General features: G+C 73.3%; 43 protein-coding genes and 1 riboswitch (1 of these 44 running past the window's edge). Of the genes, 33 read left to right on the top strand and 10 right to left on the bottom strand.

Annotated features, from left to right (window positions below; all coding sequences use genetic code 11):
* The 14 genes from ABZX67_RS13605 to ABZX67_RS13540 form a co-directional block, all read left to right on the top strand.
* Positions 1-848, top strand: partial view of a 4-hydroxyphenylacetate 3-hydroxylase N-terminal domain-containing protein gene (locus ABZX67_RS13605; RefSeq protein WP_355358650.1) — the 3' portion only. 604 nt of this gene lie to the left of the window's left edge; only the last 848 of its 1452 coding nucleotides appear in the window; its start codon lies off the left edge, out of view; it ends in the stop codon at positions 846-848.
* A gap of 415 nt (positions 849-1263) precedes the next feature.
* On the top strand, positions 1264-2676 hold the full coding sequence (locus ABZX67_RS13600) for an MFS transporter (protein ID WP_355358647.1): 1413 nt from the start codon (positions 1264-1266) through the stop codon (positions 2674-2676).
* A gap of 69 nt (positions 2677-2745) precedes the next feature.
* Positions 2746-3936 carry a monodechloroaminopyrrolnitrin synthase PrnB family protein gene (locus ABZX67_RS13595; RefSeq protein ID WP_355358644.1) on the top strand — a complete coding sequence of 397 codons (1191 nt, stop codon included), beginning with the start codon at positions 2746-2748 and terminating at the stop codon, positions 3934-3936.
* A gap of 13 nt (positions 3937-3949) precedes the next feature.
* Positions 3950-5254 carry a flavin-dependent oxidoreductase gene (locus tag ABZX67_RS13590; RefSeq protein ID WP_355358641.1) on the top strand — a complete coding sequence of 435 codons (1305 nt, stop codon included), beginning with the start codon at positions 3950-3952 and terminating at the stop codon, positions 5252-5254.
* Positions 5255-5364: 110 nt separating this feature from the next.
* Entirely contained in the window at positions 5365-7995 is a 2631-nt protein-coding gene (glgP, locus tag ABZX67_RS13585) for an alpha-glucan family phosphorylase (RefSeq protein WP_355358637.1), read from the top strand.
* A gap of 142 nt (positions 7996-8137) precedes the next feature.
* Positions 8138-9748: an MFS transporter gene (locus tag ABZX67_RS13580; protein ID WP_355358634.1), complete on the top strand. Its 1611-nt coding sequence runs from the start codon at positions 8138-8140 to the stop codon at positions 9746-9748.
* Between the two features lie 245 nt (positions 9749-9993).
* On the top strand, positions 9994-10545 hold the full coding sequence (locus ABZX67_RS13575) for a hypothetical protein (RefSeq protein WP_355358631.1): 552 nt from the start codon (positions 9994-9996) through the stop codon (positions 10543-10545).
* 63 nt (positions 10546-10608) lie between these two features.
* Positions 10609-11934: an AarF/UbiB family protein gene (locus ABZX67_RS13570; RefSeq protein WP_355358628.1), complete on the top strand. Its 1326-nt coding sequence runs from the start codon at positions 10609-10611 to the stop codon at positions 11932-11934.
* A gap of 1 nt (position 11935) precedes the next feature.
* Positions 11936-13000, top strand: coding sequence for a DUF1702 family protein (locus tag ABZX67_RS13565; protein WP_355358625.1), 1065 nt, complete (start codon positions 11936-11938; stop codon positions 12998-13000).
* A gap of 2 nt (positions 13001-13002) precedes the next feature.
* A complete protein-coding gene (locus tag ABZX67_RS13560) occupies positions 13003-14946 on the top strand; it encodes a VCBS repeat-containing protein (protein ID WP_355358622.1) in 1944 nt (647 codons plus the stop codon).
* Positions 14943-15980, top strand: coding sequence for an enediyne biosynthesis protein UnbU (locus ABZX67_RS13555; RefSeq protein WP_355358619.1), 1038 nt, complete (start codon positions 14943-14945; stop codon positions 15978-15980). Before ABZX67_RS13560 ends, ABZX67_RS13555 begins: the two co-directional genes overlap by 4 nt.
* Positions 15977-21667 (top strand): SDR family NAD(P)-dependent oxidoreductase, encoded by a 5691-nt coding sequence (locus ABZX67_RS13550; RefSeq protein ID WP_355358616.1) that lies wholly within the window; start codon positions 15977-15979, stop codon positions 21665-21667. Before ABZX67_RS13555 ends, ABZX67_RS13550 begins: the two co-directional genes overlap by 4 nt.
* Positions 21664-22122, top strand: coding sequence for an acyl-CoA thioesterase (locus ABZX67_RS13545; protein WP_355358613.1), 459 nt, complete (start codon positions 21664-21666; stop codon positions 22120-22122). Before ABZX67_RS13550 ends, ABZX67_RS13545 begins: the two co-directional genes overlap by 4 nt.
* Positions 22119-22640 (top strand): flavin reductase family protein, encoded by a 522-nt coding sequence (locus ABZX67_RS13540; RefSeq protein ID WP_355358609.1) that lies wholly within the window; start codon positions 22119-22121, stop codon positions 22638-22640. Before ABZX67_RS13545 ends, ABZX67_RS13540 begins: the two co-directional genes overlap by 4 nt.
* Before the next feature lie 12 nt (positions 22641-22652).
* On the opposite strand, the gene ABZX67_RS13535 is transcribed toward ABZX67_RS13540, so the two are convergent.
* The gene (locus tag ABZX67_RS13535; protein WP_355358606.1) at positions 22653-24686 is read right to left on the bottom strand and encodes a M4 family metallopeptidase; all 2034 of its coding nucleotides are present in this window, start codon (positions 24684-24686) and stop codon (positions 22653-22655) included.
* A 531-nt stretch (positions 24687-25217) separates the two neighbouring features.
* Here ABZX67_RS13535 and ABZX67_RS13530 point away from each other — a divergent pair.
* The gene (locus ABZX67_RS13530; RefSeq protein ID WP_355358603.1) at positions 25218-26546 is read left to right on the top strand and encodes a hypothetical protein; all 1329 of its coding nucleotides are present in this window, start codon (positions 25218-25220) and stop codon (positions 26544-26546) included.
* Between the two features lie 7 nt (positions 26547-26553).
* Here ABZX67_RS13530 and ABZX67_RS13525 read toward each other — a convergent pair whose 3' ends face one another.
* From ABZX67_RS13525 to glgX, 3 genes are all read right to left on the bottom strand, one after another.
* Positions 26554-28383 carry an ABC transporter ATP-binding protein gene (locus ABZX67_RS13525; RefSeq protein ID WP_355358600.1) on the bottom strand — a complete coding sequence of 610 codons (1830 nt, stop codon included), beginning with the start codon at positions 28381-28383 and terminating at the stop codon, positions 26554-26556.
* Positions 28380-30155 carry an ABC transporter ATP-binding protein gene (locus ABZX67_RS13520; RefSeq protein WP_355358597.1) on the bottom strand — a complete coding sequence of 592 codons (1776 nt, stop codon included), beginning with the start codon at positions 30153-30155 and terminating at the stop codon, positions 28380-28382. Before ABZX67_RS13520 ends, ABZX67_RS13525 begins: the two co-directional genes overlap by 4 nt.
* Before the next feature lie 80 nt (positions 30156-30235).
* On the bottom strand, positions 30236-32422 hold the full coding sequence (glgX, locus tag ABZX67_RS13515) for a glycogen debranching protein GlgX (protein ID WP_355358856.1): 2187 nt from the start codon (positions 32420-32422) through the stop codon (positions 30236-30238).
* 229 nt (positions 32423-32651) lie between these two features.
* On the opposite strand from glgX, the gene ABZX67_RS13510 reads away from it, so the two are divergent.
* The 5 genes from ABZX67_RS13510 (at position 32652) to ABZX67_RS13490 (ending at position 38546) form a co-directional block, all read left to right on the top strand.
* Complete coding sequence (locus ABZX67_RS13510) at positions 32652-33902, top strand: Ig-like domain-containing protein (RefSeq protein WP_355358594.1); 1251 nt, start codon at positions 32652-32654, stop codon at positions 33900-33902.
* A gap of 198 nt (positions 33903-34100) precedes the next feature.
* Complete coding sequence (locus ABZX67_RS13505; protein WP_355358591.1) at positions 34101-35363, top strand: Ig-like domain-containing protein; 1263 nt, start codon at positions 34101-34103, stop codon at positions 35361-35363.
* 85 nt (positions 35364-35448) lie between these two features.
* The gene (locus ABZX67_RS13500; protein WP_355358588.1) at positions 35449-36216 is read left to right on the top strand and encodes an enoyl-CoA hydratase-related protein; all 768 of its coding nucleotides are present in this window, start codon (positions 35449-35451) and stop codon (positions 36214-36216) included.
* Between the two features lie 247 nt (positions 36217-36463).
* Positions 36464-36979, top strand: coding sequence for an ATP-binding protein (locus ABZX67_RS13495; protein ID WP_355358853.1), 516 nt, complete (start codon positions 36464-36466; stop codon positions 36977-36979).
* Positions 36980-37349: 370 nt separating this feature from the next.
* The gene (locus ABZX67_RS13490) at positions 37350-38546 is read left to right on the top strand and encodes a YncE family protein (RefSeq protein ID WP_355358585.1); all 1197 of its coding nucleotides are present in this window, start codon (positions 37350-37352) and stop codon (positions 38544-38546) included.
* Between the two features lie 16 nt (positions 38547-38562).
* On the opposite strand, the gene ABZX67_RS13485 is transcribed toward ABZX67_RS13490, so the two are convergent.
* Complete coding sequence (locus ABZX67_RS13485) at positions 38563-39201, bottom strand: GNAT family N-acetyltransferase (RefSeq protein WP_355358582.1); 639 nt, start codon at positions 39199-39201, stop codon at positions 38563-38565.
* Between the two features lie 94 nt (positions 39202-39295).
* Here ABZX67_RS13485 and ABZX67_RS13480 point away from each other — a divergent pair, with 94 nt between their 5' ends.
* Together ABZX67_RS13480 and ABZX67_RS13475 are read left to right on the top strand one after the other, a co-directional pair.
* Entirely contained in the window at positions 39296-39511 is a 216-nt protein-coding gene (locus ABZX67_RS13480) for an EF-hand domain-containing protein (protein ID WP_355358579.1), read from the top strand.
* Positions 39508-40482: a CopD family protein gene (locus tag ABZX67_RS13475; RefSeq protein WP_355358576.1), complete on the top strand. Its 975-nt coding sequence runs from the start codon at positions 39508-39510 to the stop codon at positions 40480-40482. The genes ABZX67_RS13480 and ABZX67_RS13475 overlap by 4 nt, the downstream gene beginning before the upstream one ends.
* A 21-nt stretch (positions 40483-40503) precedes the next feature.
* Here ABZX67_RS13475 and ABZX67_RS13470 read toward each other — a convergent pair whose 3' ends face one another.
* The 4 genes from ABZX67_RS13470 to gcvT all read right to left on the bottom strand — a co-directional run bounded on the left by ABZX67_RS13470 (position 40504) and on the right by gcvT (position 44894).
* Positions 40504-41874, bottom strand: a complete 1371-nt coding sequence (locus tag ABZX67_RS13470) for an L-serine ammonia-lyase (RefSeq protein ID WP_355358573.1) — start codon at positions 41872-41874, stop codon at positions 40504-40506.
* A 168-nt stretch (positions 41875-42042) separates the two neighbouring features.
* Entirely contained in the window at positions 42043-43302 is a 1260-nt protein-coding gene (gene glyA / locus ABZX67_RS13465; protein WP_355358570.1) for a serine hydroxymethyltransferase, read from the bottom strand.
* A gap of 13 nt (positions 43303-43315) precedes the next feature.
* The gene (gcvH, locus tag ABZX67_RS13460; RefSeq protein WP_355358567.1) at positions 43316-43693 is read right to left on the bottom strand and encodes a glycine cleavage system protein GcvH; all 378 of its coding nucleotides are present in this window, start codon (positions 43691-43693) and stop codon (positions 43316-43318) included.
* An 85-nt stretch (positions 43694-43778) separates the two neighbouring features.
* On the bottom strand, positions 43779-44894 hold the full coding sequence (gene gcvT / locus ABZX67_RS13455; protein ID WP_355358564.1) for a glycine cleavage system aminomethyltransferase GcvT: 1116 nt from the start codon (positions 44892-44894) through the stop codon (positions 43779-43781).
* Between the two features lie 143 nt (positions 44895-45037).
* Positions 45038-45130: riboswitch (glycine riboswitch) on the bottom strand.
* Positions 45131-45340: 210 nt separating this feature from the next.
* On the opposite strand from gcvT, the gene ABZX67_RS13450 reads away from it, so the two are divergent.
* From ABZX67_RS13450 to ABZX67_RS13400, 11 genes are all read left to right on the top strand, one after another.
* On the top strand, positions 45341-45955 hold the full coding sequence (locus ABZX67_RS13450) for an AAA family ATPase (protein ID WP_355358850.1): 615 nt from the start codon (positions 45341-45343) through the stop codon (positions 45953-45955).
* 62 nt (positions 45956-46017) lie between these two features.
* Positions 46018-46752 carry an enhanced serine sensitivity protein SseB gene (locus ABZX67_RS13445; RefSeq protein WP_355358561.1) on the top strand — a complete coding sequence of 245 codons (735 nt, stop codon included), beginning with the start codon at positions 46018-46020 and terminating at the stop codon, positions 46750-46752.
* Positions 46753-46785: 33 nt separating this feature from the next.
* Positions 46786-47568, top strand: coding sequence for an enhanced serine sensitivity protein SseB C-terminal domain-containing protein (locus tag ABZX67_RS13440; RefSeq protein ID WP_355358558.1), 783 nt, complete (start codon positions 46786-46788; stop codon positions 47566-47568).
* A 601-nt stretch (positions 47569-48169) separates the two neighbouring features.
* Positions 48170-49840, top strand: a complete 1671-nt coding sequence (locus ABZX67_RS13435; RefSeq protein WP_355358555.1) for an ABC transporter substrate-binding protein — start codon at positions 48170-48172, stop codon at positions 49838-49840.
* 88 nt (positions 49841-49928) lie between these two features.
* A complete protein-coding gene (locus ABZX67_RS13430) occupies positions 49929-50933 on the top strand; it encodes an ABC transporter permease (RefSeq protein ID WP_355358552.1) in 1005 nt (334 codons plus the stop codon).
* 1 nt (position 50934) lies between these two features.
* Entirely contained in the window at positions 50935-51888 is a 954-nt protein-coding gene (locus tag ABZX67_RS13425; RefSeq protein ID WP_355358549.1) for an ABC transporter permease, read from the top strand.
* 6 nt (positions 51889-51894) lie between these two features.
* Entirely contained in the window at positions 51895-52899 is a 1005-nt protein-coding gene (locus ABZX67_RS13420) for an ABC transporter ATP-binding protein (protein ID WP_355358546.1), read from the top strand.
* Positions 52896-53996: an oligopeptide/dipeptide ABC transporter ATP-binding protein gene (locus ABZX67_RS13415; protein WP_355358543.1), complete on the top strand. Its 1101-nt coding sequence runs from the start codon at positions 52896-52898 to the stop codon at positions 53994-53996. Before ABZX67_RS13420 ends, ABZX67_RS13415 begins: the two co-directional genes overlap by 4 nt.
* Before the next feature lie 34 nt (positions 53997-54030).
* The gene (locus tag ABZX67_RS13410; protein WP_355358540.1) at positions 54031-54711 is read left to right on the top strand and encodes a trimeric intracellular cation channel family protein; all 681 of its coding nucleotides are present in this window, start codon (positions 54031-54033) and stop codon (positions 54709-54711) included.
* Between the two features lie 27 nt (positions 54712-54738).
* Entirely contained in the window at positions 54739-55572 is an 834-nt protein-coding gene (locus ABZX67_RS13405) for a thioesterase family protein (protein WP_355358537.1), read from the top strand.
* Positions 55573-55640: 68 nt separating this feature from the next.
* Positions 55641-56810, top strand: a complete 1170-nt coding sequence (locus tag ABZX67_RS13400; protein WP_355358534.1) for a cysteine desulfurase family protein — start codon at positions 55641-55643, stop codon at positions 56808-56810.
* On the opposite strand, the gene ABZX67_RS13395 is transcribed toward ABZX67_RS13400, so the two are convergent.
* Entirely contained in the window at positions 56803-57483 is a 681-nt protein-coding gene (locus ABZX67_RS13395; RefSeq protein WP_355358531.1) for an N-acetylmuramoyl-L-alanine amidase, read from the bottom strand. The genes ABZX67_RS13400 and ABZX67_RS13395 overlap by 8 nt on opposite strands.
* Positions 57484-57671 lie beyond the last annotated feature (188 nt).

Here is a 57671-nt window from a genome sequence, read left to right as displayed (position 1 = left end):
CGCAGGACGTCGAGCACGCGGTCTGCTTCTCGATCCCCATCGACACCCCCGGGCTGAAGTTCCTCTCCCGCACGTCGTACGAGGCGCAGGCGCGCAGCGTCTTCGACAACCCGCTCTCCTCGCGCTTCGACGAGAACGACGCGCTGCTGGTGTGCGACGACGTCTTCGTGCCCTGGGAGCGGGTGCTCGCCTACCGGAACGTCGACGTGTCGTTCCGGATGTGGTGGCAGACGCCCGCGTACCTGAACTTCGTGCACCAGGCGGCCACCCGCTTCTGGACCAAGCTCGAGTTCCTGACGGGCGTCGCCATCCTGCTGACCAAGGCCAACAACACGTACCAGCTGCCGCCCGTCACCCAGGCGATCGGCCGGCTGATGGGGCGGGTCGCGCAGGCGAAGGCGTTCGTGCTGGCCGCCGAGGCGTCGTACGAACAGGTCGACGGCGGGCGCGGCGGGGTGATGCCCGGCAAGGACATCTCCTTCGCGCAGCGCATCATGGCCGGCGAGCTCTACCCGCAGACCGTCCAGGAGATCAAGCTCCTCGCGGGCGGCGGCCTCATCCAGCTCCCCGCCTCCGGCGAGGACCTGCTCCACCCGGAGCTCGGCCCGCTGGTCCGCAAGTACATCCGCTCGCCCGGCACCCCGGCCGAGGAGCGGATCAAGCTGCTGAAGCTGGCGTGGGACGCGCTCGGCTCGGAGTTCGCCGGCCGCCACGAGCAGTACGAGCGCTTCTACCACGGCGCACCGCACATCTATCTGATGCAGCAGGCTTGGGAGGGCGACACCGCCGCGTGCGAGTCCCTGGCGCAGGCCTGCCTGGACGGCTACGAGCTGGGGGCGTCCCGGTGACGCGGACGTTTTCGCCGGTGGTGCCTGCTCTCTTCGCGGGGCGCCGGCCGAAGGGGCGCGCGGGCGTCGAGAGGGAGAACGCGCGGAGGGTCGTGAGGAACGAGCGACCGAGCACGATCGACCGTCGACGCACGCGTGAGCGCCCCGGAGGCGAACCGGGCCTGACTGCCCGGTGTACCGCGGTGGCCGCCGTGCGGTGGCCCTGCCCGGACCCGGCCCTGCCCCCGGCCGGGGCGGCGGTGCCGCGCCCGTCGCGCCGCTGTCGGCGCTCGGCGCCCGCGGCGCGGCACGCTGCCGCCCGGCCGGCCCCGGCGGGCTCGCCCTCGATGGCGCGGGGGTGTGGTGCCGGCGTGACCCGTGCCGCGCGGCCGGGCCCGGCGGGCGTCGCCGGTCATGCCGTGCCGGAGGTGCGGCGGTGAGCGGGACCCGGACGCGGCCGTTGCGCGGCGCGCTGGCGCTGCTCGCGGCCACGCAGCTACTGCTGATCATGGACACGGCGATCGTCAACGTCGCGCTGCCGTCGATCGGCGAGGACCTCGGCTCCGGCTCCGCCGGGCTGTCGTGGGTCGCCAACGCCTACCTCATCACCTTCGGCGGCCTGCTCCTCCTCGGCGGGCGCACCGCCGACCTGCTCGGCCACCGGCGGCTGTTCGTCGCCGGGCTCGGGCTGCTCGCCGCCGCCTCCGCCGTGGGCGCGCTCGCCGGCTCCGCCGGGGCGCTCGTCGCCGCGCGCGCCGTGCAGGGCGTCGGCGCCGCGCTCGCCGCGGCCGCCGCGTTCGCGCTGCTGCTGGTCCTCTTCCCGGACGGGCCCGCGCGGCACAAGGCGCTCGGCGCGTTCGCCGCGATGGGCGGGCTCGGCGGGGTGCTCGGCACCGTGCTCGGCGGCGTCCTCACCGACGTCCTCGGCTGGCGCTCCACCTTCTGGCTGAACGTCGCCGTCGCCGCGCTCCTCGCGGTCCTCGCGCTCCGCCTCCTCGACGGCTCCACGCGCGGCGCCGAGCGTGGCTTCGACCTGCTCGGCGCGCTCACCGCCACCGGCGGCCTCGGCCTCGTCGCGTACGCCCTCGTCGGCCGCAGCCTCGTCGCGGGCGCGGCCGGGCTGGTCCTGCTCGCCGCCTTCGCGGTGCTGGAGACCCGCGTCGCGCGGCCCCTCGTGCCGCCCGCCGTGCTGAAGCGGCCCACGCTGCGGCTCGCCAACGGCCTGAGCGCGCTCGCCCAGATGGCGCTGTTCCCGATGTTCTTCCTGGTGAGCCTGTACCTCCAGCAGGTGCTGGAGCACTCGCCGCTGGGCGGCGGACTCGGGCTGCTGCCGCTCTCCGTGGTCGTCGTCGCCACCGCCCCGCAGACCGGGCGGATCATCGGCCGCCTCGGCCTGCGCGCCGCCACGGTCCTCGGGTTCGTCCTCCTCCTCGTCGGCATGGTGTGGCTCGCGTTCGCCCTCACGCCCGACGGCACCTTCTTCACCACCGTCTTCGCACCCAGCCTCCTGCTGGGTGTCGCCCTGCCGCTGGTCATGGTCACCACCAACGTGGCCGCCACCGCCCAGGCCTCGCCCGCCGAGACGGGCCTGGCCTCCGGGCTCGTCAACACCAGTCAGCAGTTCGGCTCCGTCCTGGGCCTCGCCGTCCTGGTGGCCGTCGCCACCGCCCGTACGGGCACGGCGACCCCGGCCACAGCCACTGCCCATGCGGCGACAGTTGGCTTCCAGGCCGCCCTGCTCGTCGGCGCCGCCTTCGCGGCGGTGGCCGCACTGCTGTCCGTACGGCTGACCCCGCCCGCGCCCGTACCGGCGCCGCCACGCCAGGACCGGGTGGGTGACCTGCGGTAACCGCGCGGCCGCCTGACCAAGCGGCCGCGCCACCACCCCGACCCGAGACTGCCCGAGGGGGGCTTCCCGTTGACCTTGTACGACCTTGTCGCGCCCGGTCTGGACACCGTCGCCGAACCGCGCTACCGCATAGCCGAGATACGCGCGGCCGATCCACTCGGCGCCGATCCGCTGCTCGCCGCGCTCCCCGCGATGAACCGCGACGCCGACGTCCCGGCGCTCACCGTCGCGCTGCGCGCCCTCATCCCCGACCTCGACCGGGTCGCCGAATGGAGCGTCGTCGAGGCGCTCGCCGGGATGCGCGACCTCGGCATGCTCCTCGGCTCGCTGAAACGTCACGGCACCGAACCCCTCGCCGTCGTGCCCGAGGCCCTGCCCGTCCTGGAGGAGCTGGCCCGCCGCACCGACATGGTGCCCCGCGACACCGTGCACCACTACACCACCTGGAACCCGCTCGGCCGGCGCCAGCGGATGTACACCGGCCACGAGATGGAGGCCCACCTCCAGGAGGCCGTCCGGATGGTCTTCCCCAGCCTCGTCGCCGCGCTCGACACCTGCGCGCAGCTCGCCCGCCTCGAACCGTACGACCCGGGCTTCGCCCTCGCGCTGGACCGCACCGCACAGCACGTCCAGTCCATGGTCGACGCCATCGACTTCACCGTCGCCAACGTCACGCCCGTCTTCTTCGCCCAGACGCTGCGCTCCTACTTCGAGGAGATCGACGTGGCGGGCCGCGACTACCTCGGGCCCGCCGCCGCGCAGGTCCCCCTGTGGCTGGTGGACCTGACGCTCTGGCAGTGCGACCGCTCCCAGCCCGCGTACGACGCCTTCCTCGACGAGTCCGTCCAGTACAGCCTGCCGTCGTGGCGCGCCTTCTACGCGGCCCACAAGGGCGGCGTCTCCGCCGTCAGCAAGCTGTCCGCCGCGCTGAGCTGGGAGACCGTGCACCGGCTGCCGCCCCAGCTCGTGGCCTCCGCCCGCTCGCTCGCCCGCGTGCTGCGCATCCTCAAGACGTTCCGCGCCCGGCACATCGGCATCGCGCGCAAGGCGTACAGCGACGAGCTGCGGCTGTACGACGAGGGCAGCGGCGGCGCCCCGGTGGCGCTGCTGCGCGAGGTCCTCGACCTGACGCGGGACAACGAGACGCTGGTGCGCCGCTCGGTCGCACCCCCGCGGCCGGCCACCGCACCCGCACCTGTGCCCGTGACCGCGGCCACGGCGAGCGGCGCCGTGCCGCACCGTCCCGCACCGGCCGCGTGAGAGGAGCGCCCCCATGACCCCGCACATACTCATCGCCGGCGGCGGCATCGCCGGCCTCACCGCCGCGCTCTCCCTGCACGCCGCAGGGTTCCAGCGCGTCACCGTCGTCGAGGCCGCCCGCGAGATCCGCTCCGTCGGCGCCGGGCTGAACATCATGCCCAACGCCGTCCGCGAGCTCGACGCGCTCGGCGTCCTCGACCGCCTGGAGACCGACGCCGTACGCACCCGGGAGCTGCGCTACTACCACCGCTCCGGCGGCCTCATCTCCCGTGAGCCCCGCGGCCTGCGCGCCGGCTACCGCTGGCCCCAGCTGTCGATCCACCGCGGCCACCTCCAGCTCGTCCTCGCCGAGGCCGTACGGGAGCGGCTCGGCCCCGCCGCGATCGTCGGCGGCGTCCGCGTCGCCGGGCTGGAGATCCTGCCCGACGGCCGCCCGCGCGTCCGCCTCGCCCACCGCACCGGCGCCACCCGCGGCCTCGCCTCGCTCCAACCGGACGTCCTGATCGGCGCCGACGGCATCCGCTCGGCGGTCCGCGCCGCGCTCCACCCGGGCGAGGGCGCGCCGCCGTGGAACGGCATGCTCGTGTGGCGCGGCGTGTCGCGGATGGCGGCGAAGGACACCGGTTCCTTCATGCTCATCGCGGGCGACGACCGCCAGAAGGCCGTCGTCTATCCGATGACCGAGCCGACCCTGCGGCGTCCCGAAGTCCTGGTCAACTGGGCGCTGGCGATGCCCGCCGACCGCATCGCCGGCGCCGAGCGCCTCGACGCCGTACGCGGCGACTGGAACCGGCCGGTCCCGGTCGACGACTTCCTCCACCACTACGAAGGCTGGGAGTTCGACGGCGTCAGCGTGCCCGACGTCCTGCGCGCCTCCGACGGCGCCTACGAGTACCCCATGGTCGACCGCGAGCCCCTCGCCCGCTGGAGCCACGGCCGCACCACCCTGATCGGCGACGCCGCCCACGCCATGTACCCCATCGGCTCCAACGGCGCGACCCAGTCCATCGTCGACGCCCGCGCCCTCGCCCACGCCATGGCGCTGTACCGCGACCCGGCCGACGCCCTCGCCGCCTACGAGGCGGACCGGCGCCCCGCCATGACGGAGCTCCAGCGCGCCAACCGCCGCCTGGGCCCCGAGGTCGTCATCAACCTGGCCCACCAGCGCGCGCCCGGCGGCTTCACCGACATCGACGCCGTGATCCGGCCGGAGGAGCGCGCCGAGATCGCCGCGCGCTACGCCCTGACCGGCGCGTTCGACCCGGCGGCCGTCAACGCGGGCTCACCCTACGAGGTGGCGGTGAGCGTGCTCCCCTGAGTGCGCCGTGGTTGACGGTGGCACCGTGCCACTACCGTCGAAGGGTGAAGGCGGACGCACACCGTGGTGCGTCCGCCCCGATACGTACCTGCCCTGCGAAGGTGGAACACGTGAAGGCAATCCGTCGATTCACCGTGCGCCCCGTCCTCCCCGAACCCCTCCGCCCCCTCAGCGACCTCGCGCGCAACCTGCGCTGGTCCTGGCACACCGAGACCCGCGAGCTGTTCCAGACCGTCGACCCCGACGGCTGGCGTGCGGCCGGCGGCGACCCCGTACGGCTGCTCGGCTCGGTGCCCGCCGCGCGCCTCGCCGAGCTCGCCAAGGACCGGCGGTTCCTGCGCCGCCTGGCCGCCGCCGCCGACGACCTCGACGACTATCTCCACGGCCGCCGCTGGTACCAGCAGCACCAGGGCGCCTCGGACGGCGAACTTCCCGCCGCCGTCGCGTACTTCTCGCCCGAGTTCGGCGTCACCGCGGCCCTGCCGCAGTACTCCGGCGGCCTCGGCATCCTCGCCGGGGACCATCTCAAGGCCGCCTCCGACCTCGGCGTCCCGCTCATCGGCGTCGGGCTGCTCTACCGCCACGGCTACTTCCGCCAGTCCCTCTCGCGCGACGGCTGGCAGCAGGAGCACTACCCGCTCCTCGACCCCAACGAGCTGCCGCTGAGCCTGCTGCGGCAGGAGAACGGCTGCCCCGTCCGCGTCTCCCTCGCCCTGCCCGCCGGCCGCCGGCTGCACGCGCACATCTGGGTGGCGCGCGTCGGGCGCGTCCCGCTGCTGATGCTCGACTCGGACGTCGAGGAGAACGGCACCTCGGAGCGGGACGTCACCGACCGGCTGTACGGCGGTGGCAGCGAGCACCGACTGCTGCAGGAGATGCTGCTGGGGATAGGGGGAGTGCGGGCCGTCCGGGCGTACTGCGCGCTGACCGGCCACCCGGACCCCGAGGTCTTCCACACCAACGAGGGCCACGCCGGCTTCCTCGGCCTGGAGCGCATCCGAGAACTGACCGAGGGCGGACTGGAGTTCGATGCCGCCCTGGAGGCGGTGCGCGCCGGGACCGTGTTCACCACCCACACCCCCGTCCCGGCCGGCATCGACCGCTTCGACCGCGAGCTCGTCGCCCGCCACTTCGGTGACGGCGCGGAGCTGTCGGGCATCGACGTCGAGCGGATCCTCCAGCTGGGCCGGGAGACCTACCCGGGCGGCGAGCCCGGCCTCTTCAACATGGCCGTCATGGGCCTGCGCCTCGCCCAGCGCGCCAACGGCGTGTCCACGCTCCACGGCGCCGTCAGCCGCGAGATGTTCGCGGGCCTGTGGCCGGGGTTCGACCCGGAGGAGGTGCCGATCACCTCCATCACCAACGGCGTCCACGCCCCCACCTGGGTCGCTCCGGAGGTCTTCCGGCTCGGCGCCCGCAAGATCGGTACCCAGCGCGCCGAGGACGCGCTGAGCGTCGGCGGCTCCCAGCGCTGGGACTCCGTCGCCGACATCGCCGACGCGGAGATCTGGGAGCTGCGGCGCGAGCTGCGCGAGCAGCTGGTGACGGAGGTGCGGGCGCGGCTGCGCGCCTCCTGGCGGCAGCGCGGCGCGGGCTCGGCGGAGCTCGGCTGGATCGACGGCGTCCTCGACCCCGACGTCCTCACCATCGGCTTCGCCCGCCGCGTCCCGTCATACAAGCGGCTGACGCTGATGCTGCGGGACCGCGAGCGGCTGACGAGGCTGCTGCTGCACCCGGAGCGGCCGGTGCAGATCGTGGTGGCGGGCAAGGCCCATCCGGCGGACGACGGCGGCAAGCGGCTGGTGCGGGAGCTGGTGCGGTTCGCCGACGACCCGCGCGTGCGCCACCGGATCGTCTTCCTGCCGGACTACGGCATGGGCATGGCCCAGAAGCTGTACCCCGGCTGCGACGTCTGGCTGAACAACCCGCTGCGGCCCCTGGAGGCGTGCGGTACGTCGGGGATGAAGGCGGCGCTCAACGGCTGCCTCAACCTGAGCGTGCTCGACGGCTGGTGGGACGAGTGGTACGAGCCCGACTTCGGCTGGGCCATCCCCACCGCCGACGGCCCGACGACGGACGAGGACCGGCGCGACGACCTGGAGGCCGCCGCGCTGTACGAGCTGATCGAGCAGCGGGTCGCGCCGCGCTTCTACGACCGGGGCGGCAGCGGTCTGCCGGAGCGGTGGATCGAGATGGTCCGCCGCACGCTCGCCAACCTCGGCCCCAAGGTGCTGGCGGGGCGCATGGTGCGCGAGTACGTGGAGCGGCTCTACACCCCGGCCGCCCTGGCCCATCGCTCGCTGGACGAGGACGCGGCGCGCGAACTGGCCGCCTGGAAGGCGCGGGTGCGCGCCGCGTGGCCGCGCGTCACCGTCGACCACGTCGAGGTCGACGAGGCCAACGGCACCGCCGAGCTCGGCGCCACGCTCGCCCTGCGCGTGCGGGTGGCCCTCGGGGACCTCCGGCCCGAGGACGTCGAGGTCCAGGCGGTCGCGGGCCGCGTCGACACCGACGACCGGCTCCGCGACGCCCAGAAGGTGCCGCTCAAGCCGTCGGGCGGGCCGGACGAGCAGGGCCGCTGGGTGTACGAGGGGCCGCTGACCCTGGACCGTACGGGCCCGTTCGGCTACACCGTGCGGATACTGCCCGCACACCGGCTGCTGCCGGCGGGCGCGGACCTGGGCCTGGTGGCGCTGCCGACGGAGTCGACGGGGGAGGGCGCGGGCGTGCTGATGCGTTAGCCGCGTGGGGAGGGCCCCGGCCGCCGTGCGGCCGGGGCTTTTTCCCTTTCATATGCGCAATTGTTTCCGGACGGGTATGGGGGGCCACCGTGACGGGCATTCATGAATGCACCACGGGAGGGGCCGGGGGAGGGGGCGGAATATGAAAGGCACGCCGCGAACGGGAGCGAGCGCGGGGGGATTTCCCCGCCCGGGGCTGTTCTGGCTCGGGGTGGCCGCCGGCACGGCCGGCACGGTGCTGCACCTGCCGATGTTCCTCGCGTCCCGTCACATGGGCTATCACATGGCCGGAATGGCGCCGGACCCGGCCATGGTGGCGGGCATGGCGCTGATCGTGGGCGGTGTGGCGGCGGTGCTGGCCGGCTTGTGGCCGCCCCGGGCCGAGGCACTGCGCCGCGAGGCGGCGATCGCAGCGGTCCGGGTGCGCCCCCAGGACGACGCCCCGCTCAGGCCCGCCCACGTCGCCCTGCTGCTCGTGCTCTCGCTCGCCGTGACGATCGACGTCATGAAGCCGCTGACCCTGTCGCTCGTCGTGCCCGGGGTCGCCGCCGAGTACGGCCTCGCCTCGCCGCTGCGCCCCGGCGGCGGCGTACCCGTGGCCTGGCTGCCGCTGGCCGGGATCACCGGCACCATGGTGGGCTCCTTCGTCTGGGGCTGGCTGGGCGACCGGATCGGGCGGCGCAACGCGATCCTGCTGGCCGGGGTGCTGTTCGCCACGACGTCCGTCTGCGGCGCCATGCCGGGGTTCTGGTGGAACGTGCTCATGTGCCTGGTGATGGGCGCGGCGGCCGGCGGCATGATCCCGATCGCCTTCACCCTGCTCGCGGAGACGGTGCCGCGCCGGCACCGCGGCTGGCTGATGGTGCTGATCGGCGGCAACGTCACGGTCGCGTACGCCCTGACGAGCTGGCTGGCGGCGGTGCTCACCCCGGAGTTCGGGTGGCGGGCCCTGTGGCTGGTGGGGCTGCCCACGGGACTGCTCCTGCTGGTGCTGAACCGCTGGATCCCGGAGTCGCCGCGCTTCCTGCTCGCCACCGGGCGTGCCGAGCAGGCGCGTGAGGTGCTGGCGCGGTACGGCGCCGCCCTGGTGCCGGTGGCGTCCTCGCCGGAGCCGGGGAGCGCGGCGGACGGGCCCCGGCCGGGGTACGCGCGCCTGTGGGAGCGGGGGTTCGGCGGGCGTACGGCGGTGCTGACGGTCCTGGCGGCGGGCGCCGGGCTGCTGACGTACGGGTTCCAGATGTGGCTGCCCGTCAACCTGGCCCGGATCGGCTATCTGGAGGCGTCGTCGGCCCGCGTCCTGCGGGACAGCGCCCTGATCAGCCTGCCGCTCAACGTGGTGACGGCGCTGCTGTACGGGCTGTGGAGCAGCAAGCGCACGGCGGTCGTCGTCTCGGGCACCGCGGCCGCCGCCCTGGTGGTGCTCGCGGCGGCGGGCGAGGAGGTCGCCGGGAACGCGTCGCTGATGCGGCTGCTGCTCCTGGTTCCGCTGTGGGGCATCAGCGCGACCGCGGCCGTGGTCGCCGCGTACAGCTCCGAGGTGTACCCGACGGCGCTCCGGGCGCGCGGCACGGGCTGGGCGGCGGCGGTGAGCAAGGTGGGCGGGGTGCTGATCCTCGCCCTGTCGGTGGCCGCCGCGGCCGTCCCGCCGATGGAGGTCACAGCCCTGGTGGCGGCGGCGCCGCTGGCCGCGGCGGCGCTGGCGTTCACGTTCTTCGCCCCGGAGACGCGGGAGCGGGGGCTGGACGAGGGCTGAACTCCCGGAGTTCCGAATTCCCCTTTGTGTGGCGTGTTTTCGCCAATTCAAAAGGCAACTCGTATGTAAATAGCACCACTAATTCTGCGCGCTCCCTCTGAAATCTACCGGCGCACTACCTCCCCGCTCCCCATTCGTCACGCGGATGGGTGAATCCGGCCAGGAAAATGGTCCGAATGGCGGCACTCGGGAATGTCGTAAGTGCACATCACCCACTCCCCGAGTACCGTTCGGAGGTTCTTCTCGTGCCCACAGCCACCATCCTGCCGTCCGTCGGCGCCGAAATCCCCTGCAGTTGCTACGCCGCCAACGTCCCGCTCAAGGTCCGCACCGCCCTGGTGAACGTCGAGTTCAAGGGCGGCATCAAGGTCCGAGTGGAGGCCCACCCCGACCAGCCGCCCCACAAGGCCGTCGTGCTCAAGGTCATCGGCCACAAGGTCGAGGCCGACCACCCGCAGCTCGGCAAGATCACCATCGAGCAGGAGAACATGGAGGCGACGCCGGACAGCCTCCTGAACATCGTCCAGCACTTCCCGCCGAAGCTGAGCGCGGTGATGTTCCTGTCCTTCACGCTGACCATCGAGCGGCCGCCCGGCGAGGGCGGCAACGAGGCAGCCCCGCAGCGGCCGCTGAAGCTGCGGACCAAGGACCCCGCGAAGCTGCTGAGCCCGGAGCTCAGCAAGTTCCCGCCGGACGGGGACTTCTACCGGCTGGAGCGGCCGATCCAACTCGTCCACCCGGACACCGGCCAGACCGTCGCCACCATCGACAAGTTCCCGGTCCGGGTCGGCGGCTGACCTACCGCAGCCGGCGGTAACGCGCCGACCGGCCACCACTGACAGCGAGCGCGGGGTGCCCCGATGAGCCATGCCCGGATTCCCAAGGTGACGCTCACCGCCGGCGTCGTACGAAGTGTGCGCGCCTGTCTCGTCCTCACGGTCCGGCTGGCCCTCCTGGGCCTCATCGCCCTGCGCTGCTCACTGTCACCGGGCAAGAACCGCTTCGCGCCCCGGCGCGACGCCTGGCTCCTCGCCACGGTGACCGCACTCGGGCCGGCCTTCGTCAAGGCCGCCCAGATCCTCAGCACCCGCGCCGACCTGGTCCCCCGTCATGTCGCTCGGGTGCTGAGCACCCTCCACGACCAGGCGTCCCCCCTCCCGCTCGGGGACGGGATGCGCCGCTTCCCACCCGAACTGAGACACGCCCTGCGGGACGATCCCGGCCTGGCCGGCCGCCCCCCGGTCGCCGCGGGCACCATCGCCTGCGTCTACCGGGCCCGGCTCGCCGACGGCCGCACCGCCGCCCTGAAGGTCCGCCGCCCCGGTGTCGTCCGGCTCCTCACCACCGACCTGGCGATCATGCTGACGCTCGCCCGGCTCGTCGCGCCGCTGCCACCGCTGCGCGGAGTCCCGGTGGTGGACATCGTGCGGCAGCTCACGGACTCCCTGCGCGGACAGCTCGACTTCGACCGCGAGCGGCGCAGCCTCCGCTTCCTGCGGGAGAACCTCGCGGAAGAGCCGGACGTCCGCGTCCCGGAGGTGTACGACGAGCTCTGCGGCCCGGACGTCCTGGTCATGGAGTACCTCGAAGACCTGCACGACGGGGAGAGGAGAGCGGGCGGCGCGCAGGCCGCCGTGACAGCCCTGCGCGCCGCCTTCCACATGCTCTTCCTCGACGGCTTCGTCCACTGCGACCTCCACCCCGGCAACCTCGTCTGCGGGCCCGGCGGCGCGGTGACCGTCGTCGACGCCGGATTCACCGTGCGCCTGACCGAACAGGCCCGCGAGAAGTTCACCGACTTCTTCGAGGCGATGGGCGCCGGGGACGGCCGGATCTGCGCCGACATCGTGCTCTCCACCGCGCACCCCGGACCGCGCACCGACACCGAGGGCTTCCGGCGCGAGCTCGCCGCGCTCATCGCCTCCCGCGGGGACGCGACCACCGCCACGTTCGACCTGATGTCCTTCGCCACCCGGCTGTTCACGCTCCAGCGCCGCCACGGGCTGTACGCGGACCCGCAGTTCGTGTTCCCGATCCTGTCGCTGCTGGTCCTGGAGGGCACCGTACGGGACCTCGCCCCGGAGCTCGACTTCCGGGCCGTGGCCAAGCCCTACCTGATCACCGCCCTCATGGAACGCGCGCTTCTCACCGCCCAAAGAAACCAGGAGAAACAGGAGTCCGGCTGACATGCTCTCCCACCCCTCGCCGTCCGGCCCCTCGCCGTCCGGACCGGACACCGCCGCGTCCGAGGAGCCGGCGCCATCCCGGCCACCCCGCGCCGTCCCCGTGGTGCCGCGCCCCCTGCGCCGCGTCGTCATCCCCCTGCTGCGCCAGGACACCGCGCAGGTCGACTTCGGCGTACGCCGTTTCCGCCTGCGGCCCGGCCCCGCCCGCGACATCCTCCAGGCGGCCGGACAGGCGTTCCTCACCGGTTTCCACGCCGCGCTCGACGCCCGCACCCTGGCCGGGCTGGCGGCCGACGTGGAGCGCCTCCCGCCCGAGCGGCGCGGCTTCGCCTACGAGGGCGCCGGCATGGCCTGCTCCGTACTGGACCTGCTCATTGGCGCACGCGGCCGCAGGTTCGCCGCCCTGGTCTCCGGGCCCGCGGCCCGGTATCCGCACCTCGTGCACGTCGGCGCGGGATGGGCGTACGCGCGCCTGGGCCTGCGGCCCCGCAACGGCCTGCCCGCCGCGCACTCGCCCGAGCAGTGGCTCGCCTGGGACGGGTACGGATTCCACCAGGGGTTCTTCCATCCCGACCGCGTCATCGGGCGGCAGCAGGTCGAGCGCGGCCTGACCGCCGACGAACGCGCCATCCGGGACCAGGGACTGGGCCGCGCCCTCTGGTTCCACGAGTGCGCCGACCCCGAGGGCATCGCGCTGCGCATCGCCGAGTTCCCGCCCCACCGCCGCGGCGACCTGTGGAGCGGCGCCGGACTCGCCGCCACGTACGCGGGCGGCGCCACCCCCGCGGAGCTGCACCGCCTGGGCGCGGCCGCCGGCGCCCACCGCGCCGATCTCGCCCAGGGCTCCGCCTTCGCCTGCGCGGCCCACCACGTCTCCGGCCTCGTCCCGGAGCACACCCGCGCGGCGGCACGCGTCCTGACGGGCACCACCGTCGAGGAGGCGGCCGCGTGGACCGACCGCTCCCGCGCCGCCCTCGGCCCCGCCGCGACCGGCACCGGCCACTACCAGCTGTGGCGCGCCGGGATCCGGGACCTGTACCTCCGCAGCCGCCGAGGAGACCACTGACCATGCCCGCACCCCTCATGAGCCTCGTACGCCGCAACCTGGCGCGGGTCGCCGCGCTGCTCGCCTGCGTGCTGCTGTGGCAGCTCTCCCAGCCGCCGGGCGCCTCCCCGGCGATGCGCGAGCGCCTCGCCCAGCGGTTCTCCTTCTCCCCGCACCTCGTCTCGCCCGCGCAGCACCCCACCGACCGGACCCTGCGGCCGGTCGCCCCCGCCTACCGCGACATCCCGTCGTGGATCTCCTCCGTGGGCGCCGGGGCCGCCCTCTTCGCCGTGGACGGGGGCAGCGTCTCGCACGACATCTGCCTGGTCGACCCGCGCACCGACACGGTCACCGTCAGCCCGGCCCCCGGCACCGGCCGGCGGTACGCGCCCTTCACCCTCGCCCCGCCCGCGCGCGAGCTGCCGTCGTACGCCGCGCCCATGGGCTGCCTCCCGGCGGACCTCAACGAGGACGGCCGGCAGGACGTGGTCGTCTACTACTGGGGCCGCTCGCCCGTCCTCTTCCTGCGCCTTGCCGGACGTCCCCCGGGCGCAGGGGCGTTCCTCCCGCGCGAGCTCGTCCGCCCGCGCGCCGTGTGGAACACCAACGCCGCCACCGTCGGAGACTACGACGGCGACGGCCACCTCGACCTCGTCTTCGGCAACTACTTCCCGGACGGCGCCCGCGTCCTGGACCCCACCGCCCACCAGCCGGACAAGCTGGTGATGAACGCCTCCCTCTCCAACGCCCGCAACGGCGGCACCAACCGCCTCCTGCGCTTCACCGGCGCCGACCGGGGCCCCGCCCCCGACGCCCGCTTCACCGAGGTGCCCGACGCCTTCGCACCGGACGCCGCGCGCGGCTGGACCCTCGCCCTGGGGACGTACGACCTCGACGGCGACCACCGCCCCGAGCTGTACGTGGCCAACGACTTCGGCCCCGACCAGCTGCTCGTCAACGAGTCGTCCCCGGGGCGTATCCGGTTCCGCGAGGCCGTCGGCCGACGGCACGCCGCCACCCCCAAGTCGAAGGTGCTGGGCCGCGACTCCTTCAAGGGCATGGGCGTCGCCTTCACGCAGCTGGGCCCGGACCGCGTCCCCGACATCCTGGTCAGCAACATCGGCGAGGCGTACGCCCTCCACGAGAGCAACTTCGCCTTCACCGCCGGCGGCAGCCTCCGCGACGCCGGGCGGGCGCTCCACCGCGGCACCGCCCCGTACGACGACGACAGCGAGCCGCTGGGCCTGTCCCGCACCGGCTGGAGCTGGGACGTGAAGGCCGCCGACTTCGACAACGACGGCGGCCCCGAGATCATGCACGCCACGGGCTTCGTCGCCGGACACACCAACCGCTGGGCCCAGTTGCAGGAGACGGCCATGTCCAACGACCTCATCCTGGACAACCCCCGGCTCTGGCCCCACTTCACGCCCGGCACCGACCTGTCCGGCCACGACCGCAACACCTTCTTCGTCCGCGGCCCCGACGGCCGCTTCACCGACGCGGCCCGCGAGGCCGGGGTCGGCACGGACGCCGTCAGCCGGGCCTTCGCGATCGGCGACGTGGACTCCGACGGCCGCCTCGACTTCATCGTCGCCAACCAGTGGGCGCCGTCGGTGCTGTACCGCAACACCGGCCGGGCCGGTGCCTTCCTGGCCCTCCGGCTGCGGCTCCCGGCCGCCGAAGGCGGCGGCGCGAGCGGCGGAGCGACCCGGCCCGCCATCGGCGCCACCGCCACCGTGACGCTGCCCGACGGCACCGTGCGCACCGAGCAGCTGTACCCGGCCAACGGCCACAACGGCGTCAACGCCCCGGACCTCACCTTCGGCCTCGGCACCGCCAAGACGGGCCCCTCCACCGCCCTGCCCGTCCGCCTCACCTGGCGCGACGGCGAGGGACGCGTCCACACCCGCACCACCACCCTCCGGCCCGGCCACCACGAGCTGGTTCTCACCGAGGAGACACGATGAACGGACTCGGGATCCGGCTCGGACGCACGGCCCGCGGTGTGCTCGGCGGCCCGGACGACCCGCGCAGCGCCGCCCTGCGCCGGTTCGGCCTCTCCATCACCGTCCTGACCGTGGTCGGCCACACCGTCCTCGGCTTCGAGCAGGCCTACCTCACCCCCGTCGTCGCGGTGGCGGCCGCCCTGCTCGCCGAAGGCGTCCTCGGCACCATCGACGCCCACGCCCGCGGCGTACGCCCCTGGTACGCCGCCGGTTCCCCCGGCGCCGTCGTGGACCTGCTGCTCCCCGCGTACATCACCGGACTGGCGTGCGCGATGCTGCTGTACGCCAACGACCGGCTGATGCCGACCGTGCTCGCCACCGTCGCGGGCGTGGCGAGCAAGTACGTCGTCAGGGTGCGCGTCGCCGGGCGCGCACGGCACGTGCTCAACCCCAGCAACACCGGGATCGTGCTGGTCCTGCTGCTCTTCCCGTGGGTCGGGATCGCGCCGCCGTACCAGTTCACCGAGTGGACCGCCGCCCCGGCCGACTGGGTGATCCCGCTGGTGGTCCTGGCGGCCGGGACGATGCTCAACGCCAAGCTGACCGGCAAGATGCCGCTCATCGCCGCCTGGTGCGGCGGCTTCGTCGCCCAGGCGGTGCTCCGCTGGGCCCTGTCGCTCGGCGACCTCTCCCTGGTGAGCGCGCTGCTGCCGATGACGGGCGTGGCGTTCGTGCTCTTCACCAACTACATGATCACCGACCCGGGCACGACCCCGTGGCGCCCGCGCCACCAGGCCGTCTTCGGCGCGGCGACGGCCGCCGTCTACGGCGTACTCGTCCACTTCCACGTCGTCTTCGGCCTGTTCTTCGCGCTGGTGATCGTGTGCGTGCTGCGGGCGTGCGTGCTGGTGGCCGCCGAGCGGCTGCCGTGGGGCTCCGCCGGACGCGCCGCGTCGACCAGGTCCAGCGCCTCTGCCTCGGCCGCGTCCGCTCCCGCCCCGCCCGCTTCCGTCCCCGCGCCGGGCCGCCCCTCACTCCAGCCGGAGACACGATGAGCCCGTACGACACGGAGGGCACCGACGGCACCGCGCTCGCGATCGTCGGCATGGCCTGCCGGTACCCCGACGCCGAACGGCCCGACCGGCTCTGGGAGATGGCCCTGGAGCAGCGCAGAGCCTTCCGCCGCCTCCCCGCGGAGCGCATGGACCCGGACGACTACTACGACCGCGACCCGGCGGCCCCCGACAAGACGTACAGCCTGTACGCCGCCGTCCTGGAGGGCTGGGCCTTCGACCGGTCGGCGTTCCGCATCCCCGGCCCGGTCTTCCGGGCCGGGGACCCCGCCCACTGGCTCGCCCTGGAGACCGCCGCCGGCGCCCTGGAGGACGCCGGTTTCCCCGGCGGCGCCGGACTGGCCCGCGATCGCGTCGGCGTGATCCTCGGCAACAGCCTCACCGGCGACACCACCCGCGCCGGGACGCTGCGGCTGCGCTGGCCGTACGTGCGCCGCGTCCTCGCCGCCGCCCTGGCGGACGCGGGACTCCCCGGCGACGCACGCGAGGAGGTGCTGCGCCGCGCCGCGGCCGGCTACCTGGCGCCGTTCCCGCCGACGACCGAGGAGTCGCTCGCCGGGGCGCTATCCAACACCATCGCGGGCCGGATCTGCAACCACTTCGACTTCCACGGCGGCGGCTTCACCGTCGACGGCGCCTGCGCCTCCTCCCTCCTCGCCGTCATCGAACTGTGCCGCGCGCTGCGCGACCACAGCGTCGACTTCGGCCTGGCCGGCGGGGTCGACCTGAGCCTCGACCCCTTCGAACTGGTGGGCTTCGCCAAGACCGGCGCCCTCGCCGCCGACCGGATGCGCGTCTACGACGAGCGGTCGGCGGGCTTCTGGCCCGGCGAGGGCTGCGGCATGCTCGCGTTGATGCGGGCGGCCGACGCGCGCGCCGCCGGGCTGCGCGTGTACGCGGAGATCCGCGGCTGGGGCGTCTCCTCCGACGGTGCCGGGGGCATCACCCGGCCCGACCGGGACGGACAGCTCCTCGCCCTGCGCCGCGCGTACGAACGGGCCGGCGCCGACCCCGCCGACGTCCTCCTCCACGAGGGCCACGGCACCGGCACGCGCGTCGGCGACGAGGTGGAGCTCGGCGCCCTGGCGGCGCTGCGCGCGGGCGCCCATCGGCGCGCAGCCCTCTCCACGATCAAGGCGAACATCGGCCACACCAAGGCCGCGGCCGGGGCGGCGGGCGTCATCAAGGCGGCCATGAGCCTGCACACCGCGGTGCTGCCACCGACGACCGGATGCAGGGACCCGCACCCGCTGCTGCGGTCGGGCGAGGCCCGGCTGCGCGTGCTGCGCCGCGCCGAACACTGGCCCGAGGGCCCCCGGCTGGCCGGGGTCAGCTCGATGGGCTTCGGCGGCATCAACGCCCATGTGGTGCTCGCCGCCCCCGCCTCGCCGTACCCCCGCAGCCCCGTAGTCGTACGCCGCGCGGCGCCCGAGCACGCCGTCATCGCCGCCGCGGCCGAACCGGACGAGCTGCGCGCGCTGTTCCAGGACGTCGCCGCGGCGGCCCCCCGGCTCTCCTTCGCGGAGCTGCACGACCTGGCGGCCCGGCTCGCTCGGCGTACGCCGGCCGGCGGTTCCTCGCGCGTCGCCGTGGTCGCCGCCACCCCCGACGAACTGGCCCGGCGGGCCGCCTCGGCGGCCGCTCGCCTCGGGCCCGGTACCGCTGCTCCCGGCTCCCTCTCGCACCTGCCGGGCGTATGGCTGGGGCACGGCGTACGCGGCCGGGTCACGCTCCTCTTCCCGGGCCAGGGCGCGCCGTCCGCCGTATCCACGTCCTCCGGTTCTCTCGCCGGCACCGCGACCGCCCAGCCGGCGATCCATCGCGCCGCCCTGCGCGGGCTGCGCGCGCTGGACGCCCTCGGGGTCACGGCGACGGCCGCCGTCGGCCACAGCCTGGGCGAGATCACCGCACTGGTGTGGTCCGGCGCGCTCTCCGTACGGGACAGCATCCGTCTGGTACGCGCCCGGGGCCGGCTCATGGCCACCCTCGGCGCGCCCGGGACGGGCATGCTCAGCCTCCGTACGGACCCGTCCACCGCGCTCGGCCTGTGCGACGGGACCGGGCTGGTCGTCGCCGCGTACAACGGCCCCCGCTCGGTGGTGCTCGCCGGAGCGGAGGGGGAGTTGCGCGAGGTCGCGGCCCGCGCCGAGCGGGCGGGCATCGCCCGCACCCGGCTCCCCGTGTCCCACGGCTTCCACTCCCCGGCGGTCCTGCCCTGCGTCCCGCCGCTGCGCCGCGCCCTCGCGGGCGTGGACTTCGGCCGCCCGGCACGCCGCCTGGTGTCCACCGTCCACGGGCGGGCCCTCACCCCGGACGACGACCTGGCGGCGCTGCTGTGCGACCAGGTCACCGCGCCCGTACGGTTCTGGGACGCGGTCGACGGCGTACTCCCGGAGACCGACCTGTTCTGCGCCGTGGGGCCCGGACAGGGGCTCGCCTCGCTCCTCGCCGACCAGGGCTGCGGCGTCCCGGTGGTCACCATCGGGCCCGGAGACCCGGACGACGCGGCCACGGCCGACGCGGTGGCCGCGCTGTTCGCGGCGGGCGCGGGCACGGGCGCGGGCGCCGGCGTGCGGATCGACGCACTGACGGCCGGGTACGGGGCCCGGCCGATCGACCTCCGCCGCCCCCGGACCTTCCTCCGCAGCCCGTGCGCGGCGGCGCCGCCCCTCCCGGAGGCCGGTCCGGAGGCCCGTGCGGACGCCGCTGCCCAGGACGCCGTCGCCCCGGTGGCCGTCGCCCCGGCCGCCCCCGTGCCGGACCGCGACTCCGCCGCCGCCGTACGCGACCTGCTCGCCCGGGCCACCGAGCTGGAGCCCGAGCTCATCGGCATGGAGACGCGGCTCCTGACCGACCTGCACCTCACCTCCCTGACGGTCACCCAGCTCGCCGCGACCGCCGCGCACCGCATGGGCCGCCGCCCCCCGGCCGCGCCGCTGTCGCTGGCCGACGCCCGGGTGTGCGACCTCGTGGAGGCCCTCGACGCCCTGCCGCCCGCCACCGCCGCCGACACCGGCCCCGGGGGTGCTGCCGGCACCACCGTCCCCGGCGTGGACACCTGGGTGGAGTGCTTCACCGAGCGGCTGCGGCCCGTCCGCGACGGCCTGCCCGAGCCGAGCGGCGCCGGATGGCGTACCACCGTCCTCGGGGGAGGTGCCCTCGCCGCCCTCGCCCCCCGCGTCTTCGGCGGCGCCGCGACCGCCGACACCGAGCTCCTTTACGCGCCCCCCGGCGCGGCCCCGCCGCCCATCGGCCGCCTCCTGGCCGCCGCCCGCGCCGCGCCGCGCACCGGGCGCCTGGTGGTCGTCGCGCACGACACCGCGCTCGCGGGCTTCGCGCACAGCCTCCACAAGGAGCACCCCGCGCTGGGCGTCACGCTGCTGCGCGTGCCGCCGACCGCGACCGGCCTGCGCCACGCCGCCCGCCACGCCACAGCCGAGCCGGGCCGGTACCGGGAGCTGGTCGTGGACGAACGCGGCAGGCCCCACACGCCGTACGCGCAGGTGGCGCGGTTCCCCGCGCCCGGGCCCTCGCGCCCGCTGCCCCTGGGGCCCGGCGACGTCCTGCTCGTCAGCGGCGGCGGCAAGGGCATCGGCCACACCTGCGCCAAGGCGCTGGCGCTGGCCTGCGGCGCCCGGCTCGCGCTGATCGGCCGGGCCCGGCCGGAGCACGACGAGTCCCTGCGCACGCGTCTGGCGGAGCTGGCCGCCGCGGGCGTGACCGCCGCGTACGAAGCGGCCGATCTCGCCGACGCCGCCGCCGTGGCCTCGGCGGCGCGCCGCCTCACCGAGCGGCTCGGCCGCCCGGTCACCGGTGTCCTGCACGCCGCGGGCGTCAACGAACCGGCCCGCTTCGCCGACCTGGACGAGGCACGCGTCGAGGCGCACCTCGCCCCCAAGGTGACGGGTCTGCGCCACCTCCTCGCGGCGCTGCCCACGGACCGGCTGCGGCTGGTCGTCGGCTTCGGCTCGGTGATCGGCCGGTACGGGCTGCCCGGCGAGTGCCACTACGCCCTCGCCAACGGCCTGCTGCGCGCCGAGACCGAGCGGCTGGCGGCCGAACTGCCCGGCTCCTGCCGGGTCCTGACCATCGACTGGTCGGTGTGGACCGGCACCGGCATGGGCGTACGGCTCGGCGTGCTGGACTCCCTCCTGCGCGAGGACGTCACCCCCATCGCCCCGGACACCGGCACGGACCTGTTCCTGCGCCTCCTCGCCGCCCGGACCCCACCCACGGTCTCCGTGCACGGCCGGCTGGGCCGCGACGTACCCGCCCCGGCCCCGCCCGGGCCTCCGCAGCGGTTCCTGGAGGAGGTGCGCGTCCACCACCCGGCCGTCGAGCTGGTCGCCGAGGCGCGGCTCGACCTGCGCCGCACCGACCGGCACCTCGCCGGACACCGGCTGGACGGGGTGGTCTGGCTCCCCGGCGTCCTGGGCCTGGAGGCCATGGCCCAGGCGGCCGCGGCGGTGGCGGGCGGCCAACCGCTGTACGAGGCCCGCGACATCGTCTGGGCGCACCCCGTGACCGTGCCAGAGGAGGGCACCCGCACCGTACGGGTGTGCGCCCTGCACCGGGGGGACGCCATCGAGACGGTCCTGCGCAGCGACGAGGACGACTTCTGCGTGGACCACTTCCGTGCCGTGTTCCCGCTGGCCGTACCGTCCCTCAACGGACACCGGCCCGCCCCGGCGGAAACCGCCGGGAGGGACGGCCTCCACCCCGACGAGCTGTACGGGCCGCTGTTCTTCCACACCGACCGGTTCCGCAGGGTCCGGAGCCTGACCGCGCCCTCCGCGCGCAGCTGCCGCGCCACGCTGGCGCCGCCGGAGCCGGGGGCGGACGGGCCGTGGTTCGCGGCCCCGCTGGCCGCACCGCTGCTCGGGGACCCGGCCGTCAACGACGCCTCCCTGCACGCGCTCCAGGCGTGCGTGCCGCACCGCAGGCTGCTGCCGGTGGCCGCCGGGTCGCTGACGATCCGGCCCGGCGGGGGACCGGTGGAGCAGGTCCGCGGCACCGAGCGCTCCGCCGCCGACGGCGAGTACGTGTGGGACGCGGAGGGCCTCGACGCCTCGGGCCGCACCGTGCTGCGGTGGCGCGGCCTGCGCCTGCGGGACGTCGGCCCGCTGCCGCGCGGCGAGCGCCCCTGGCCGGCCCCGCTCCTCGCGGTGCTCCTGGAGCGGGCGGCCACGGCCCTGGGCCTGGACGGCCGCCTCCGCGTGACGATCCGCCCCGCGACGGGCCCCGCGTCGGGGCGCCCGCCGGAGCCCGGCGTCTCCCGCAGCCACCTCGACGGCCGGCTGGTGCTCCAGGTCGAGGACGCGGACTCCAAAGGGCCCCTCGCCTGCGACTGGGAGGCCGTGCCCGCACGCCCGGAGAGCGCGTGGCGCCACATCCTCGACCCGGAGCAGCGGGCCCTGGCCGACGTACTGCGCCACCAGTGCGGGGAGCCGTTCGACGCGGCGGCCACCCGGGTGTGGACGGCCGCCGAGTGCCTGGCCAAGGCGGGCCGGCCCCCGCGCGCGCCGCTCGCCCTCGGCGGGGTCTTCGACGGCGGCTGGGCCCTGCTGCGCTCCGGCGACGCGCTGATCGCCTCGGCGGTGGTGCGGGTGGCGGGCGTCGAGCGGCCGGTGGCGGTCGCGGTGCTGAGCGGACCGGAGGAGAACCGATGACGACCGAGACCCACACGCGGACGTACGCGTACGAACACCTCGTCACCTTCGAGGAGACCAACCTCGTCGGCAACGTGTACTTCACCAACTACCTGCGCTGGCAGGGCCACTGCCGGGAGCGGTTCCTCGCCGAACGGGCCCCGGGGGTGCTCCGGGCGCTGCGCGGCGACCTCGCCCTGGTGACCGCGTCCTGCCACTGCGCGTACTTCAGCGAGCTGTTCGCCCTCGACCGGGTCACCCTGCGGATGTCGCTGACGGCGGCCGACGAGTACCGCGTGAGCATGGGCTTCGACTATTACCGCGTGGGCGGCGCGGTGCCCCAGCTCGTCGCGCGCGGCGGCCAGACCGTGGCCTGCGCGCGCCGCACCGGCGACGGCGGCGTACACCCGGTTCCGGTGCCGGAGGAGCTGCGGGCCGCGCTCGCGCCGTACGGTCCGCCGGGGAGCGGCACATGACCGACGCCGCGGCCTTCCGGGCCGCGATGGCCCACATGCCCACCTCCGTCACGGTGGTCACCGCGTACGCCGCCGACGGCGCCCGCCCGGGCCCCGTCGGCTGTACGGCCAGCGCCGTCCTGTCGCTCTCCCTGCGCCCGCCGAGCCTGCTGGTCTCGCTGGCCGCCACCGGCCGTACCGCCCGCGCGATCCGGCGCGCCGGGGGCTTCGCCGTCAACGTGCTGAGCTGGGAGCAGCGCGAGCTGACGCGCCGGTTCGCCGAGGAGCCCCCGTGCCGCCGCTTCGACGGGGTGCCGTGGGCGTACGAGCAGGGCCAGCCGGTGCTCATCGGGGCCGCGGCGAGCGTCGTGTGCGCCGTCGACAGCTGCTACGACGTGTGGGACCACACCCTGCTGGTCGGGCGGGTCCTGCACAGCGCCCACCACCCCGACCGCACCCCGCTGGTCTACCACCGCCATACGTGCACGACCGCCCGGTGGCAGTCGGACTACCACCGGGCGGTCGTGGACAACCCGTAACGGCGACGAGGGTTACGGGAAGGTCAGCTTCCAGCTGTTGATGTAGCCGGTGTCCTGCGCGGCGACGTCCTGCACGCGCAGCTTCCAGCTGCCGTTGGCGACCTCGCTGGAGGCGTTGACCGTGTAGGTCGCCTTGACGTTGTCGGCGGAGTCGGAGGAGCTGGAGTTCTTCAGCCGGTACGCCGTACCGTCGGGCGCCACCAGGTCGACGACCAGGTCACCGCGCCAGGTGTGGACGATGTCCACGTCCACCTTGAGGGTGGAGGGGGCGTTGCCCGCGACGCCGGTGACGCTCACGGCCGAGGTGACGGCCGCGCCGTTGTCGGGGATGGCGACGTCGGCGGTGTTCTCGAAGACCTTGCCGGTGCCCGGGTCGCCACCGCCGGGGCGCGAGCCGACGTTGACGCCCGCCCAGGCGTGCTCAACGGCCTTCACCTCGGCGCTGCCGGCGCCGTACAGCTCGGTCGCGACGGCGACGGTGCCGGCGCGGGCACCCGCGTAGTCGGTCCGCGAGTTGAACTTGGTCGTCAGCGCCTTGTACCAGATCAGCGCGGCCTTGTCGCGGCCGATGCCGGTGACGGGGAGGCCGTCGGAGGTCGGCGAGTCGTACGCCACGCCGTTGACGGTCTTGGCGCCGCTGCCCTCGGAGAGCAGATAGAACCAGTGGTTCGCCGGGCCGGAGGAGTAGTGGACGTCCACGCCGCCGATGCCGGAGTACCAGTAGTCCTTGGACGAGCCGTCCTTGCTGGGCTTGTCCATGTAGCGCAGCGGGGTGCCGTTGCCCCGGATGTCGATCTTCTCGCCGACGAGGTAGTCGCCCGGGTCCTTGGGGTTGTTCGCGTAGAACTCGACGGCGGCGGCGAAGATGTCGGAGGTCGCCTCGTTGAGGCCGCCGGACTCACCGCTGTAGACCAGGCCCGCGGTGTTGGAGGTGACGCCGTGCGTCATCTCGTGCGCGGCGACGTCGATCGACGTCAGCGGCTTGGCGTTGGCGGCGCCGTCGCCGTACGTCATGCAGAAGCAGCTGTCCTGCCAGAAGGCGTTGACGTAGGCGTTGCCGTAGTGGACGCGGGAGTACGCGCCGACGCCGTCGCCCTTGATGCCGCTGCGGCCGTGCACGTTCTTGTAGTAGTCCCAGGTGAGCGCGGCGCCGTAGTGGGCGTCGGCGCCCGCGGTCTCCAGGTTGGACGGGGTGCCGTCGCCCCAGATGTCGTCGGCGCCGGAGAAGAGCGTGCCGGTGCCGGAGGTGCCGCGGTTGAGGTTGTACGTCTTGTGGTTGCCGCGGGCGGTGTCGGTCAGCGTGTACGAGGGGGCGGTGCCCAGCGTGACCTGGCCGCTGTACTGGGTGTTGCCGGTGCCGGTGTGCACGGCCTGCCACTCGTACAGCTTCTTGCCGGTGGTGGCGTCGGTGATGACGTGCAGCTCGTTCGGGGTGCCGTCGTGCTGGAGCCCGCCGACGACCGTCTCGTACGCGAGGACCGGCGTGCCCTGGCCCATCCAGACCACCTTGCGCGGCGCGCGCTCGGCGTCCGTCGCCTTGGAGCCCTCCGCCCGGGCGGCACCCAGCGCCTGCTTCTCGGCGGCGGCGGGGGCGATGTCCGCGCTGGTGTCGACGTTCTCGAGCTGCGCCGGGGACGCCTTGCTGACGCCTTCCGTCTTCCCCGCCTTCGTCTCGGTGACGACGAGGTCGCCGCCGAGGACCGGGAGCCCGCCGTAGGTGCGCTCGTAGCGGGTGTGGGTGGTGCCGTCGCGGTCCTGGACGACGTCGCGGACGACGAGCTTCTCCTGGGCGCCGAGGCCGAGTTGCTTGGCGGTGGCCGCCTTGTCGGCGTCGGCGGCGCGTATCAGCGCGGTGCGCTGGGCGGGGGAGAGGTCGGCGGGCAGGGCGCCGGGGTCGGCCTTGCCGGCGGCCTGGCCCTTCGGGGCGACCGGGCCCCACTCGTCGTCGGCGGCGGCGGTACCGGTCTGCACGCCCACGGCGAGCATGGCGGCGGCGGCGATCAGAGCGCCTGTCGCGGTGGCGCGACGGCTTGGCGTGGATCTCACGCAGACTCCTTTTGCGAGGGGGGTACGGGCGGCTGGGTGGGCCGCTCGGCGGAGCAAACAGAGCTGGTGGAACAGGTCGGAACGCGGTGGTGGCCGCAGTGCGAACAGCTGTGCGCAAGAACGGTGGAAGAGTGGCAGCAGCGGAGGGTTCCTGTCAGGACCGCGTCAACAAGTTGGCCGGAAATCGTCCGTTGCTCGCATCGTCATGTTCGTTAAGCGGACGTTTCGTCGGATGAACTGGGGCGTCCGCGGGCGCGCTCCGGAGCGCCTCCCGCACCGGGGGGCGCGCCCCACCCGTGGCGGCCGGGGTGAACTCTGGCGCGTTCCGCTCCGCCCGTCTTCCGGCCGCGCCCCGTCAGTCGTTCGGTCGCCGCCGGACCCGCGTGTCGGGGAGCGCAATGCCTTAATGGTCCCGAATGTCCCGTCAGAACGTCGGAAAAGAAGGCAGGGATCAAGGTGCGGATCTTCTCAAGAGGCCCCGGGCGTACGCCCACCGGACGGCGCCGGCGGAGGTGGCTCCTCGCCGCCGCCGTGACGTCCGCGCTCGCGGCCTCCGGTGCCCCGGCGCACGCCGACGCCGGCGACTGGGTGCCCGTCCCCGACATGAAACTCGCCCGCACGGGCCACGGCACCACCACGGCGCCCTGCCCCGACGCCGTCGACACCCTCGGGGACGGCCAGTGTGTGTACGTCGTCGGCGGCCACCCCCTCGAAGCGGCCCTCTCGCTCCACGCGTACAGCCCCGAGAAGCACACCTGGGCGAAGCTCCCCTCGATGACCGTGGGCCGCTCCGGCCTCGCGGCCGCCACCGCGCCGTGCCCCGCGGGCATCAAGGCGCTCCGCGGCACCTGCGTGTACGCGGTCGGCGGCACCAACGGCGGCGGCTCCCTCACCGCGGTCGAGGCGTACAGCCCGGCCACCAACACCTGGGCGGCCGTGCCCGCGATGCGCAGCGCCCGCGCCTTCCTCGGCGCCGCGACCGCACCGTGCCCGCCCGGCGAGACGTCCCTGCGCGGCCTGTGCGTGTACGCCGTCGGCGGCGCGGCGCGCAGCGGCGCCACGGGCACGGGTGCGGGCCACGCCGCCGCTCAGGCCGCCGCCAAGGGCACCGGTACGGGCACGGCCAAGGACGCCCCCGCCAAGGACCCGGCCAAGGACCCGGCCCCGGACAAGGACCCCGCCAAGGACCCGGCCAAGGACCCGGCCCCGGACAAGGACCCCGCCAAGGACCCGGCCAAGGACCCGGCCCCGGGCACCGGCACCGGTCACACCCCCGGGACCGGCTCCGGCAGCACGATCACCACCCTCGCCACCGTCGAGGCGTACAGCCCCGCCACCAACACCTGGGCGCCGCTGCCTCAGCTCCCCAGCCCCCGCCGCAGCCTGGGCGTCACCGCCGCGACCTGCCCCCGCGCCGTGGTCTCCACCGCCCCCTCCTGCGTGTACGCCGTCGGCGGCACCGGCGCCGAGACCGCCGACCCCGTGAACACCGTCGAGGTCTTCGACCCCGAGGCCCGCGCCTGGGTGAAGCTCCCCTCCACCCCGACCGCCCGCCGCGCCATGGGCGTCACGTCCGGCCCCTGCCCCGGCACCACCTCGATGGTCGGCACCACCTGCGTGTACGGCATCGGCGGCTCGCCCTCCACCCAGATGACGGCCGTCGCCACCACGGAGGTCTTCGCCCCCCGCACCAACAGCTGGTCGGCCGTCCCGTCCCTCCCCGAGGCGCGCTTCGGCTTCGGTGCCACGGCCGCCCCCTGCTCCGACGACCTCGCCCGCACCTGCCTCTACGCCCCCGGCGGCATGGCGGGCACCACGCCGAGCGCCCGCATCTCGGCCTACGACGTGTCGCGCGCCTGACAGGGCCTCACCCCACCAGGCTGTCCCGCCACGCGCGGTGCAGGTCCGCGAAGCGGCCCTCACCCGCGATGAGTTCGGCCGGCGGGCCGTCCTCCACGATGCGGCCCGCCTCCATCACCAGCACCCGGTCGGCGATCTCCACCGTCGAGAGGCGGTGGGCGATCACCACCGCCGTGCGGCCGTGCAGCACCGTGTCCATCGCGCGCTGCACGGCCCGCTCGCCCGGGACGTCGAGAGAGCTGGTCGCCTCGTCCAGGATCAGCACCGCCGGATCGGCCAGCAGGGCGCGGGCGAAGGAGACCAGCTGCCGCTGGCCCGCCGAGATGCGCCCGCCGCGCTTGCGCACGTCGGTGTCGTAGCCGTCCGGGAGGGCCGCGATGAAGTCGTGGGCGCCGATCGCCTTCGCGGCCCGCTCGATCTCCTCGCGGCTCGCTTCCGGGCGGCCCAGCGCGATGTTCTCCGCGACCGTCCCGGAAAACAGGAACGCCTCCTGCGTCACCATCACCACCCCGCGCCGCAGCTCCGCGTTGGCCAGCTCGCGCAGGTCGACGCCGTCGAGCAGGACCCGGCCCTCGGTCGGGTCGTAGAAGCGGGCCAGCAGCTTCGCGAGCGTCGACTTGCCCGCGCCCGTCGCCCCGACCACCGCGACCGTCTGCCCCGCGGGGATCGTCAGGCCGAAGCGCGGCAGCACCTCGCCCCCGGTGCGGTACGCGAACCGGACGCCCTCGAAGGCCACCTCCCAGCCCGGGCCGCCCGTCCCCGACGGCGGCAGGGCGCGCGGCGCGGCGGGCTCCGGGACCGTCGGGGTCTGGGCCAGCAACCCGGCGATCTTCTCCAGCGACGCGGCCGCCGACTGGTACGAGTTCAGGAACATCGCCAGCCGGTCGATCGGGTCGTACAGCCGGCGCACGTACAGCACGGCCGCCGCCAGCACCCCCAGCGCGAGCGTGCCGTCCGCCACCCGGTACGCGCCCCACAGCACCATGCCCGCGACCGCCGTGTTGGCGACCAGGCGCGAGCCGACGACATAGCGGGCCATCTCCAGGATCGCGTCGCCGTTGCGCCGCTCGTGGCGGTGGTTCAGCTCCCCGAAGCGCGCGTCGTTGGCCCGCTCGCGGCGGAACGCCCGCACCGGGCGGATGCCGTTCATCGTCTCGGCGAACTGCACGATCACCGACGAGATCGCGGTGGACCGCGCGCTGAACGCGACCGCCGCACGCCGCTGGTAGAGCCGTACGAGCAGGTACAGCGGCACGAAGGACGCGACGGCCACGGCGCCCATGCCCAGGTCCAGCCAGAGCAGCAGCAGCGCGATGGAGACGAAGGACACGAGGACGCCGACCAGCTCCTGCAGCCCCTCGCTGAGCAGTTCCCGCAGCGCCTCGACATCGGTCGTGGCCCGCGAGATCAGCCGGCCCGAGGTGTACCGCTCGTGGAAGTCGACGCTCAGCGCCTGCGCGTGCCGGAAGATCCGGCCGCGCAGGTCCAGCAGCACGTCCTGGTTGACGCGCGCGGAGGCCCGGATGAACGCGTACTGGAGCAGCCCGGCGCCCACCGAGCACGCCGCGTACCCGGCGCCGACCGCGACCAGCGGCCCGTACACCTCGCGCCGCAGCGCCGGTACGGCGGTGTCGATGGCGTACGCGACGAGCAGCGGCCCCGCCTGCACGGCCGCCTGCTGCACCAGCAGGAGCAGCGCCGCGAGCACGACCCGCCCGCGCAGCGGCCGCAGCAGCGACCGCAGCAGCGCGCCCGTCGCCCCGCGCGCGGCGGGCAGCGCGTCCCGGTCGAACGGATCGCCGCCGCCGGGTTTCGTCCCCGTCCCCGTCTCCGTCACCGCGCACCGCCCCTCGTCGTCTCCACACCCGACATCAGCCACGCGTACTCCGAGCTCGTCCGCAGCAGCTCCTGGTGCGTGCCCACCGCCGCGACGCGGCCCTCCGACAGCAGGGCCACGCGGTCGGCGAGCAGCACCGTGGAGGGGCGGTGCGCCACCACCAGGGCCGTCGTGTCGCGCAGGACCTCGCGCAGGGCCGCCTCGACCAGGCCCTCGGTGTGCACGTCCAGCGCGGACAGCGGGTCGTCCAGGACCAGGAAGCGCGGGCGGCCCACCACCGCCCGGGCCAAGGCCAGGCGCTGACGCTGGCCGCCCGACAGGCTCAGGCCCTGCTCGCCGACCTGTGTCGCGGTGCCGTGCGGCAGCGCGCCCACGAAGTCCGCCTGGGCCACCTCCAGCGCCCGCCGCAGCTCGGCCTCGCCCGCCCCCGCCGGGCCCGCGCCCATCAGGACGTTCTCGCCGACGCTCGCCGAGAAGAGCGTCGGCTCCTCGAAGGCGACCGACACCAGCTCGCGCAGCCGCTCCCGGGGCAGGGCCGCCACCTCGACCCCGTCGAGCAGGATGCGGCCGCCCGTCACCTCGTGCAGCCTCGGCACCAGCGCCGTCAGGGTGGTCTTGCCGGAGCCGGTGGCGCCGACCAGCGCCATCGTCTCGCCGGGCCGCACCCACAGGTCGACACCGGCCAGCACCGGCGGCGCGTCGGGCGGCGCGTCCGGATAGCGGAAGGAGACGTTCTCGAACCGCAGGCCCCCGGACGAGGGGGAAGCCGACGCGGCACCACCACCGTCCTCCTCCTGCTCGTCCATCACCTCGAAGTACCGGTCCGACGCCGTCGCCGCCTCCTGGCTCATCGCCAGCAGGAAGCCGATCGACTCCACCGGCCAGCGCAGCGCCAGCGCCGTCGACAGGAACGCCACCAGCGTGCCCGCCGACAGCTCCCCGTCCGCCACCCGCACGCTGCCCAGCACCAGCGCCGCGCCGATCGCCAGCTCCGGTACGACGGTGATCACGCCCCATATGGCGGCCAGCAGCCGCGCCTTGACCAGCTCCGTACCGCGCAGCCGCCGCGCCAGCGCGCGGAACGCCCGCGCCTGGCTGCGGTGCCGGCCGAAGCCCTTGATCACCCGGATGCCGAGCACGCTCTCCTCGACGACCGTCGTCAGATCGCCCACCTGGTCCTGCGCCCGCCGCGCGACGACCGAGTACCGCGTCTCGAACAGCGCGCACACCACGATCAACGGCACCACCGGCATCAGCAGCACCAGCCCCAGCACCAGGTCCTGCGCCAGCAGCACCGCGCAGCCCACCAGCACCGTCACACCGTTGACGAAGAGGAACGTCAGCGGGAACGCCAGGAACATCCGCAGCAGCGACAGGTCCGTCGTCGCCCGCGACAGCAGCTGCCCCGACGCCCACCGGTCGTGGAACGCCACCGGCAGCCGCTGCACATGCCGGTACAGGTCGGCGCGCATCGCCGCCTCCACCCCCGCCAGCGGCCGCGCCACCAGCCACCGCCGCAGCCCGAACAGCGCCGCCTCCGCGACTCCGAGCCCCAGCACCACGAGGGCCCCCAGCCACACCCCGCCCGGATCGCGCTCCGTCACCGGACCGTCCACGATCCACTTCAGTACGAGGGGGATGACCAGGCTCAGACAGGACGCCACCACGGCGACGAGGGCGGCGACGGACAGCCGCGCCCGTACCGGCCGGACGTACGGCCACAGGCGCAGCAACGAGCGCACGCTCGAACGGTTGGTCACATGGTCAGCCATCAGCACCGAGCCTACGGTTGACCACTGACATCGCTCGCCCGATTTTCGGCCGACCGGTGCCGGACCGGTCCTACTCCGTCCTAATCCCGGACGCGCAGCAGCAGCACCGACCTCGGCGGCACCGTCAGGAGACCGCCCCCCTCGTGCACCGTCCCCGGCTCCTCCGCCTGCTCCTCCCGCGAGGTGTCCACCACCAGCTCGTACGACGCGGCCCACGGCGGTCCCGGCAGCCGGAAGTCCAGCGGGTCGGCGGCCGCGTGGAGGATCGCCAGGAAGCTGTCGTCGGTGACCGGCTCCCCGCGCGCGTCCCGGCCCGGGATGTCCCGGCCCGACAGGTACAGCCCGATCGTCGCCGTCCGCGCGTACCAGTCCCCCTCCGTCATCTCCTCGCCCCGCGAGGTGAACCACGCCAGGTCCCGCAGCCCGTCCGCCGCCTGCGGCCGGCCCGAGAAGAACGCCCGGCGCCGCAGCACCGGATGGGCGTGGCGCAGCTGAAGCAGCCGGGACGTCAGCTCCAGCAGGCCGCGCGGCCCCGGCTGCTCCGGCAGCGACCAGTCGACCCAGCCGAGCTCGTTGTCCTGGCAGTACGCGTTGTTGTTGCCGCCCTGCGTGCGGCCCATCTCGTCGCCCGCGACCAGCATCGGCACGCCCGTCGACAGCAGCAGCGTGGTGAGCAGGTTCCGCAGCTGCCGCCGCCGCAGCGCGTTGACCCCCTCGTCGTCGGTCTCGCCCTCCGCTCCGCAGTTCCACGACCGGTTGTCGTTCGTGCCGTCCCGGTTGCCCTCGCCGTTCGCCTCGTTGTGCTTCTGCTCGTACGACACGAGGTCGCGCAGCGTGAAGCCGTCGTGCGCGGTGACGAAGTTGATCGAGGCGTACGGGCGCCGCCCGCCCCACGCGTACAGGTCACTGGACCCGGACAGCCGGTACCCGAGGTCCCGCACGTCCGGCAGGGCACCGCGCCAGAAGTCCCGCACGGCGTCCCGGTAGCGGTCGTTCCACTCCGCCCACAGCGGCGGGAAGGCCCCCACCTGGTAGCCGCCGTTGCCCACGTCCCACGGCTCGGCGATCAGTTTCACCCGGCGCAGGACCGGGTCCTGGGCGATGACCGCGAGGAACGGCGACAGCATGTCGACGTCGTGCATGGAGCGGGCCAGCGCCGCCGCCAGGTCGAAGCGGAAGCCGTCCACGCCCATCTCGGTGACCCAGTAGCGCAGCGAGTCGGTGATCAGGCGCAGCACGTGGGGCTGCACCACATGGAGGGTGTTGCCGCAGCCCGTGTAGTCGGCGTACCGGCGGGGGTCGGCGGCCAGCCGGTAGTAGCCGCGGTTGTCGATGCCGCGCAGCGACAGCATCGGGCCCAGCTCGCTCGCCTCCGCGGTGTGGTTGTAGACCACGTCGAGGATGACCTCGATGCCCGCCGCGTGCAGCGCCTTCACCATCCGCTTGAACTCGCCCACCTGCTGCCCGGCCGTGCCGGACGCGCTGTACGCGGCGTGCGGCGCGAAGTAGCCGATGGAGTTGTAGCCCCAGTAGTTCCGCAGCCCCCGCCGCAGCAGATGGTCCTCGTGCGCGAACTGGTGCACCGGCAGCAGCTCCACCGCCGTCACCCCGAGCCGTACGAGATGCTCGATCGCGGCCGGATGGGCGAGCCCCGCGTAGGTGCCGCGCAGCTCCTCCGGGATGCCCGGATGGCGCTGGGTGAAGCCCTTCACGTGCAGCTCGTAGATGACCGAGTCCGCCCATGGCGTCTTCGGCCGACGGTCGTCCGCCCAGTCGTCGTCATCGTGCACGACCACGCCCTTGGGCACGTACGGCGCCGAGTCGCGGTCGTCGCGCACGGTGTCGGCGACGTGCTGGTCCGGCCAGTCGCGGACGTGCCCGTAGACCTCCGCCGGAAGGGTGAAGTCTCCATCGACCGCACGCGCGTACGGGTCCAGCAGCAGCTTCGCCGGATTCCAGCGGGCACCCGTCCACGGGTCCCAGCGGCCGTGCACCCGGTAGCCGTACCGCTGCCCGGGCCGTACGCCCGGCACGAAGCCGTGCCAGATCTGATGGGTCAGCTCGGTCAGCGCGGACCGCCGCTCCGTGCCGTCCTCGTCGAACAGGCACAGCTCCACCGCCTCCGCGCCGCCCGCCCACAGGGCGAAGTTCGTCCCGGCGACGCCGTCCGGCCCCACCCGGAACCGCGCGCCCAGCGGCGTCGGCGCCCCCGGCCACACCGGTGGCCCCGGGGCCGTCCGGTGGCGCCCGTTCAGCTCGCGTACCACCCGCGGCGCACCGGGCGCGCTCCGCGCACGCCGCACCGCCTCCTGCTCCGCTGCGCTCGACACCTGCGGCCTCCCGCGGCTCCCGTTTGCCCATGCGGGAGACGAGCCGCGGCGTCCCGGCCGCGGCTTGCCCGCACATGGTCCTCCACCTGTTCTGCCCGCAAGGCCCTGCTCCCAACATGACCCGCACTGACGTTTCCCTTGGAGGGGCGCACTCGTTGGGCGCATCGTGAAACACGTACTGAGACGGGCAGGGCTCGGCACGGCCGCGGCCGTGACATGGGCGGGACTGGTGGCAGGGCTGGTGGCGGGCCTGGCGGCCTGCACCGGAGGGGCCTCGCTGGACCTCGGCGTCGGGGACAAGGCCCGGGCGCCCGGTGACACCATCCGGGTGATCCCCGAGGACGGCGCCAAGGGCATCGCTCCCGACAGCCGGCTGGAGGTGCGCGTGCCCAGCGGGCGGCTGGAGCGCGTCCGGGTGATGAAGGTCGAGGACGACCGGCCGGCCGAGGTGCCCGGGTCCCTCTCCGAGGACGGGCTGCGCTGGCGCCCCGCGCCCGGTACGCGCCTGGCGCTGGCGGCCAAGTACAGCGTGGACGCCGTCGCGCTGGACGGTCACGGCCGCCGCTCGGCGCGGCACTCCACCTTCACCACCCTCGTCCCCGAGCACCGTTTCATCGGCTACTTCAAGCCCGAGAACCGCTCCGTCGTCGGCACCGGAATGATCATCTCCTTCGGCTTCAACCGCCCCATCGAGAACCGCGCCGCCGTCGAACGGGCCATCCGGGTCACCGCCCACCCGCCGGTCGAGGTGGCCGGCCACTGGTTCGGCAAGGACCGGCTGGACTTCCGGCCGCGCGCGTACTGGAAGCCGGGCACCCGGGTCACCGTCGAGCTGCGGCTGCGCGACGTCGAGGCGGCACCGGGCGTGTACGGCATCCAGCACAAGACGGTGGGCTTCACCATCGGCCGCTCCCAGGTGTCCCGGGTGGACGCCGAGGAGCACACCATGGAGGTGCGGCGCGACGGCAGGCTCGTCACGACGCTGCCCATCACGGCCGGGGCGCCCAAGACGACCACGTACAACGGCAAGATGGTGGTCAGCGAGCTCTTCGACGTGACGCGGATGAACGGCGCCACGGTCGGCTTCACGGACAAGAAGACCGGCAAGGGCGAGTACGACATCAAGGACGTGCCGCACGCGATGCGGCTGACCGACTCGGGGACCTTCCTGCACGGCAACTACTGGGCCCCGGCGACGACCTTCGGCGCGGCGAACGTCAGCCACGGCTGCGTGGGGCTGCGCGATGTGAAGGGCGGCAGCCCGGACACCCCGGCGGGCTGGTTCTTCGACCGGACCCTGATCGGCGACGTGGTGGAAGTCGTCAACTCCCAAGACCGTACGGTCGCTCCCCACAACGGCCTGGGCGGCTGGAACATGGACTGGAAGCGCTGGAAGGCGGGCTCCGCGCTGTCCTGAGTGCTTCCTTCACCCCCGCCCACCCGCGCGCGCCCCGCATGGCACGTGTTCGTCCTGGACAAGTTGGGACTGAACGGTGACATTCGAGGGCGCTGCGTGGTGCCTGCAATGTGATTATCTAACGCGGTGCGCGCGGTTGAAGCGCGCGGGGGTGCGGGCCGTGGCGGTGCCAGGCCGGTGCGAGGGGAGAACACCACAGTGAACGGGCAGCCGATATCGGGGGCATCGGCCGGAGCGGGCGGCACGCGCAGCGCGGGCACGGGCAAGCGCAGGGGCACGGCCCTGCTCATGGGGGCGTTGCTGCTGCTGGCGACGGCGTGCGGGGGCGGGGGCTCCGACAGCGGCGGCGGCAAGGGCGGGGACAAGAAGCAGGACGCGGCCGCGGTGGGGAACGCGGCCTCGCAGGCGGTCGTCACCGTCACGCCCAAGGACGGCGCCGCGTCGGTCGCCACCAATGGGGCCCTGAAGGTCACCGCCGAGAAGGGCAAGCTGACCACGGTCACGGTCGCCGACTCCAAGGGCAACCAGGTCGAGGGCAAGATCGCCGCCGACGGCACGAGCTGGGAGCCGGTCCGGCACCTCGCCTCCGGCACCAAGTACAAGGTGCACGCGATAGCCAAGGACGCCGAGGGCCGTGAGTCCGCCAAGGACACCACGTTCACCACGCTTGTCCCGAAGAACACCTTCATCGGCCACTACACGCCGGAGGACGGCTCGACCGTCGGCGTGGGCATGCCGGTCTCCATCAACTTCACCCGCGGCATCACCAACCCGGAGGCCGTCGAGAAGGCCATCAAGGTGACCGCCGTGCCGTCCGTGCCGATCGAGGGCCACTGGTTCGGCAACGACCGCCTCGACTTCCGCCCCGAGAACTACTGGGCGGCGGGCACCAAGGTGACCGTGAAGCTGGACCTGGACGGCGTCGAGGGCCGCCCGGGCGTGTACGGCAAGCAGTCCAAGACGGTGTCCTTCACCATCGGCCGCAGCCAGGTCTCCACGGTCGACGCGAGCGAGAAGACCATGAAGGTCGTCCGCGACGGCAAGCTCATCAAGACCATCCCGATCACCGCGGGCGCGCCGTCGACGACGACGTACAACGGCCAGATGGTCATCAGCGAGAAGTACAAGGTGACCCGGATGAACGGCGCCACCGTGGGCTTCGGCGGCGAGTACGACATCAAGGACGTGCCGCACGCCATGCGCCTGTCGACGTCCGGCACCTTCGTCCACGGCAACTACTGGGCGTCGGCGGGCACCTTCGGCTCGGCCAACGTCAGCCACGGCTGCGTGGGCCTGCGCGACGCACGCGGCGCGGGCGACCCGAACACCCCGGCGGCCTGGTTCTACGACAACTCGCTCATCGGCGACGTGGTCATCGTGAAGAACTCGAAGGACAAGCAGATCAAGCCGGACAACGGCCTCAACGGCTGGAACATGTCCTGGTCGGAGTGGATCAAGTAAGTCACGCGCTCGTCAGGGCCCGGTGCCGCGGAAGTGACCGACGGCACCGGGCCCGTTGTCGTTAACGGACGCTAACCTGCGTCGTATGACAGTCACTCTCGAAGTCTCCGAAGGCGTCGGCACCCTCCGCCTGGACCGCCCGCCGATGAACGCGCTGGACATCGCCACGCAGGACCGGCTGCGCGAGCTCGCGGAGGAGGCCGCCCGCCGCGACGACGTCCGCGCCGTGGTGCTGTACGGCGGCGAGAAGGTGTTCGCGGCCGGCGCGGACATCAAGGAGATGCAGGCGATGGACCACGCGGCCATGGTGCTGCGCTCCAAGGCCCTCCAGGACTCCTTCACCGCCGTCGCCCGCATCCCCAAGCCCGTCGTCGCCGCCGTCACCGGGTACGCGCTCGGTGGCGGCTGCGAGCTCGCCCTCTGCGCCGACTTCCGGATCGCCGGCGAGAACGCGAAGCTGGGCCAGCCCGAGATCCTGCTCGGCCTCATCCCCGGCGCGGGCGGTACGCAGCGCCTGGCCCGGCTCGTCGGCCCCTCGAAGGCGAAGGACCTGATTTTCACGGGCCGTCACGTGAAGGCGGACGAGGCGCTGGCCATCGGGCTCGTGGACCGCGTCGTCCCGGCGGCCGAGGTGTACGAGCAGGCGCACGCCTGGGCCGCGAAGCTCGCCCAGGGGCCGGCGCTGGCGCTGCGCGCCGCCAAGGAGTCCGTCGACGCGGGCCTGGAGACGGACATCGACACGGGCCTGACCATTGAACGGAACTGGTTCGCCGGGCTCTTCGCGACCGAGGACCGGGAGCGCGGTATGCGTAGCTTCGTGGAGGAGGGTCCCGGTAAGGCCAAGTTCCTCTGAGCGCGGCCCCGTTGGTGACCCCGGTTTTCGCGTGTCAGCCGTGCGGGTGGTTTGACGGAGCGGTGAACGGGCCCGGGGTTATGCCGCCGGCCCGCTCGGCCGGGCGAGTGTGATCTGCGTCACCGCAGGTCACGCCCCACATGCGGGCTTTTCATGCCATTGGCATATGCCAAACATGCCCCTCGGCGCCGTCGTCGGTGGAGGACCGATTCCTCGGGAACGGCCCCGCGCCGGCGGCCGGGCGGCCATGATGGGGGGCATGGCGGGGCTGGAAGGTGTGGAGCAACCACGGCAGCGCGGCGGCGCCACCGCCGCGCGGTGGGTGCCGGTCGCGGACGACGAAGAGGCGCTCAAGGCGCTGGAGTTGTTGGGCAATCCGACGGAGGACGAGGTGCGGCTGCCGTCCCTGCCGGAGTCGGCGGCCACGGCCCGCCGGCTCACGCAGTGCGTCGTCCTGCGGCAGTGGGCCCTCGGCCCGCAGATCGCCGAGCACGCGATCCTGCTCGTCTCCGAGCTCGTCGGCAACGCCGTACGGCACACGGGGGCCCGCGTCTTCGGCCTGCGGATGCTGCGGCGGCGCGGCTGGATCCGGATCGAGGTCCGCGACCCCTCGCGCGGCCTGCCCTGTCTGATGCCGGTCCGCGAGATGGACACCAGCGGACGCGGGCTCTTCCTCGTCGACAAGCTCTCCGACCGGTGGGGCGTCGACCTGCTGCCGCGCGGCAAGACCACCTGGTTCGAGATGCGCGTCTCGGACCGGTGACCTGCCGGGCCGCCGTGACCGTGCACGAAGAAAGCCCCCTCGCGCCGTGGTGCGGCGCCGCGGGGGCTTTCTCGTGCGGCGCCGTGAACGGGGAGTGGGGTGTGTCCACGGCGCGTGTGCGACCTCGCCCGGGTCAATGGGGGTCGTGTGCACCGACTATGGCAGACGGGGGGCCTTGCCGCCAAACGACCCTACCGGCTCAATAGTGTGCAAATCGGGCTATGCGGAGACGGAAACGCAGGTGAGTTAGGCCACCCACCTTGCAAACCATGAATAAATATGGGTCAGGCTGTTTGATTCCTCGGCTTCTCGCCCCCATTCAAATTTTCCCCCTCGTTATGGTTCGCCCCGTTCGCGCCATACATGTCGCGTGACGACCCTCTCGCAGCGATCGAAGAGCCTTCTCGCGGCCGGCGCGCTCGCCGCGCTCGCGGCCCTCGCCGGTTGTTCCGGCGCCGGCGCCGACCGCACCGAGGCGCGGTCCACGAAGGCCGCCGCGCCCGCCGCCGTACCGAAGGCCAAGGCGAAGGCCCCGGGGGGACTGCCCGGCATGCCGCCGCTCCTCGATCCCCGGGACGTCTACGCGGCCGACCGCCCGAACCGGCTCTCGCCGGTGGTCAAGGGCTTCCCCTCGCGCGTGTACGTGCCCAACACGAACTCGGGCACGGTCTCGGTCATCGACCCGAAGACGTACAAGGTCATCGAGACCATCAAGGTCGGCGTCCAGCCGCAGCACGTCGTACCGTCCTGGGACCTCAAGACGCTCTGGGTCAACAACAACCGCGGTCACACCCTCACCCCCATCGACCCGCGCACCGGCGCCGCCGGCAAGCCGGTCGAGGTCCACGACCCGTACAACCTCTACTTCACGCCGAACGGCAAGTACGCCGTCGTCATGGCCTCCCTCGACCGCGAGCTCGTCTTCCGCGACCCGCACACCATGGAGCGCGTCCACACCGAGCCCGTCTCCTGCTACGGCGTCAACCACGCCGACTTCTCGGCCGACGGCCGCTACTTCGTCGTCTCGTGCGAGTTCTCCGGCGAACTGCTCAAGGTCGACACCGAGAAGATGAAGGTGATCGGCCAGCAGCGGCTGCCCTTCCGGGGCGCCATGCCGCAGGACGTGAAGCTCTCCCCGGACGGCAAGACCTTCTACATCGCCGACATGATGGCCCACGGCATGTGGGTGCTGAACGGCGACACCTTCGCCCCGCCGAAGCTGCTGCCCACCGGCAAGGGCTGCCACGGCCTGTACGTCTCCCGGGACTCGAAGGAGATGTACGTCTCCAACCGCGGCGAGGGCTCCGTCTCCGTCTACGACTTCGCGCGCGGCGCGCTCACCAAGAAGTGGCACCTGCCGGACGGCGGCTCACCCGACATGGGCGGCGTCTCCGCCGATGGCAAGGTGCTGTGGCTGTCGGGGCGGTACGACTCGGAGGTGTACGCGATCGACACGACGACCGGCAAGCAGCTCGCGCGCATCCCGGTCGGCAGCGGCCCGCACGGCCTGGCGGTCTACCCGCAGCCCGGCCGCTACTCGCTCGGCCACACCGGCGTCTTCCGCTGAGCCGTCACGAGGTGTCCTACCCGGCGATGAACAGCGCCTCCGACCCCACCGGGCGGTAACCCGCCGCCTGGAAGGCCCGCACGCTGCGGGCGTTGCCCGGCGCCTGCTGGGCCCACACCACCGCGTCCGGCACCAGGTGGCGGGCCGCGACGGCGAGGGCCGTGCCCAGTCCGCCGCCGCGCGCCTCCTCGTCGACCTCGACCGCCGCCTCCCAGCGGCCGGCGACGCCGCGCCCGAGGATCACCACGCCGCCGTCGGCCGCCCAGACGCGTACGTCGTCGCGGAACTTGAGGGCGCGCGCGACGCGGGGGTGGCCGGGGTCGGCGATCTCGCGCAGGGGGCGCTCCGGGGCGCCGGGCAGGGCGGGGGCGGCCGTCAGCAGGTCGACGGTGTTCATGTGGCGGCCCGTACGGGCCAGGACCGCCGCGAGGAACACCGGGTTCATGGTGGCGGCCAGGGGGTCGCTCGCGGTGGCCGCGAGGGTGGAGCGTATCCAGTCCGGGTCCTCGTCCGTGAAGACCACCGAGTGCGCGGTGAAGGAGAGCACCCCGGCGTCCCGGGTGTTCGGCTGCGGGACCACCGTCACCGAGCCGTCGGCCGGCGGGAACACGCCGCGTGCCGCTGCCGCCAGGATCTCCGCCACCGTATCGCTCATGCGTTCCATGGTGCCGGATGGCCCCCGGACCGGGTGCACCTGCCGTCCCGATAATCTGACCGGCGTCAGTTATGCACCAAGAAGGGGTGGACCTGTGGCGGACATCGAGTCGGCGCGCAAGGCATTCGAGCGGTTCGACGTGAACGGGGACGGGCTGATCTCGGCCGCCGAGTACAAGAGCGTCATGGCGCAGCTCGGCGACTTCAACGTCACCGAGACCGTCGCCCAGGCCGTCATCAACAACCAGGACGGCGACGGCGACGGCCTGCTGACCTTCGACGAGTTCTGGGCGCACCTCAACAAGGCGTGACCGTCCACGCACCCGACGGCGCCGTCCGGCGATCCGGGCGGCGCCGTACGCGTACGGCGCTCCTCGCCGGCGCCGGCGCGCTCGCCGCGCTCGCGGTCGCCCTCTACGGCGCCGGCATCGCCGCGCGCGGCACCGGCGAGCTGCGCATCCCGGCCCCCGGGGCCACCACCCTGCTGCGCGTCGCCGTCTTCGCCGCCCTCGCCCTGCACCTGGGGGAACTCGCCGGTGCCCGGCTCGCGGGGGAGGGGCTCCGGCCCCGGCCGTGGGCGGTGTGGGCGGCGCTCGGCGGGGCCGCCGCCTCGGCCGGGCAGATCGTGGTGCTGGCCGACGTGAGCGGCCTCGACCTCACCGCCGCGTACGGCACGCGCGAGGGCGGACTGCTGCTGCTCATGGCGAACGGCTTCGCCCTCGCGGCCGCCTGCGCCGCGCTCGCCCGGCCCGGCTGGGCGCTCGCGCCGCTCGCGCTGGTGACCGGCGCCGAGGCGCTGCGCGCGCACCCGGAGCCGTACACGCCCGAGCTCGGCACGGCCCTCACCGTCGTCCACCTGACCGCCGGGTCCCTGTCGGTCGGCGGCCTGCTGTACGTGCTGCGCGTCGCGCACCTGCGCGGCGGCGGCGTGCGGGGCGCACGCGAGGCCCTGGCGCGGTACGCGCGCCTCGCCGGCTGGCTCTACGCGGCGCTCGCCGTCACCGGCACGTGCTCGACGCTGCGGCGCCTGCCCGCCGACGTCGTGCTCTCCAGCGCGTACGGCAGGGTGCTGATCGCCAAGCTCGTCCTGGTCGCGGTGGCGAGCGCCCTGGCCCTGACCGCCCGCCGCCGCATGCACCGCCGCCGGGCACGGCACGGTGGGGACGCGACGGCCCCCGCCCGCGCCGAGCTGGCGGTGCTGGCCGCCGTCGTGGTCGTGTCGGCGCTGCTGACGGTGGTGCCCGACCCGCACTGGATCAGCACCCGGCTCACCCTTCAGTGAGCCACGTGCTCCCCGTGCGGCTCAGCACTCGATGATGTTCACCGCGAGGCCGCCGCGCGCGGTCTCCTTGTACTTGACCGACATGTCGGCGCCCGTCTCCTTCATGGTCTTGATGACCTTGTCGAGGGAGACCTTGTGGCTGCCGTCGCCGCGCATCGCCATCCGCGCCGCCGTGACGGCCTTCACGGCCGCCATGCCGTTGCGCTCGATGCACGGGATCTGGACCAGGCCGCCGACCGGGTCGCAGGTCAGGCCCAGGTTGTGCTCCATGCCGATCTCGGCGGCGTTCTCCACCTGCTCCGGGCTGCCGCCCAGCACCTCGGCGAGCGCCCCGGCCGCCATCGAGCAGGCCGAGCCGACCTCGCCCTGGCAGCCGACCTCGGCGCCGGAGATGGAGGCGTTCTCCTTGAAGAGCATGCCGATCGCGCCCGCGGCCAGCAGGAAGCGCACCACGCCGTCCTCGTCGGCTCCCGGCACGAAGTTCATGTAGTAGTGCAGGACCGCCGGGATGATGCCGGCGGCGCCGTTCGTGGGGGCGGTGACGACGCGGCCGCCCGCGGCGTTCTCCTCGTTCACCGCCATCGCGTACAGCGTGATCCACTCCATGGAGAGCGCCTGCGCGTCACCCTCGGAGCGCAGCTTGCGCGCGGTGTTCGCGGCGCGGCGGCGCACCTTCAGGCCGCCCGGCAGGATGCCCTCGCGGGACATGCCGCGGTCCACGCACGCCTGCATGACCCGCCAGATCTCCAGCAGGCCCTCGCGGATCTCGTCCTCGGTACGCCAGGCCTTCTCGTTCTCCAGCATCAGCGCGGAGATCGACAGGCCGGTCTCGCGGGTCAGGCGGAGCAGCTCGTCACCGGTGCGGAAGGGGTACTTCAGCACGGTGTCGTCGGGAACGATCGGGTTCTCGCCCGCCACCGCGTCCTCGTCGACGACGAAGCCGCCGCCCACCGAGTAGTACGTCTTCTCCAGCAGCGTCGCGCCCTCGGCGTCGTACGCCCACAGGGTCATGCCGTTGGCGTGGTACGGCAGCGCCTTGCGGCGGTGCAGGATCAGGTCGGCGTCGAAGTCGAAGGCGATCTCGTGGACGCCGAGCAGGCTGATGCGCCCCCCGCTCTTGATCCGCTCCACCTGCTCGTCGGCGGTCTCGACGTCGACCGTGCGCGGCGAGTTGCCCTCCAGGCCCAGCAGGACCGCCTTGGGGGTGCCGTGCCCGTGGCCGGTGGCGCCCAGCGAGCCGTACAGCTCGGCGCGTATCGAGGCGGTGTGGGCGAGCAGGCCCTCGTTCTTCAGCCGGCGGGCGAACATCCGGGCGGCGCGCATGGGGCCGACCGTGTGGGAGCTGGACGGGCCGATGCCGATCGAGAACAGGTCGAAGACCGAGATGGCCACGGGGGACTCCTTGGTGGGAAGACGACGCTGTCTGCCGGGGTGGTGCAGGGACAACGCAGGGGTGGGACGGTGAGCGGGGGCAAGAGACGGGGCACCGCACTCACTGTTCAGTGTGCGCGGTGCCCCGCAGTTCAGTCTGTTGCGTACGTTACGTAACGCGTGAAGAGTTTACAGACCGGGGTAAAGCGGGTGCTTCTCGGCGAGGGCGATGACCCGGGCCTTGAGCGCCGCCGCGTCGTAGTCCGGCTTCAGCGTCTCGGCGATGATGTCGGCGACCTCGCGGAAGTCCTCGGCCTGGAAGCCGCGGGTGGCCAGGGCCGGGGTGCCGATCCGCAGGCCCGAGGTGACCATCGGGGGCCGCGGGTCGTTCGGGATGGCGTTGCGGTTGACCGTGATGCCGACCTCGTGAAGCCGGTCCTCGGCCTGCTGGCCGTCCAGCTCGCTGTTGCGCAGGTCGACCAGGACCAGGTGCACGTCCGTACCACCGGTCAGGACGGAGACGCCGTGCTCGGTGACGTCCGGCTGGACCAGGCGCTCGGCCAGGATGCGGGCGCCGTCCAGGGTGCGCTGCTGGCGCTCCTTGAACTCCTCGCTCGCGGCGACCTTGAACGCCACGGCCTTGGCGGCGATCACGTGCTCCAGCGGACCGCCCTGCTGGCCCGGGAAGACCGCGGAGTTGATCTTCTTGGCGAGCTCGGCCGTCGACAGGATCACGCCACCGCGCGGGCCGCCCAGCGTCTTGTGCGTCGTCGTCGTGACCACGTGGGCGTGCGGCACCGGCGAGGGGTGCAGACCGGCCGCGACCAGGCCCGCGAAGTGCGCCATGTCGACCATCAGGTACGCGCCGACCTGGTCGGCGACGCGGCGGAAGGCGGCGAAGTCCAGCTGGCGCGGGTAGGCCGACCAGCCGGCCACGATCAGCTTCGGCTTGTGCTCCTTGGCGAGGCGCTCGACCTCGGCCATGTCGACCTGGCCGGTCGCGTCGTCGACGTGGTACGCGACCACGTTGTAGAGCTTGCCGGAGAAGTTGATCTTCATGCCGTGGGTCAGGTGCCCACCGTGCGCGAGGTTCAGACCCATGATCGTGTCGCCCGGCTTGAGCAGCGCGAACATCGCCGCGGCGTTCGCCTGGGCGCCGGAGTGCGGCTGCACATTGGCGTGCTCGGCGCCGAAGAGCGCCTTGATGCGGTCGATGGCGATCTGCTCGACCACGTCGACGTGCTCACAGCCGCCGTAGTAGCGGCGGCCGGGGTAGCCCTCGGCGTACTTGTTGGTGAGGACCGAGCCCTGGGCCTCCATGACCGCGACCGGAGCGAAGTTCTCCGAGGCGATCATTTCCAGGGTGGACTGCTGGCGGTGGAGCTCGGCGTCGACGGCGGCGGCGACGTCCGGGTCCAGCTCGTGGAGAGGGGTGTTGAGAAGCGACATCGGGAAGGGGTCCTTACTCGCCGGAGAACTCGGTGTACTCGTCGGCGGAGAGCAGGTCCTTCGGCTCCTCCGCGACGCGTACCTTGAAGAGCCAGCCGCCCTCGAACGGTGCGGTGTTCACCAGCGAGGGGTCGTCCACGACGTCCTGGTTCGCCTCGACGACCTCGCCGGTGACCGGGGAGTACAGGTCGCTGACGGACTTGGTCGACTCCAGCTCACCGCAGGTCTCGCCCGCGGTCACGGTGTCGCCGACCGCCGGGAGCTGGACGTACACCACGTCGCCGAGCGCGTTCGCCGCGTGCTCCGTGATGCCGACCGTCGACACGCCGTCCTCGGCGGCCGACAGCCACTCGTGCTCCTTGCTGTAGCGCAGCTGCTGGGGGTTGCTCATGACTGGAATTCTCCTGTACGCGGGGGAGTGCTGGTGAACGGGGGACTGGTCCGGAAGGCGCCCGAGATCACTTCTGGCGCTCGGGTCACTTCTGGCGCTTGTAGAAGGGGAGCGCCACGACCTCGTACGGCTCATGGGTACCGCGGATGTCGACACCGACCCCCGCCGTCCCCGGCGCGGCGTGCGCGGCGTCCACGTACGCCATGGCGATCGGCTTGCCCAGCGTCGGCGACGGCGCGCCCGAGGTGACCTCGCCGACGACCTTGCCCTCGGCGACCACCTGCATCCCGGCGCGCGGGACCCGGCGCCCCTCGGCGACCAGGCCGACGAGCTTGCGGGGCGGGGCGATCTGCGCCCGCTCGGCGGCCGCCTCCAGTGCCTCCCGGCCCACGAAGTCGCCCTCCTTCTCGAACTTGACCACCCGGCCGAGACCCGCGTCGAAGGGGGTGAGGGCCGTCGTGAGCTCGTGCCCGTACAGCGGCATGCCCGCCTCCAGGCGCAGCGTGTCGCGGCAGGACAGGCCGCAGGGGATCAGGCCGGCCGGGGCGCCGGCCTCCGTCAGCGCCTGCCACAGCTTCTCCGCGTGCTGCGGCTCCACGAACAGCTCGAAGCCGTCCTCGCCCGTGTAGCCGGTGCGGGCGATCAGCGCGGGCACTCCCGCGACGGTGCCCGGCAGGCCCGCGTAGTACTTCAGCCCGTCCAGGTCCGCGTCGGTGAGCGACTTCAGGATGCCCGGGGACTCCGGGCCCTGGATCGCGATCAGGGCGTACGCGTCCCGGTCGTCGCGTACGACGGCGTCGAAGCCGGCGGCCCGCTCGGTGAGGGCGTCCAGCACGACCTGGGCGTTCGAGGCGTTGGCGACGACCATGTACTCCTGCTCCTGGAGCCGGTACACGATCAGGTCGTCGAGGATCCCGCCGTCCTCCTGGCAGATCATGGTGTAGCGGGCGCGGCCCACGCCGACGCCGCCGATGTTGCCGACGAGCGCGTAGTCGAGGAGGGCGGCGGCCTGCGGGCCCGTCACGGTGATCTCGCCCATGTGGGACAGGTCGAAGAGACCGGCCTTCGCGCGGACGGCGTTGTGCTCGTCGCGCTCGCTGCCGTACCGCAGCGGCATGTCCCAGCCGGCGAAGTCGGTCATGGTCGCGCCGAGCGCCCGATGCACGGCATCGAGGGCGGTGAGGCGTGGGGCAGTGCTCATGGATGTGGCTCCCAGGGCATGGCTCGAAGACGGTCCTCCCCATCTGTCATCGGAACCTGAGAGGTTCACCGTGACCGTACGGGGACGGCCCTCGGCTTGCACCTTGGGTGGAGCCGCCGCGGCGGCCCGCTTTTCAGATCTGCCTCATCCGCGCGGTACGGGGCCTGAGAGATTCAAGGGAGGAACTTGCTCCTTCGGCGCCCGGGCGGGACCCGGGACTCTCCCGCGCGGATTCAAGCGGCCGGTATGCGGTTGTACGCACCTGCGTGCGGTGGCGCGCACATCATTGCACGCGTGGTCTCCTCGGCAAATCGCTTGTGCCTTATTACCCATTCTTTACACTTCTTGGGCAAGGGTCGGGGAAGGCCGAGCCCGAGCAGGGGGAGTACGCGATGACGTTGCAGCGGACAGGTCCGAGCGCGGCCACCGGTGCGGTGAGCGGTGCCATGACCGGCGCGGTCGCCGTGCCCGCGCCCAGCCGCGCGCCCGCGCCCGTGCTGCGCGACCTGCGTGACCGCGCCGGGCGCTGCCCGCGCGAGCTGGGCTTCGCCGCCGGCGACCTCGTGGTCGTCTCCGGCCTGCCCGGCAGCGGCAAGTCCACCCTGATCGCCCGCGCCGCCGACGGGCGCGGCATCGACTCCCAGGACGCCCGCGAGCGGTGGGAGCGCCGGATGCCGCCCTTCCTGCCGTACGCGGTCTACCGCCCCCTCGTCCGCATCGCCCACTACGCCGGGCTCCGGCGCGCCATGCGCTCGGGCGCGAGCGTCGTCGTCCACGACTGCGGCACCCAGGCCTGGGTCCGGCGCTGGCTGGCCCGCGAGGCCCGGCGGCGCGGGCGCGCCCTGCACCTGATACTGCTGGACGTCACCCCCCAGGCGGCCCGCGCGGGCCAGCGCGAGCGGGGGCGGGGCGTCTCCGGATACGCCTTCGCGCGGCACCGCAGGGCGGTGGGGCGGCTGGTGCGGGACGCCGAGCAGGGCGTGCTGCCGGGCGGCTGCGCGTCCGCCGTGCTGCTCGACCGGCCGGCGGCGACGGCGCTGACCCGTATCACGTTCGGCTGAACGGGGCGGTTAGGGTGCCCTGAAAGACGCGCCGCACGGGTGGGAAGGACGAGGGGACACCAGTGGACACCGCATGGCCGGTCAATGAGCTCGAAGAGGTGCTCGCCGCCTCCCTCGGCAACCCCGCGGCCGGCGCCCGGCTCGTCGAGGTCCTGGGCCGCAGCCCCCTGTGGATCCCCCTCCCCAAGGGCGGCGGCCCCGACAGTCCGGACCTCGACCTGCCCACGCTGGAGCTGGACGGCCAGGCGTACGTCCCCGTCTTCAGCTCCGAGCAGCAGTTCCTGCGGTGCGTCGGCCCCCACATGGCGTACACCGTCGCGCCCGCCGTCGAGTTCGCCCGCGGCCTGCCCCCGCAGCTCGGGATCGCCGTCAACCCCGGCGGCGCCGTGGGCGCGCCCCTGCCGCCGCCCGCCGTCGCCGAACTGTGCCGCGTCGGCCGCACCCCGCTGGACGGGCCCGCGAGCGGCGCCCGGGTGCGGCTGTTCGAGCCCGACTGGCAGGAGGACCCGGTCGACTTCCTCTCCGCCGCGGCCGCCGAGTTCGAGGCCACCGGCACCGTCCTCACCGCCCGCCGGGCCCTCGCCTCCATCGAGGGCGGCGCCCCGACGCTCTTCGTCGGCGTCCAGCTCTCCTCCTGGGAGGGCGCCGACCGTAACGTACCGATGGACGCCCTCGGCCGGGCGCTCGGCCGCGTCCAGGTGCCGTGGCCGGTCAACCTGGTCCTGCTCGACATCGCGCAGGACCCGGTGGGCGACTGGATGCTGGAGAAGGTACGGCCCTTCTACCAGCGGCCCTAAGCTAATGCGGTGGACCGAAGAGGGGGACCCAGGGTGAGCGCGCAGAGCACCGCGGCGGCCGGGCCGATCGAGCAGCTGCTGAGCAACGTCACGCCCGGACGCTACGACGCGTACGAGGCGCTGCTCACGGCCCTCGCCGACGCTCCGGTCTGGATGCTGCTCTGGCACGGCCAGGCCGGCTCGCCCGACGCCCAGTACGGCAACATGGAGGTCGACGGCCTCGGCTACGCGCCCTGCGTCACCTCCGCCCAGGAGCTCGCCGTCTCCGGCTGGAACCGCGCCCACGAGGTGATCACCGGCCGCGACATCGCCCGCGCGCTCTACCCCGACCGCTGGGGCATCTGGCTCAACCCGCACGCCCCCGGCGGCGGCGTCGGCATCCCCTGGCCCGACCTGCGCCGCATCGCCACGGGCCTCGACCGGATGCCCGCGGGGCCGCTGAAGCTCTCCGAACCCGGCATCCAGATCCCGCAGTTCTACGCCCTGCTGACGCAGAACGCCCACCGCACCCCGGCGGTCCGCTCCCTGCGCCGCGTCTGGGTCCAGCCCGCGCTCGGCTCGCCGTACCTCGCCATCGGACTCGATCTGTACGACACGAGCCAGGCCTCCGTCGACGCGGTCCGCGCGATGATGCGCGAGTCGATCGTGGCGGTGCCGGAGGGGCTGCCCGTCTCGACGGTCGCCATGTCCGACGAGTACGACCCCATCACCCTGTGGCTGCGGGCCAACGCGCGCCCCTTCTACGACCGCGAGGCGCACGCGACGGCCCCGATGGTCCCCGGCGGCGGCTACGGCTACCCCCAGCCGGGCGCCTGACCGCTACGCGCTTCGCTGCGCGGGGGCTTGCCGCCCGGTGGGTGGCTTTCCGCTTCGTGGTGCTTCCTGTCCGATGGGTGGGTGGGTGCGGCTCCGTGGGCGGCGTGGTGGCTCGTGTCCGGTGGGCGCGGGTCGGGGGCCGGGGGTTCCGGTGGGGGTGGTCGGACTCTCGTTCACCGCGCTTCGCGCGCGTTCAGTCGTTTTACGTCCGACCACCCCCCACGCTCCACCCCCGACCCCCTCACGTAGCCGGTCCATCCCACCGTGAACTCCACCCGTGGCGCGGGGCGGGTGCGGCCCCCGTGCCGCACGCCGGCCACGCCCCGCCGCGCACCGCTCGCCCGCGGCACCTGCGGGCTCACGACGTGGACACCCACCGCGCGGCGCACCGCTGCGGCGCGGCCTGCTGAACCGCCCCACATGTCACGGGTGTTACGTCTCCCCCCACGCTTGTCCCGTAACTGACCGGTTTGGCGAGTGTCCGGGTCTCAGGTAGGTATCACCGCTATGCGGACTGTTCTCCGCCGCCGTACGCCTGGGTAGTGTTCGGCCGGTCAAGACCACCATCTCTCCCGTCACGGCGGAACCCCTGGGGGGACCCATGCGAATATTCAAGTCCCGGTCCGTCCGGGCGATCACGGCGGCGCTGGCCGTCGGGATGATCGCCACGGGCTGTGCCAGTGAGCGCGGCAAGGGCGACGACAAGGCCGGTGACAAGGACACCTTCGTGTTCGCCGGCGCCGGTGACCCGTCCTCCCTCGACCCCGCCCTGGCGAGCGACGGTGAGACCTTCCGGGTGACCCGGCAGGCGTTCGAGGCGCTGCTGGAGCACGAATCGGGCGGCAGCAAGCTCGTCGGCGGCCTGGCCGAGAAGTGGTCGAGCGACCCGACCGGCACGGTGTGGACGTTCAACCTCCGCAAGGGCGTGAAGTTCCACGACGGCGAGGCGTTCAACGCCGCGGCCGTCTGCGCGAACTACGACCACTGGTTCAACTGGAAGGGCACGTACCAGTCCGGCGCGGTCTCGTACTACTGGCAGAGCATCTTCGGCGGCTTCGCCAAGAACGAGGACAAGGAAGCCCCGAAGGCCAACTACAAGTCCTGCGCCGCGAAGGACGAGAACACCGCCGTCATCACGGTCAACGAGCCCTCCGCCACCCTCCCTGGCGGCTTCTCCCTCCAGGCCCTGGCCATCCACTCGCCGAAGGCCCTCAAGGAGTACGAGAAGCAGGAGGCCACCGCCAAGGGCGAGGCCATCACGTACCCCAAGTACAGCCAGGAGGCCGGCACGGTCGCCGGCACCGGCCCGTACAAGATCGTGAAGTGGAACAAGGGCAACAAGGAAGTCACCCTTCAGCGCTTCGACGACTACTGGGGTGAGAAGGCCAAGATCAAGAACCTGGTCTTCCGCACCATCGACACCGAGGACGGCCGCCGCCAGGCCCTCCAGGCCGGCGACATCGACGGCTACGACCTGGTCGCCCCCGCCGATGTGAAGACCCTGGAGAACGCGGGCTTCCAGGTCCCCACCCGTGACGTCTTCAACATCTTCTACGTCGGCTTCTCCCAGGAGAAGAACCCGGCGCTGCAGAAGCCCGAGGTCCGCCAGGCCCTCGCGCACGCCATCGACCGCGACAACATCGTCAAGACGCAGCTCCCCGAGGGCGGCAAGACGGCCACGCAGTTCATGCCGGAGACGATCGCCGGCCACTCGGACAAGGTGAAGAAGTACCCCTTCGACACCAACAAGGCCAAGCAGCTCCTCGCGGCCGCGGGCGAGTCCGGTCTGAGCGTCGAGTTCTGCTACCCGACCGAGGTCACCCGCCCGTACATGCCCGCTCCGCAGGACATCTTCGAGCTGATGAAGTCCGACCTGGAGAAGGCCGGCATCAAGGTCACCCCCAAGCCGCTGAAGTGGGCCCCCGACTACCTGGACGCCACCGAGGCCGGTGCCTGTGCCCTGCACATGTTCGGCTGGACCGGTGACTACAACGACGGCTACAACTTCATCGGCACCTGGTTCGCCAAGTACGACAAGCAGTGGGGCTTCAAGGACGCCACCGTCTTCGACGCGGTGACCGCCGGCTCGAAGGAGGCGGACCCGGTCAAGCGCGTCGAGGCGTACAAGAAGGCCAACGAGGTGATCATGGAGTACCTGCCGGGTCTCCCCGTCTCCTCCTCGCCGCCCGCCATCGCGTTCGGCAAGAACGTCAACCCGCCGAAGGTCTCCCCGCTGACGCAGGAGAACTTCGCCGAGGCTTCCTTCAAGTAATCGCACCTCACGCGGGGTCCGCCCGGCCACAGCAGTCCGTGGCCGGGCGGACCCGCATCTGACGCACGTTAAGAAAGGGGCATGCGGGGTGCTGCGACTCGTCGTACGAAGACTGCTACAGCTCATACCCACCCTGCTCGGCCTGTCGGTTCTGCTCTTCCTGTGGCTGAACCGGCTGCCCGGCGGACCCGCCTCAGCGATCCTGGGCGAGCGGGCGACCGAAGCCGAAGTGGCGCGCATCAACCGGGCACTGGGCCTCGACCAGCCGGTCTGGGTGCAGTACGGGCGCTTCCTCAAGCGGCTCTTCGAGCTGGACCTCGGAACCTCCACCCAGACCGGCCAGCCGGTGTGGGACGAGTTCGCCCTGCGCTTCCCGGCCACGGTCGAACTCAGCGTGGCGGCGATGCTCATCGCCATCGTCATCGGCATCCCGCTCGGCTACTTCGCGGCCCGGCGGCGCGGCAGCTGGCTGGACGTCACGGCGGTGTCCGGCTCGCTGGTCGGCATCTGCATCCCGGTGTTCTTCCTCGCCCTGCTCCTCAAGGGCGTCTTCGCCGTCGACCTGGGTCTCTTCCCCAGCTACGGCCGCCTGTCCACCGGCCTCGACGCCACCGAGGTCACCGGCTTCGCCGTGCTCGACGGCCTGCTGACCGGCGAGTTCGACGCGACCCTGGACGCCCTCCACCACCTGGTGCTGCCGGCGATCGCGCTCGCCTCCATCCCGCTGGCGGTCATCGTCCGCATGACCCGCGCCAGCGTCCTGGAGGTCCTCGGCGAGGACTACGTCCGCACGGCGGAGTCCAAGGGCCTGGAGAAGCGCGTCGTACGCGGCCGGCACGTGCTGCGCAACGCGCTGCTGCCGGTGGTCACCGCGATCGGTCTGCTGACCGGATCGCTGCTGTCGGGCGCGGTCCTCACCGAGTCCGTCTTCTCCTTCGGCGGTATCGGCTCCTTCATCCGCACCGCGATCGACGACCGCGACTACCCCGTGCTCGTCGGTTTCATCATGTTCATCGCCATGGTGTACGTCCTCATCAACCTGCTGGTCGACCTGGCGTACAGCCTCATTGACCCGAGAGTGCGGGTGCACTGACGTGAGCACCAAGACTGACAAGATCGAGCGCCTCGCGCAGCTCACCGTACGCAACGAGGCCACCGTCGGCGGCAGCCTGTGGCGTGAGGCCTTCCGCCGCCTGAAGTCCAGCAAGATGGCGATCGTCGGCGCCGTCATCATCGCGCTCTTCGTGGTCGTCGCCGTGATCGGGCCGTGGATCGCCCCGTACGGCCCCACGGCGCAGACCTGGCGCGGCGAGGTCTTCCCGAACCAGGGCAAGTTCGTCGGACCGCGCGGCGACAACTGGTTCGGCCTCGACCACCTCGGCCGCGACCAGCTGTCGCGCTTCCTCGTCGGCGCCCGCCAGACCCTGCTCGTGGGCGTCGTCTCGATGCTCATCGGCCTGATCGTGGGCGCGGTCATCGGCCTGCTCTCCGGCGCCGCCGCGACGCTCGGCGGTCAGGCCGGACGCCGGATCGACACCTTCGTCATGCGCGTCACCGACATCATGCTGTCGCTGCCGTCGCTGCTGCTCGCCGTCTCCATCGCCGCCGTGATGGGCCAGTCCCTCACCACCGTGATGATCGCCGTCGGTGTGGTGCAGGTGCCGATCTTCGCCCGGCTGCTGCGCGGCTCGATGCTCGCGCAGGGCGGTTCGGACTACGTGCTCGCGGCGCGGGCGCTGGGCGTGCGCAAGCGGCGCATCGTCGTCACCCAGATCCTGCCGAACTCCCTGAGCCCCGTGATCGTCCAGGCGACCCTCAGCCTCGCCACCGCGATCATCGAGGCGGCGGCCCTCTCCTACCTGGGCCTCGGCAACCCGGACCCGGCCGTCCCCGAGTGGGGCGTGATGCTTTCCCAGGCGCAGCGGTTCTTCGACAACGCGCCCCTGATGTCGGTCTTCCCGGCCGTCGGGATCATCATCACCGCCCTCGGCTTCACGCTGCTCGGCGAGGCCATGCGCGAAGCCCTCGACCCGAAGCTGCGAGGCTGAACTGCCATGCCACTGCTCTCTGTTGACGAACTCACCGTCACCTTCGGCGGGCGCGGCCGTACGCCCTCGACGGCCGTGGACGGCGTCTCCTTCGACGTCGACCAGGGCCAGGTCGTCGGCCTGGTCGGCGAGTCGGGCTGCGGCAAGTCCGTGACCTCGCTCGCGCTGATGGGCCTGCTGCCGCGCAAGGGCGTCACGGTCGCCGGCCGCGCCGAGTTCGACGGGGCCGACCTGCTGACCATGAGCCCCAAGCAGCTGCGCGACATGCGCGGCAGCCGGCTCGCGATGATCTTCCAGGACCCGCTGTCGTCGCTGAACCCGGTGGTACCCATCGGGGTCCAGGTCACCGAGATCCTGGAGCGCCACCGGGGCCTGAAGGGCGAGCCCGCCCGCAAGGAGGCCGCGTCCCTGCTCGACCGGGTCGGCATCCCGGACCCGAGCCGGCGCCTCAAGGAGTACCCGCACCAGCTGTCCGGCGGCATGCGCCAGCGCGCGATCATCGCCATGGCGGTGGCGTGCGCCCCCCGCCTGCTCATCGCCGACGAGCCGACCACCGCCCTGGACGTCACCATCCAGGCGCAGATCCTGGAGCTGCTCAAGGAGCTGGTGGACCAGGAGGGCACCGCCCTGCTGATGATCACCCACGACCTGGGCGTCGTCGCCGGACTGTGCGACCAGGTCAACGTCCTGTACGCGGGCAAGGTGGTGGAGTCCGCGGGCCGCCGCGAGCTGTTCGCGCACCCCACCCACCCGTACGCGCACGGCCTGCTCGGCTCCATCCCGCGCCTGGACGCCCCGCGCGGCGAGCCGCTCAACCCCATCCGCGGCTCCATCAACGACAAGATCGCCTGGGTCGACGGCTGCGCCTTCGCGCCCCGCTGCGACCACTACACGATGGAGTGCCTCACCGGCACCCCCGAACTGACCGAACCACGAGCGGCCGGACACCAGGTGCGCTGCGTCAACCCGGTCCTGCCCCCGGTCCTGCCCACGGCGGAGGTCTCGGCATGAGCCTGCTCGAACTCAAGGACCTGAAGGTCCACTTCCCCATCCGCAAGGGCATGATCTTCGACCGTACGGTCGGCCATGTGTACGCGGTCGACGGCGTCTCCCTCTCCGTCGACTCCGGTCAGACGTACGGGCTCGTCGGCGAGTCCGGCTGCGGCAAGACGACGCTGGGGCGCGCGGTGCTGCGCCTGGTCGACGTCACGGACGGCGAGGCCGTCTTCGACGGTACGGACCTGGCGAAGCTGCCGGACGAGGAGATGCGCCGCTTCCGGCGGCGGCTCCAGATGGTGTTCCAGGACCCGCTGGGCAGCCTCAACCCGCGCCAGAACATCGAGTCGATCCTCTCCGAGGGGATGGCCGCGCACGGGATCGGAGCCAACCAGGAGGAGCGCCGCGAGAAGATCAAGGCGATCCTCGCGCGGGTCGGACTCCCGGACAACGCCCTGTCCCGCTACCCGCACGAGTTCTCCGGCGGCCAGCGCCAGCGCATCGGCATCGCCCGCGCGCTGGTCCTCGAACCGGACCTGATCATCTGCGACGAGCCGGTCTCCGCGCTCGACGTGTCGATCCAGGCGCAGGTCGTCAACCTCCTGGAGGAGCTCCAGGAGCAGCTGGGCCTGACGTACCTGGTCATCGCGCACGACCTGGCCGTGGTCCGCCACATCTCGGACGTCATCGGCGTGATGTACCTGGGCTCCCTGGTGGAGGAGGCGCCGAGCGACGCGCTGTACGCCGAGCCCAAGCACCCGTACACCAAGGCCCTGATGTCGGCGGTGCCGGTGCCGGACCCGGAGGTCGAGGACCGCCGCGAGCGGATCCTGCTCCACGGCGACCTCCCGTCGCCCGCGAACCCGCCCACCGGGTGCCGCTTCCACACGCGCTGCCCGTGGAAGCAGGACACGCTGTGCGCGACGGACCGGCCGGAGCTGCGGGACGTGGGCGGGGGCCACAAGGTGGCCTGCCACTTCGCGGCCGAGATCGAGGCGGGCACGGTCGAGCGGACCCGCGCGACGGGCATCGAGGCGGTCACGGAGACGGCGGCGGTGGCCGCCGAGCCGGAGCCGGAAGCTGACCCGAAGGCGGCGGACCAGGTCGTATGACGGCCGGGAGCACCGGACGATGTAGAACTGTCCGGTGCTCCAGGAACTGTTCACGCCCTCCGTCCAACACGCGCTCGAGCTCGTCGGGATCTTCGTCTTCGCGATCTCGGGCGCGCTGCTCGCCGTACGCAAGAACTTCGACGTGTTCGGGATCGCCGTCCTCGCGGAGGTCACCGCGCTGGGCGGAGGGCTGTTCCGGGACCTGGTCATCGGCGCCGTACCGCCCGCCGCCTTCACCGATCTCGGCTACTTCGTGATGCCGCTGGTCGCCACGGTCCTGGTCTTCTTCCTGCACCCGCAGGTCGAGCGCACCCAGACCGCCGTGAACGTCTTCGACGCCGCCGGCCTCGGCCTCTTCTGCGTGTCGGGCACGACGAAGGCGTACGAGCACGGCCTGGGTCTGACCTTCTCCGCCGTGCTCGGCCTGGCCACCGGCGTCGGGGGCGGCGTGCTGCGCGACGTGCTCGCCAACGAGGTGCCCTCGCTGCTGCGCTGGGACCGGGACCTGTACGCCGTGCCCGCGATCGTCGGCGCCACCATGGTCGCGCTCTGCATCCGCTTCGAGATGCTGAACCCCTTCACCAGCGGCCTCGCGGCCCTCACCACGTTCGTCCTGCGCCTGCTCGCCCTGCGCTTCCACTGGCGTGCGCCCCGGGCCTGGAACCGCCGCTCGGCGCGCTCCGAGGACGAACTCCCGCAGAAAGCTACCGCTTAGTAGTTACTTGTTGTACGGTTCCGTGCCATGGACAGCGAGTTCGAGTTCGAGTTCGACCGCGACACCGCGGTGACCCTGCGCGAGCCGGGCGTCTACGACGCCGAGCTCTCCGCCGGCTGGACGATCATCCACGCCGTCAACGGCGGCTACCTCCTCGCCCTGCTCGGCCGCGCCCTCGGGGACGCCCTGCCGCACCCCGACCCGTTCACGATCTCGGCGCACTACCTCACGCCGTCGGTGCCCGGACCCGCCGTGATCCGCACCCAGACCGTCCGCACCGGCCGCACCCTCTCCACCGGCCAGGCGTCCCTCTTCCAGTACGCGGACGACGGCTCCGAGGTCGAGCGCATCCGGGTCCTCGCCTCCTACGGCGACCTCGACGCCCTCCCCGACGACGTCCGCACCACCGCCAAGCCGCCCGCCATCCCGCCGCGCGAGCACTGCTTCGGCCCCTCCGACGGCCCGGCCCCGCAGATCCCGGGCTCCTCCGCGATCACCGAGCGCCTCGACATCAAGCTCGACCCCGCGACCCTCGGCTGGGCCCTCGGCGCCCCGTCCGGCAAGGGCGAGATGCGCGGCTGGTTCGGCCTCGCCGACGGCCGCGACCCGGACCCGCTGTCCCTCCTGCTCACCGTCGACGCGCTGCCGCCGACCTCCTTCGAGCTGGGCCTCAAGGGCTGGACCCCGACCGTGGAACTCACCACCCACATACGCTGCCGCCCCGCCCCCGGACCGCTGCGGGTCGCCATCACCACGCGCAACCTCGCCGGCGGGTTCCTGGAGGAGGACGCCGAGGTCTGGGACAGCGCCGACCGCCTGGTCGCCCAGTCCCGCCAACTCGCCCGCGCGCCCCGGTCATAGCCGGCGTCCGGCCGGGTGCTCGCGGGCGAGGACGCCACCCGGCCCCCGCCTCGTAGAATCGAGGCACCATGGCCTACCTCGACCACGCCGCGACGACTCCGATGCTCCCGGAGGCGATCGAGGCGATGACCGCCCAGCTCCCCGTCACCGGCAACGCGTCCTCGCTGCACTCCGCCGGGCGCCGGGCCCGCCGTACCGTCGAGGAGGCCCGCGAGACCCTCGCCGAGGCGCTGGGGGCACGCCCCAGCGAGGTCGTCCTCACCTCCGGCGGCACCGAGGCCGACAACCTCGCCGTCAAGGGCCTCTTCTGGGCCCGCAGGGCCGCCGACCCGCGCCGCACGCGGGTGCTGGCCAGCCCCGTCGAGCACCACGCCGTCCTGGACGCCGTGCACTGGCTCGGCGAGCAGGAGGGCGCCACGGTCGAGTACCTGCGCGTCGACGCGTACGGGCGCGTCCACCCGGACGCGCTGCGCGAGGCCATCGAGCGGGACCCGGACAGCGTCGCGCTCGCCACCGTGATGTGGGCCAACAACGAGATCGGCACCGTCATGCCGGTCGCCGAACTGGCCGCCGTCGCGCGGGAGTTCGGCATCCCCCTGCACTCCGACGCCGTGCAGGCCTTCGGCCAGGTCCCGGTCGGCTTCGCCGACTCCGGCCTCGCCGCCATGACGGTCTCCGGTCACAAGATCGGCGGACCGTACGGCATCGGCGCCCTGCTGCTGGGCCGCGAGTACACCCCTGTCCCGGTGCTGCACGGCGGCGGCCAGGAGCGCCACGTCCGCTCCGGCACCCTCGACGTCCCGGCCGTCGCCGCCTTCGCCGTCGCCGGGCGCCTCGCCGCCGAGCGCCGGGACGCGTACGCCCGCGAGGTCGGCGCCCTGCGCGACGCGCTCGTCGACGCCGTCCGCACGGCCGTCCCGGACGCCGTCCTCGGCGGCGACCCCGACCCGGCGGGCCGCCTGGCCGCCAACGCGCACTTCGCCTTCCCCGGCTGCGAGGGCGACTCGCTGCTGCTGCTCCTGGACGCCCAGGGCATCGAGTGCTCCACCGGCTCCGCCTGCACGGCCGGCATCGCCCAGCCCAGCCACGTCCTCCTCGCCACCGGCACCGACCCCGACCTGGCGCGCGGCACCCTGCGTTTCACGCTCGGCCACACCTCCACGTACGCGGACGTCGAGGCGGTCGCGAAGGCCATCGGCCCGGCGGTGGAGCGGGCCCGGACGGCCGGCCTCAGCTAGCGGCGGACCCGGAGCCGGATCCCGCGGCCGCCGCGGCGCGCACCAGCTTCATGTACCGGTCCCAGTCCCAGTGCGGACCGGGGTCGGTGTGGTCCGTGCCCTCCACCTCGACATGGCCGATGACGTGCTCCCGGTCGGCGGGTATGCCGTACCGCGCGCATATCCCCGCCGTCAGCCGCGCCGACGCTTCGTACATCGCCGCCGTGAAGTCCTGCGGGCGGTCCACGAACCCCTCGTGCTCGATGCCGATGCTGCGCTCGTTCATCTCCCGGTTTCCGGCGTGGAAGGCCACGTCGAGCTCGCGGATCATCTGGGCGATGTGCCCGTCCTTGCGGACGACGTAGTGGGTCGCGGCGCCGTGCCCCGGGTTCTTGAAGACCCGCAGGGCGGTCGGATAGCTGCCCTGGACGACATGGATGACGACCCGGTCGATCGTGTAGTCGTCGGGGCGGTCCGCACGCCGCCAGTTCGCCCGCGCCGCCGCCGTCCACTCCGCGCCCTGGTGGTCCAGCTCGCCCTCGACGCGCTTCTTCTCCATGCCGGGCAGCCGCCACCAGGCACGCTTCAGCTCGTCACGGGCCAGCACCGCCGTGCCCGCCACGGCCGCGCCGCCGCCGATCAGCACCGCGCGCCGGCCGACCCGCCGCTTCCCCGCCCTGTCCGTACGCCCCATGTGATCGTCAACGCACGCGCGTACGTATTCGGTTCCCGGACGCTTCCCTGGGCCCCGTACCCTGGTAGCGCTATGACTCAGACTCCGCAGCGGACCCCCCAGCGCCCCCTCCGTGTCCTCGCCGCCATGTCGGGGGGGGGGGGGGACCCCGGCGCCGCCCCCCCGGCCCCCGCCGCCGGCCCCGCCCG

Origin of the sequence: Streptomyces sp. NPDC003036, assembly GCF_040611175.1 — a bacterium.
In the GTDB taxonomy this organism is placed as follows: Bacteria; Actinomycetota; Actinomycetes; order Streptomycetales; family Streptomycetaceae; genus Streptomyces.
Note: the sequence above shows the minus strand (reverse complement) of the source record. Positions and strands in the feature narration are given on the sequence as shown.

Coding starts and splice junctions, on each gene's coding strand:
- ABZX67_RS13550 (WP_355358616.1), top strand. CDS start 15,977: ATGAGCCCGTACGACACGGAGGGCACCGACGGCACCGCGCTCGCGATC.
- glyA (WP_355358570.1), bottom strand. CDS start 43,302: ATGTCGCTTCTCAACACCCCTCTCCACGAGCTGGACCCGGACGTCGCC.
- ABZX67_RS13420 (WP_355358546.1), top strand. CDS start 51,895: ATGCCACTGCTCTCTGTTGACGAACTCACCGTCACCTTCGGCGGGCGC.
- ABZX67_RS13415 (WP_355358543.1), top strand. CDS start 52,896: ATGAGCCTGCTCGAACTCAAGGACCTGAAGGTCCACTTCCCCATCCGC.
- ABZX67_RS13555 (WP_355358619.1), top strand. CDS start 14,943: ATGAACGGACTCGGGATCCGGCTCGGACGCACGGCCCGCGGTGTGCTC.
- ABZX67_RS13590 (WP_355358641.1), top strand. CDS start 3,950: ATGACCCCGCACATACTCATCGCCGGCGGCGGCATCGCCGGCCTCACC.
- ABZX67_RS13570 (WP_355358628.1), top strand. CDS start 10,609: ATGAGCCATGCCCGGATTCCCAAGGTGACGCTCACCGCCGGCGTCGTA.
- ABZX67_RS13580 (WP_355358634.1), top strand. CDS start 8,138: ATGAAAGGCACGCCGCGAACGGGAGCGAGCGCGGGGGGATTTCCCCGC.
- ABZX67_RS13565 (WP_355358625.1), top strand. CDS start 11,936: ATGCTCTCCCACCCCTCGCCGTCCGGCCCCTCGCCGTCCGGACCGGAC.
- ABZX67_RS13485 (WP_355358582.1), bottom strand. CDS start 39,201: ATGAGCGATACGGTGGCGGAGATCCTGGCGGCAGCGGCACGCGGCGTG.
- ABZX67_RS13435 (WP_355358555.1), top strand. CDS start 48,170: ATGCGAATATTCAAGTCCCGGTCCGTCCGGGCGATCACGGCGGCGCTG.
- ABZX67_RS13405 (WP_355358537.1), top strand. CDS start 54,739: ATGGACAGCGAGTTCGAGTTCGAGTTCGACCGCGACACCGCGGTGACC.
- ABZX67_RS13495 (WP_355358853.1), top strand. CDS start 36,464: ATGATGGGGGGCATGGCGGGGCTGGAAGGTGTGGAGCAACCACGGCAG.
- ABZX67_RS13545 (WP_355358613.1), top strand. CDS start 21,664: ATGACGACCGAGACCCACACGCGGACGTACGCGTACGAACACCTCGTC.
- gcvT (WP_355358564.1), bottom strand. CDS start 44,894: ATGAGCACTGCCCCACGCCTCACCGCCCTCGATGCCGTGCATCGGGCG.
- ABZX67_RS13450 (WP_355358850.1), top strand. CDS start 45,341: ATGACCGGCGCGGTCGCCGTGCCCGCGCCCAGCCGCGCGCCCGCGCCC.
- ABZX67_RS13560 (WP_355358622.1), top strand. CDS start 13,003: ATGCCCGCACCCCTCATGAGCCTCGTACGCCGCAACCTGGCGCGGGTC.
- ABZX67_RS13540 (WP_355358609.1), top strand. CDS start 22,119: ATGACCGACGCCGCGGCCTTCCGGGCCGCGATGGCCCACATGCCCACC.
- ABZX67_RS13520 (WP_355358597.1), bottom strand. CDS start 30,155: ATGGCTGACCATGTGACCAACCGTTCGAGCGTGCGCTCGTTGCTGCGC.
- ABZX67_RS13395 (WP_355358531.1), bottom strand. CDS start 57,483: ATGGGGCGTACGGACAGGGCGGGGAAGCGGCGGGTCGGCCGGCGCGCG.
- ABZX67_RS13500 (WP_355358588.1), top strand. CDS start 35,449: ATGACAGTCACTCTCGAAGTCTCCGAAGGCGTCGGCACCCTCCGCCTG.
- gcvH (WP_355358567.1), bottom strand. CDS start 43,693: ATGAGCAACCCCCAGCAGCTGCGCTACAGCAAGGAGCACGAGTGGCTG.
- ABZX67_RS13400 (WP_355358534.1), top strand. CDS start 55,641: ATGGCCTACCTCGACCACGCCGCGACGACTCCGATGCTCCCGGAGGCG.